This window comes from Niallia sp. FSL W8-1348 (genome assembly GCF_038006745.1).
Lineage (GTDB): Bacteria > Bacillota > Bacilli > Bacillales > Cytobacillaceae > Niallia > Niallia alba.
This window is the reverse complement of sequence record NZ_JBBOVV010000004.1, coordinates 230,687-288,357: the sequence shown is the minus strand read 5'-3', so window position 1 is coordinate 288,357 and position 57,671 is coordinate 230,687. Positions and strand designations below refer to the sequence as shown.

Annotated in this window: 50 protein-coding genes and 2 pseudogenes (2 of these 52 running past the window's edge); 43 read left to right on the top strand and 9 right to left on the bottom strand. The window is 32.2% G+C overall.

What is annotated here, in order from left to right; translation table 11 throughout:
* Positions 1–147, bottom strand: partial view of an IS1182 family transposase gene (locus NST60_RS26425; protein ID WP_016205122.1) — the beginning only. It extends 1,422 nt beyond the left edge of the window; the window shows 147 of its 1,569 coding nt (coding positions 1–147); the start codon lies at positions 145–147; its stop codon lies off the left edge, out of view.
* A gap of 456 nt (positions 148–603) precedes the next feature.
* Here NST60_RS26425 and NST60_RS26420 point away from each other — a divergent pair, with 456 nt between their 5' ends.
* From NST60_RS26420 to NST60_RS26390, 7 genes and pseudogenes are all read left to right on the top strand, one after another.
* Entirely contained in the window at positions 604–900 is a 297-nt protein-coding gene (locus NST60_RS26420; protein ID WP_016205128.1) for a hypothetical protein, read from the top strand.
* Positions 901–1,243: 343 nt separating this feature from the next.
* Complete coding sequence (locus tag NST60_RS26415) at positions 1,244–1,774, top strand: copper resistance CopC family protein (protein WP_016205127.1); 531 nt, start codon at positions 1,244–1,246, stop codon at positions 1,772–1,774.
* 436 nt (positions 1,775–2,210) lie between these two features.
* A complete protein-coding gene (locus NST60_RS26410) occupies positions 2,211–2,810 on the top strand; it encodes a copper resistance CopC family protein (RefSeq protein WP_016205126.1) in 600 nt (199 codons plus the stop codon).
* Positions 2,811–3,041: 231 nt separating this feature from the next.
* A complete protein-coding gene (locus NST60_RS26405; RefSeq protein ID WP_016205124.1) occupies positions 3,042–3,902 on the top strand; it encodes a copper resistance D family protein in 861 nt (286 codons plus the stop codon).
* Positions 3,903–4,193: 291 nt separating this feature from the next.
* Complete coding sequence (locus NST60_RS26400; protein WP_016205123.1) at positions 4,194–5,147, top strand: cation diffusion facilitator family transporter; 954 nt, start codon at positions 4,194–4,196, stop codon at positions 5,145–5,147.
* 171 nt (positions 5,148–5,318) lie between these two features.
* The gene (locus NST60_RS26395; protein ID WP_016205122.1) at positions 5,319–6,887 is read left to right on the top strand and encodes an IS1182 family transposase; all 1,569 of its coding nucleotides are present in this window, start codon (positions 5,319–5,321) and stop codon (positions 6,885–6,887) included.
* Positions 6,888–7,013: 126 nt separating this feature from the next.
* Positions 7,014–7,253 (top strand): annotated as a pseudogene (locus NST60_RS26390) (NAD(P)-binding domain-containing protein); the annotation flags it as partial.
* A 30-nt stretch (positions 7,254–7,283) separates the two neighbouring features.
* On the opposite strand, the gene NST60_RS26385 reads toward NST60_RS26390, so the two are convergent.
* From NST60_RS26385 to NST60_RS26375, 3 genes are all read right to left on the bottom strand, one after another.
* Positions 7,284–8,624: an ISL3 family transposase gene (locus NST60_RS26385; RefSeq protein ID WP_120070480.1), complete on the bottom strand. Its 1,341-nt coding sequence runs from the start codon at positions 8,622–8,624 to the stop codon at positions 7,284–7,286.
* A 115-nt stretch (positions 8,625–8,739) separates the two neighbouring features.
* Positions 8,740–9,636: a DUF2268 domain-containing protein gene (locus tag NST60_RS26380; RefSeq protein WP_341098567.1), complete on the bottom strand. Its 897-nt coding sequence runs from the start codon at positions 9,634–9,636 to the stop codon at positions 8,740–8,742.
* Entirely contained in the window at positions 9,620–10,393 is a 774-nt protein-coding gene (locus NST60_RS26375) for a MerR family transcriptional regulator (RefSeq protein WP_144928813.1), read from the bottom strand. Before NST60_RS26375 ends, NST60_RS26380 begins: the two co-directional genes overlap by 17 nt.
* Positions 10,394–10,596: 203 nt before the next feature.
* On the opposite strand from NST60_RS26375, the pseudogene NST60_RS26370 reads away from it, so the two are divergent.
* Both NST60_RS26370 and NST60_RS26365 read left to right on the top strand, forming a co-directional pair.
* A pseudogene (locus NST60_RS26370) lies at positions 10,597–11,424 on the top strand (flavin-containing monooxygenase); the annotation flags it as partial.
* A gap of 174 nt (positions 11,425–11,598) precedes the next feature.
* Complete coding sequence (locus NST60_RS26365) at positions 11,599–11,898, top strand: ArsR/SmtB family transcription factor (RefSeq protein WP_016205120.1); 300 nt, start codon at positions 11,599–11,601, stop codon at positions 11,896–11,898.
* A 76-nt stretch (positions 11,899–11,974) separates the two neighbouring features.
* Here NST60_RS26365 and NST60_RS26360 read toward each other — a convergent pair whose 3' ends face one another.
* Complete coding sequence (locus tag NST60_RS26360) at positions 11,975–13,921, bottom strand: LTA synthase family protein (protein WP_341100976.1); 1,947 nt, start codon at positions 13,919–13,921, stop codon at positions 11,975–11,977.
* 350 nt (positions 13,922–14,271) lie between these two features.
* On the opposite strand from NST60_RS26360, the gene qoxA reads away from it, so the two are divergent.
* Genes qoxA through qoxD form a run of 4 tightly spaced genes read left to right on the top strand, consistent with a single transcriptional unit; the run spans position 14,272 to position 18,066 of the window.
* Entirely contained in the window at positions 14,272–15,186 is a 915-nt protein-coding gene (gene qoxA / locus NST60_RS26355; RefSeq protein WP_152112368.1) for a cytochrome aa3 quinol oxidase subunit II, read from the top strand.
* Positions 15,187–15,236: 50 nt separating this feature from the next.
* Positions 15,237–17,183 (top strand): cytochrome aa3 quinol oxidase subunit I, encoded by a 1,947-nt coding sequence (qoxB, locus tag NST60_RS26350; RefSeq protein WP_016205117.1) that lies wholly within the window; start codon positions 15,237–15,239, stop codon positions 17,181–17,183.
* Positions 17,183–17,779, top strand: a complete 597-nt coding sequence (gene qoxC, locus NST60_RS26345; RefSeq protein ID WP_016205116.1) for a cytochrome aa3 quinol oxidase subunit III — start codon at positions 17,183–17,185, stop codon at positions 17,777–17,779. Before qoxB ends, qoxC begins: the two co-directional genes overlap by 1 nt.
* A gap of 2 nt (positions 17,780–17,781) precedes the next feature.
* Complete coding sequence (qoxD, locus tag NST60_RS26340; RefSeq protein WP_016205115.1) at positions 17,782–18,066, top strand: cytochrome aa3 quinol oxidase subunit IV; 285 nt, start codon at positions 17,782–17,784, stop codon at positions 18,064–18,066.
* A gap of 154 nt (positions 18,067–18,220) precedes the next feature.
* Here qoxD and NST60_RS26335 read toward each other — a convergent pair whose 3' ends face one another.
* A complete protein-coding gene (locus tag NST60_RS26335; RefSeq protein ID WP_016205114.1) occupies positions 18,221–18,520 on the bottom strand; it encodes a hypothetical protein in 300 nt (99 codons plus the stop codon).
* Between the two features lie 344 nt (positions 18,521–18,864).
* On the opposite strand from NST60_RS26335, the gene NST60_RS26330 reads away from it, so the two are divergent.
* Together NST60_RS26330 and NST60_RS26325 are read left to right on the top strand one after the other, a co-directional pair.
* Positions 18,865–19,209, top strand: a complete 345-nt coding sequence (locus tag NST60_RS26330) for an ArsR/SmtB family transcription factor (protein ID WP_016205113.1) — start codon at positions 18,865–18,867, stop codon at positions 19,207–19,209.
* Positions 19,210–19,407: 198 nt separating this feature from the next.
* Positions 19,408–21,633, top strand: coding sequence for a heavy metal translocating P-type ATPase (locus NST60_RS26325; RefSeq protein WP_016205112.1), 2,226 nt, complete (start codon positions 19,408–19,410; stop codon positions 21,631–21,633).
* A gap of 230 nt (positions 21,634–21,863) precedes the next feature.
* On the opposite strand, the gene NST60_RS26320 is transcribed toward NST60_RS26325, so the two are convergent.
* Entirely contained in the window at positions 21,864–22,589 is a 726-nt protein-coding gene (locus tag NST60_RS26320) for a YwmB family TATA-box binding protein (RefSeq protein WP_016205111.1), read from the bottom strand.
* Positions 22,590–22,819: 230 nt separating this feature from the next.
* On the opposite strand from NST60_RS26320, the gene NST60_RS26315 reads away from it, so the two are divergent.
* The 3 genes from NST60_RS26315 to NST60_RS26305 all read left to right on the top strand — a co-directional run bounded on the left by NST60_RS26315 (position 22,820) and on the right by NST60_RS26305 (position 27,023).
* On the top strand, positions 22,820–23,188 hold the full coding sequence (locus NST60_RS26315) for an ArsR/SmtB family transcription factor (protein WP_016205110.1): 369 nt from the start codon (positions 22,820–22,822) through the stop codon (positions 23,186–23,188).
* Positions 23,181–25,310 carry a heavy metal translocating P-type ATPase gene (locus NST60_RS26310; protein ID WP_152112369.1) on the top strand — a complete coding sequence of 710 codons (2,130 nt, stop codon included), beginning with the start codon at positions 23,181–23,183 and terminating at the stop codon, positions 25,308–25,310. The genes NST60_RS26315 and NST60_RS26310 overlap by 8 nt, the downstream gene beginning before the upstream one ends.
* 1,038 nt (positions 25,311–26,348) lie before the next feature.
* Entirely contained in the window at positions 26,349–27,023 is a 675-nt protein-coding gene (locus tag NST60_RS26305; protein ID WP_016205108.1) for an SOS response-associated peptidase, read from the top strand.
* Between the two features lie 250 nt (positions 27,024–27,273).
* Here the strand turns inward: NST60_RS26305 and NST60_RS26300 are convergent, their stop codons facing one another.
* Positions 27,274–28,197: an AAA family ATPase gene (locus NST60_RS26300; protein WP_152112370.1), complete on the bottom strand. Its 924-nt coding sequence runs from the start codon at positions 28,195–28,197 to the stop codon at positions 27,274–27,276.
* A gap of 29 nt (positions 28,198–28,226) precedes the next feature.
* Positions 28,227–29,801 (bottom strand): Spaf_1101 family AAA-like ATPase, encoded by a 1,575-nt coding sequence (locus NST60_RS26295; RefSeq protein WP_152112371.1) that lies wholly within the window; start codon positions 29,799–29,801, stop codon positions 28,227–28,229.
* A gap of 405 nt (positions 29,802–30,206) precedes the next feature.
* Here NST60_RS26295 and NST60_RS26290 point away from each other — a divergent pair, with 405 nt between their 5' ends.
* From NST60_RS26290 to NST60_RS26180, 25 genes are all read left to right on the top strand, one after another.
* Positions 30,207–30,629, top strand: a complete 423-nt coding sequence (locus NST60_RS26290; RefSeq protein ID WP_016205248.1) for a hypothetical protein — start codon at positions 30,207–30,209, stop codon at positions 30,627–30,629.
* 438 nt (positions 30,630–31,067) lie between these two features.
* Positions 31,068–31,508 (top strand): hypothetical protein, encoded by a 441-nt coding sequence (locus NST60_RS26285; protein WP_016205247.1) that lies wholly within the window; start codon positions 31,068–31,070, stop codon positions 31,506–31,508.
* Positions 31,508–31,924 (top strand): hypothetical protein, encoded by a 417-nt coding sequence (locus NST60_RS26280; protein WP_341100952.1) that lies wholly within the window; start codon positions 31,508–31,510, stop codon positions 31,922–31,924. The genes NST60_RS26285 and NST60_RS26280 overlap by 1 nt, the downstream gene beginning before the upstream one ends.
* Before the next feature lie 377 nt (positions 31,925–32,301).
* Positions 32,302–32,523, top strand: a complete 222-nt coding sequence (locus tag NST60_RS26275) for a hypothetical protein (RefSeq protein WP_016205245.1) — start codon at positions 32,302–32,304, stop codon at positions 32,521–32,523.
* A gap of 1,600 nt (positions 32,524–34,123) precedes the next feature.
* Positions 34,124–35,338 carry a replication initiation protein gene (locus NST60_RS26270; protein ID WP_016205244.1) on the top strand — a complete coding sequence of 405 codons (1,215 nt, stop codon included), beginning with the start codon at positions 34,124–34,126 and terminating at the stop codon, positions 35,336–35,338.
* A 98-nt stretch (positions 35,339–35,436) separates the two neighbouring features.
* Complete coding sequence (locus NST60_RS26265) at positions 35,437–36,618, top strand: DUF418 domain-containing protein (protein ID WP_341100949.1); 1,182 nt, start codon at positions 35,437–35,439, stop codon at positions 36,616–36,618.
* A gap of 21 nt (positions 36,619–36,639) precedes the next feature.
* Positions 36,640–36,951: a transposase gene (locus tag NST60_RS26920; RefSeq protein WP_016205489.1), complete on the top strand. Its 312-nt coding sequence runs from the start codon at positions 36,640–36,642 to the stop codon at positions 36,949–36,951.
* A gap of 11 nt (positions 36,952–36,962) precedes the next feature.
* The gene (locus NST60_RS26260) at positions 36,963–37,862 is read left to right on the top strand and encodes an IS3 family transposase (protein ID WP_040344397.1); all 900 of its coding nucleotides are present in this window, start codon (positions 36,963–36,965) and stop codon (positions 37,860–37,862) included.
* A gap of 45 nt (positions 37,863–37,907) precedes the next feature.
* Positions 37,908–38,033, top strand: coding sequence for a hypothetical protein (locus tag NST60_RS26255; protein ID WP_263479876.1), 126 nt, complete (start codon positions 37,908–37,910; stop codon positions 38,031–38,033).
* A gap of 281 nt (positions 38,034–38,314) precedes the next feature.
* Positions 38,315–38,674: a DUF6018 family natural product bioysynthesis protein gene (locus NST60_RS26250; protein ID WP_016205242.1), complete on the top strand. Its 360-nt coding sequence runs from the start codon at positions 38,315–38,317 to the stop codon at positions 38,672–38,674.
* Between the two features lie 45 nt (positions 38,675–38,719).
* Positions 38,720–39,379, top strand: coding sequence for a JAB domain-containing protein (locus NST60_RS26245; protein ID WP_016205241.1), 660 nt, complete (start codon positions 38,720–38,722; stop codon positions 39,377–39,379).
* Positions 39,376–39,780: a single-stranded DNA-binding protein gene (locus tag NST60_RS26240; RefSeq protein ID WP_016205240.1), complete on the top strand. Its 405-nt coding sequence runs from the start codon at positions 39,376–39,378 to the stop codon at positions 39,778–39,780. The genes NST60_RS26245 and NST60_RS26240 overlap by 4 nt, the downstream gene beginning before the upstream one ends.
* Before the next feature lie 797 nt (positions 39,781–40,577).
* Positions 40,578–42,377: a group II intron reverse transcriptase/maturase gene (gene ltrA, locus NST60_RS26235; protein ID WP_016205239.1), complete on the top strand. Its 1,800-nt coding sequence runs from the start codon at positions 40,578–40,580 to the stop codon at positions 42,375–42,377.
* A gap of 80 nt (positions 42,378–42,457) precedes the next feature.
* Positions 42,458–43,540 (top strand): DUF6094 domain-containing protein, encoded by a 1,083-nt coding sequence (locus tag NST60_RS26230; protein WP_330218690.1) that lies wholly within the window; start codon positions 42,458–42,460, stop codon positions 43,538–43,540.
* A gap of 11 nt (positions 43,541–43,551) precedes the next feature.
* Positions 43,552–44,556 (top strand): DNA cytosine methyltransferase, encoded by a 1,005-nt coding sequence (locus tag NST60_RS26225; protein ID WP_016205237.1) that lies wholly within the window; start codon positions 43,552–43,554, stop codon positions 44,554–44,556.
* A 65-nt stretch (positions 44,557–44,621) separates the two neighbouring features.
* Entirely contained in the window at positions 44,622–46,340 is a 1,719-nt protein-coding gene (locus NST60_RS26220; protein ID WP_016205236.1) for an LPD1 domain-containing protein, read from the top strand.
* Between the two features lie 505 nt (positions 46,341–46,845).
* Positions 46,846–47,115 carry a hypothetical protein gene (locus tag NST60_RS26215; protein WP_016205235.1) on the top strand — a complete coding sequence of 90 codons (270 nt, stop codon included), beginning with the start codon at positions 46,846–46,848 and terminating at the stop codon, positions 47,113–47,115.
* Between the two features lie 355 nt (positions 47,116–47,470).
* On the top strand, positions 47,471–48,562 hold the full coding sequence (locus tag NST60_RS26210; RefSeq protein ID WP_341100943.1) for a DnaA N-terminal domain-containing protein: 1,092 nt from the start codon (positions 47,471–47,473) through the stop codon (positions 48,560–48,562).
* A 432-nt stretch (positions 48,563–48,994) separates the two neighbouring features.
* Positions 48,995–49,195 carry a DUF4145 domain-containing protein gene (locus NST60_RS26915; protein WP_084668798.1) on the top strand — a complete coding sequence of 67 codons (201 nt, stop codon included), beginning with the start codon at positions 48,995–48,997 and terminating at the stop codon, positions 49,193–49,195.
* Positions 49,196–49,799: 604 nt separating this feature from the next.
* A complete protein-coding gene (locus NST60_RS26205; RefSeq protein WP_016205233.1) occupies positions 49,800–50,123 on the top strand; it encodes a hypothetical protein in 324 nt (107 codons plus the stop codon).
* A gap of 336 nt (positions 50,124–50,459) precedes the next feature.
* The gene (locus NST60_RS26200; RefSeq protein WP_016205231.1) at positions 50,460–53,063 is read left to right on the top strand and encodes a helicase conserved C- domain protein; all 2,604 of its coding nucleotides are present in this window, start codon (positions 50,460–50,462) and stop codon (positions 53,061–53,063) included.
* Positions 53,064–53,636: 573 nt separating this feature from the next.
* Complete coding sequence (ltrA, locus tag NST60_RS26195) at positions 53,637–55,451, top strand: group II intron reverse transcriptase/maturase (RefSeq protein ID WP_144545618.1); 1,815 nt, start codon at positions 53,637–53,639, stop codon at positions 55,449–55,451.
* Positions 55,452–55,680: 229 nt separating this feature from the next.
* Complete coding sequence (locus tag NST60_RS26190) at positions 55,681–56,280, top strand: hypothetical protein (protein WP_016204171.1); 600 nt, start codon at positions 55,681–55,683, stop codon at positions 56,278–56,280.
* A 10-nt stretch (positions 56,281–56,290) separates the two neighbouring features.
* Entirely contained in the window at positions 56,291–57,019 is a 729-nt protein-coding gene (locus NST60_RS26185; protein WP_016204172.1) for a hypothetical protein, read from the top strand.
* Between the two features lie 285 nt (positions 57,020–57,304).
* Positions 57,305–57,671 carry the 5' portion of a hypothetical protein gene (locus tag NST60_RS26180; protein WP_016204173.1) on the top strand. It continues 284 nt past the right edge of the window, so 367 of the gene's 651 nt are visible here — the first part of the coding sequence; it begins with the start codon at positions 57,305–57,307; its stop codon lies off the right edge, out of view.

Below are 57,671 nucleotides of genomic sequence, written 5' to 3'. Positions count from 1 at the left end.
ACCTTCATTTCGAAGAAATGGTTCAAACGCTTCTTGAGGGATACTTTCCACTAAATGATGGACATGGAAGGCAATATCATTATTTTGTAATTTTACTTCTAAATCTAAAGGTAAAACGATTTGATTCATGGTATAATCTTTAAACATAAGGATCCTTCTTTCTGATTAGATTTTGTTGTGGTGACTTTATTTTATCAGAAGTGATCCTTATTTTTCTTCAAAAAAGTAAATCAAAGCCTGTGAAATTTTACTATGAGTAAAATTTCACAGGCTTTTTCATTTCAGAGGAGGGTTATGTCCCAGCCTCTTTTTTATTTATATTGGTGTTCACGAATAATAATGTCCCTTTAAACAACTATATAGTTGTTTAATAAACAATAAAGTTATTTAAAAACGAATAGTATTCATCGTAATCTTGCCAGTTCTTCTAGAACTAACGGGGCAGGAGAGTTAAAGAAGGATTTACATATTTTTTGGTGAATATTTGAATGAACTTACTAAATTTAACAGAAGATGATGTAATCCATATGGCTAGTAAATCAGATTTATAATGAAAATTTCGCTTTTTAGAAATTATGTAGATATATGCGAAGGAGGATATACATGACTGAAATAAAAACACTTTCAATTCCAGACCCAATAACTGCCCTGCTAAATAACTATGAGATGACTATTGAAAGGTTATATATATTTAATAGGTTACTACCAGAAAGGGATACCAAAGAGAATGATTTATATCAACTAGCTGCAGAGTACTATAAAGTTTTAAAGCATGTTTCTAAAGAGCTATATAAGGATTTTTCAGTGGAATTATTACCGGTTGGAGAGTTCTTCGAAGAAATGTCCGAGAGATTGGATGACGACGAAATTCAGGAATTAATTAAACCATTCTTAGAATAAATCTTGAGTAGCAAGTCCTAAATAGTGTTTCCCTAAGTTTATTATTTTTGCTCTAGTGGTGTTTTTAACATTTATCAATAAAACCTAATGAAAAATTCTTTAGAAAGATCGTGCTACATTCCTATAATAAATAAGATGCTTCTTTTGTCGCTATAGGGGCAGGATAGTTTAAGTGAATTTCTTCACAAACCTACGAATAGCAGCTACTTTACTTTTTGGATCTGGGTATACTTCCACAAAATAAAAAATATAATGATTGGGTTTCATTAGTTAATGTATTTGTCACATTTCCTTAGATAATACATATGAACATATTAAGAATGCAGAAAGGAGAATATATATCGTGAAAAAATTTCTGTTTTTCGTTTTATGTATATTAATGATATCACCTTCAATTGTTAGTGCTCATTCAGGCATTGTATCATCTAATCCAAAAGAAGGAGAAATATTAACCGAGGAATTCAATCAAATTAACCTTTATTTTAATACAACTATAAACGAAATAAGCACAATGAAACTTTTGAAGGATGGAACCGAAATTTCGTTTATTGATATTGAAGTTAAAAGCAAAAAAATGATTGGAACCTTAACAGAACCTTTAGACAATGGCTCGTATAAGATTGAATGGTATATTGTCGGGAAAGATGGTCATCCAATAAGAGGTGAAATTAACTTTCTTGTACAAATAGAACAAAAAGAGGGAGAAAAAAATACAACTCAGCAAATCACTAATGAAGAGGAAAAAAGCCAAGTCCAAAATAATAATGATGGTATAAGTGAAAATACAGATGACAAAAACATCTTAGTAACATTAATGGGGCTATTTCTTATCTTTGCAATTGTGGTTATATGGTTAATAAGGAAAGAACTTTAACAAAACGCACTTTAAATATTGGTTTTTGTCAGTACTTAAATTACTTACTTTTCAATATAAAGAATTAAATCAAAAGTTAAAGTATGTTATGTGTTTATATAGAAGATGCAGGTAAAAAAGGGAACTTCTGTCCAGTCAGAAGTTCCCTTTTTTACCTGCATCCTTATTTACATATAACTTTCATTATTTCTTTATTGTATTTAAGGACCCGAAGGGTGAGGCATCAAGTGGTGATCTACTAGTGTATCATAATAAGAATGATTCGAATTTTTCAGGCTCGTAAAACGTATGTCCGTATATAATTCATATGTAAAAATAAAACTTCAATAAATAGACACATTTAATAAATTTTAATTTATGTATAATAATGATAGCACTACTAAAATAGTGTTAATGTTTTTTCTACAAATATAATATAAATTCATAGGGGGTTACGATGAAGAAAGTCATTTCTTTACTTTTAGTAGGATTGTTTTTTCTAAATGCAAATAATGCTTTTGCACATACAGGTTTAAAAAGTTCTTCACCAGAAAATGGGGAGACAGTAAAGGAAGAATTTAATCAATTAACACTCACATTTGAGACGAAAATTGAACAGGGAAGTACATTTACTCTTGTGAATTCAGCCGGAAAGGAAATTTCCGTTCAAAATATTGAGTTATCAGATGACCAAATGACTGGAAGGTTGTCTTCACCTTTGGAGAATGATAACTATGATGTAACATGGCAAATTATTGGAGTAGACGGGCATGTTATAGAAGGGGAATATTCATTTATAGTTGATTCGCCTGTTACAGAAGAAGAAAATACTGGTGTAACGGAGGAAAAAGCAACAGATGAATCTGTAACGGAGGAATCCACACAAGACGAATCACAGGAAGAAGTGGATCATTCCTCCATGACTCCTGAGGAACATGCTGCTTATGAAAAGAGAAATTCAGACCCTTCCACTGTTTTAATTCCTGCAATAATAATCTTAGTAGGAATTATCCTTCTTATCATAGCTGCGGCCTTCATTATAAAAAGGAAGAAATAAAAAATGGTGATTATAGGTACTCTTACTCAAGCTTTGTTATATGTTTGTTATGCCATGCTAATGGGGAGCTTTATTCTCGATCTTGTACCTAATAAGCACCGACCAGTGGTGCATGTACCTAAAAAAATATTACTATTCTCCCTCGGGGGGATAGTAATATTTTCATTTATACCCGTTTTGCAACTCATCTTGTACTTAAGTTCATTACGTGGGTTCTTAGAGGCTTTACCTTTGGTTTTATTAACTTTTGAAACAGGGAAATCCTGGTTCTTTTGTTTTATTGTCTCTATTATATTCTTCTTCTTTTTGTTACATTCTGATAATGAAAAGAAGTCGCACAACTTTATAGGGATATTGCTTACCTTTATCTTAATATGTTCCATGGGTTGGTCAAGTCATGCTAGTTCAATAAGTCCGATTAAAGGATTTTTTAGTGATACTGTCCATTTTACAGCAGTCAGTGTTTGGGTTGGTGTAATTCTTGTAGTTAGTTGGTTTTCCAAAGGCGAATCTAATTGGCTTCCATTTTTAAGTTGGTTTACACCAACTGCTATCTTTTGTTTAGGTTTGACAATAATATCTGGTTTTTTATTAATGGACCTTGTTGTTGACTATGAAAGCTACTTTAATTCATGGATGATACCTTATGGGCAAGCATTATTATTGAAACATCTTTTGATTATTCCTTTACTTGTCTATGCAATGATCAATGGAGTTCTTATTAGAAACAAATTAAAAAAAGATATAAAATTTAAGCCGAGGTCATGGGTAAAGGTAGAAAGTATTGTTATATTGTTGATTTTTTCTGCAACAGCGGCATTAGGTCAACAATCACCGCCAAAAGAAACAGCTATTACAAATGAAACTATTTCCAAAATGACTTCACTCTTTTTTAGAGGAGATGTTGTACCTGATATACAGGTGCAAATAAGCATTCATTTAAACAGTATCATACTGTTAATATTTGCTTTACTTTTTTTGGTTTTATTAGTACTTTCCTTTATAAATAAAAGGCATGTGATTTTATCGTTCTGTATGTGTCTCCTGTCCGTTATTAGTTTGTATATTTCATTAATGCTTAGCATGGAATAAAAACTTAATTGGAAGAAAAGTTCCTATTTCCTTCGATCAATTCAATTAATGAATTGATCTTTTTTATCTTATGGATTATTTCCCTTTTTTAATTTAGATTTTACATATTATAGAATTTTTTTGACTTTTAATAAAGACGAGTATATAATAATTATATGAATATATGTTCATATATTGTAATAAGAAGAATATATAACATCTTTTAGTTTCAAGAGTGTGCGCTAAAATACATTCATTTATTTTATTGGGGTAGTATATAATCAGATGTTTTATTAAGGAGGTATTATTATAATGGGGCATGATCATAGTCATAGTCATAATCATACAGGTGGATCAAACAAAAAGGTGCTTTTCATTTCTTTTATTATTATTACGAGTTACATGGTAATTGAAGCAATAGGAGGAGTTGTTACAAATAGTCTTGCGCTTCTATCCGATGCAGGACATATGTTAAGTGATTCCATTTCATTGTTGATTGCACTCATAGCATTTAAATTAGGGGAGCGAGCAGCTAGTCATAGTAAAACCTTTGGGTATAAACGTTTTGAAATAATAGCAGCTGTTATAAATGGAGTTACTCTAATACTTATTTCTCTTTATATCTTTTATGAGGCAATTAACCGTTTTGCCAATCCACCAGAGGTAGCAACAACAGGTATGCTTTATATTAGTATTATTGGTTTACTTGTTAACATATTGGTAGCTTGGATTATGATGCGAAATGGAGATACAGAAAACAATTTAAATATGCGTGGTGCCTTTTTACATGTTATTAGTGATATGCTTGGTTCAGTTGGTGCCATAATAGCTGCATTGCTTATCATGTTTTTTGGATGGGGTTGGGCAGATCCATTGGCAAGTGTATTAGTAGCTGCTCTTATTTTAAGAAGTGGTTACTATGTAACCAAAGATGCTATTCACGTTCTTATGGAAGGAACTCCTTCAAATGTAGACGTAGAGGACATTATTACCACAGTTAGTAAAACACCAGGAATACACTCTATTCACGACCTACACATATGGTCCATCACAAGTGGTTTGAATGCAATGTCTTGCCATGCTGTCGTTGATAAGCAATTAACTATCGCCGAAGGTGAAAATATTCTTCGGAAAATAGAACATGCACTTGAACACAAGGGGATTACTCATGTAACCATCCAAATGGAAACTTTAGCACATAACCATGAAAATTCAATCCTTTGTGAAGCAAAAGGTGAACCAGCCCATGATCATCATCATCATTAATTAGAAAAGAAGAGGCTGGGACATAACCCTCCTCTGAAATGAAAAAGCCTGTGAAATTTTACTCATAGTAAAATTTCACAGGCTTTGATTTACTTTTTTGAAGAAAAATAAGGATCACTTCTGATAAAATAAAGTCACCACAACAAAATCTAATCAGAAAGAAGGATCCTTATGTTTAAAGATTATACCATGAATCAAATCGTTTTACCTTTAGATTTAGAAGTAAAATTACAAAATAATGATATTGCCTTCCATGTCCATCATTTAGTGGAAAGTATCCCTCAAGAAGCGTTTGAACCATTTCTTCGAAATGAAGGTTGTCCTGCCTATCATCCACGCATGATGCTTAAAATTATTCTATGTGCCTACACTCAATCTGTCTTTTCAGGGCGTAAAATGGAGGCCCTATTAAAAGACAGTATCCGTATGATGTGGTTAGCTCAAGGGTATGAACCAAGCTATCGTACAATTAACCGATTTCGCGTTCAACCAGAAGTAAAAGATTTAATTCGTCAATGTTTCATCCAATTTCGCTGCCAATTGATCGAAGAAAAACTGATCGATCAAGAAGCGATATTTATCGATGGTACAAAGATTGAAGCGAATGCGAATAAATTTACGTTTGTCTGGAAGAAAGCGATTGAGAAATTTCATCAGAGTTTAATTGATAAGTCAAACCAGTTGTACAATGAGTTGCTTGAGAACGAAATCATACCCCAAATTGAACGGGAAAGTGATGAACAGCTATCATTTGGAGAGCTCACTCAAATGGTTCAAAAAGTAGACGAAGTAGTGACCGAATATGATAAACAAATTGAAGAATCTTCAGACGTTACTGAACGAAAAGCCTTACGAAGTGAACGAAAATACCCGAAACAAGTGCGTAAACAGTTGATTGATTTTGTCTTGAGAAAACGGAAGTACCAACAGGATTTTACAATCTTTGGACCACGTAATAGCTATTCTAAAACAGATCTAGATGCGACATTTATGCGAATGAAAGATGATTATATGAAAAACGGGCAATTGAAAGCTGGTTACAATGTACAAATCGCAACGGAAGGTCAATATGCGCTTGCTTATAGTTTATTTCCAAACCCAACAGATACACGTACGTTAATTCCATTTTTAGATGAGATAGAGCAACATTATTTCGAGTTACCGAAACATATTGTTGCAGATGCAGGTTATGGTAGTGAACAAAACTTTAGTGATATTCTCTCAAACAGAAACCGAGAAGCACTGATAACATATAACATGTTTTTGAAGGAACAAAAGAAAAAGTACAAACAAAATACATTTAATCCTGATAACTGGGTATATGATCAAGAAACCGATACATATACGTGCCCTAATCAGAAACGTTTAGAATTTCAATATCATTCTGTCCGAACCGACGCTACAGGTTTCCAAAGGAGTTTCAAAATCTACGAGTGCGAAGACTGTTCAGGATGCCCATTCCGTTCATCATGTACCAAGGCAAAAGAAGGAAACAATCGAAAACTAATGGTGAACAAAAAATGGGAACAGCAAAAAGAATATGTGAGAGCGAAGCTTTCAGAAGAGAAAACGAGTGCCATCTATCGAAAACGCAAAACCGATGTGGAACCAGTTTTTGGATTCTTGAAGGCTAATTTGCGTTTCACTCGATTTTCTGTACGAGGAAAATCGAAGGTGGAAAACGAAATGGGCCTCGCATTAATGGCAGTGAATTTAAGAAAATTCACTGCCATTAACTAAGATAATAGAAGAATTAACACGAAAAAAAAGAGAAAAGTGAATTTGAGTACCTCAAATTCACTTTTCTCTTTTTTAGAGGCTAGTTATGTCCCAGCCTCTTGTTATATATTAAGGGGGATAAATACAATGTTGGACACACTAGTTATTGGAGCGGGCCAGGCTGGTATTTCCATGGGTTATTATTTAAAAGAAACGGGTATGAATTTTCTTATTTTAGATAAAGGAAAAGAAATAGGGGAGAGTTGGAAGTCCAGATATGATTCCTTGATTTTATTTACTCCTAGAATATATAGTTCTCTACCTGGTTTTGCAATGGAAGGAGATAAGCATGGGTTCCCTACAAAAGATGAGGTAGCTTCTTATTTGGGGTAATCGGAAAATAGTGTGGAAAGAGGGTTAAAAAGTACCCTCTTCCATAGCCTTAGACAGTGTGGAAAAATCAGCACCATAAATTTCTTCATACACCCATTCATAACCAGTTTGTGACCAACTTGGGAATTGATCGGGTAACATTTTTCCAAAAGTAACTTCAACTTCTTTGAATTTCTTTTTCTTTTTAACTTTACGATAGCCTTGAGTAAACAAAATCTTTGCTCTAAGGGCTTCAAAAGAATAACCACGACCAACATGGTTCATTGTCTTAATTAAACGATTGAGGGATTCCGTATAAGCGTTTGTAATAGGAGAATTGAAATAGTTGAATATTTCTTCTTCCCAATTATTCATAGCCCTAATCAGATCTTCAAAATAAGTCATTAATTCTTTAGGTACATTTGAAACCCAATTTTGATAGAGTATATAGGCATCGTTGATTGATTCAGCTTCATAGATGTCAAAGAATTGCTCTTTGAGTTCATAAGCCTGTCCGAGTAATGGAAAGTTCTGAGTCCATACCTGTAGCTTTATCTGGTCATCAAAGTCTGTTAAGTCTTTACTCCTTGTAAGAAGCACATAACGATCTCTCATAAGTTGTCTACGTTCTTTGGCTGTAATATTTTTACGGTTAGCTTTTCGGATTTTCTCTAAGGCTTCATTGGCTAATTTAACGACATGGAATTTGTCAATTACGATTTTGGCATGTGGTATCACTGTGTTAACAGCACTCTTATAAGGATTCCACATATCCATTGCTACAAGTTCAATTTTATCAATGTCTTGGAGCTTTGAAAGATAACTGATAACATTATCTTTATTGCGTTTGCGTAAGATGTCAATTACTGACTTGTTTTCAACATCTGTGATGACACAACGATAGTTTTTAAGTAAATGGACTTCATCAATACCAAGCCATTTAGGAGTTCTAAAATCAGTTTGAGCTTCAAGCTCATCAACGTAGTCATTAAAGATGTTTCGTACAGTCTTTTCGTCAACGCCAATCTCTTCTGCAACACTGGTAAACGTTTTTACAAGGCTTGCTTCTTGAATCCAATTAATTAGCCTATTGGTAACAGAACGGCCTTCATCTATATCTGGAAGACTTTCAAAGAATGTAGCCCCACACTCATTACATTTGTAACGTTGTCTTTTAACGAAGATGCCAACTCGTTTAGCGTGCATCGGCAAATCAAAGAATAATTGTTCCTTTTTACCATGCTTATATAGATTAGCAACCGTACCACATTTTGGGCAATAAGAAGGAGGTGGCAATGTAGTCTCAACTAAGAACCTATAATCATATTCACTCTCCTTCATATCAAGAATCTTAAAACTTGGTAGATTGAGCATATTAGTTGTCATTATTTCATTTCCCTTTGTTTTATTGAGCATTTAATAAGAAAATCATATGAATTGCAGTTAAATAAGAAAGGCATTACTTAGCTATCACAGTAATGCCTTCATTAGTACAAACAGCTTATTTAGAAAACAGTCCACAATTGCTTAGTATTTCATCTGAGCCAAGTAAGGTAGCTTCTTCTATCCCCACATTATTGGTTTCCATGAAAGACTGCACTGCATGGTAGCCTACTGCATAACCAGCAAATGGTGATAAGCCAACAGGTTGATAGCCTTGTTCCTTTGCAATGGTATCACCAAACATATAACTGCTGACCTCAGCAAACCCTTTAATATCTAAAGCATCCTTTATAACTTCTTTTGAATATTCTAAGTCCTCTTTATCAAAAGAAGTAACCCAAGGTCCTAAAAGATCTTCTCCATAAAGTTCTTTTGCAAATGACTCAGCTAAACCCTCTATAATTAAGTAATCACCAACGGTAACGTCTCCATGATCCCAATCAAAATATGAAAAACGGATATTATGATGGAATTCATGTGCAATTACAGCAGGAATCCTTGGAATATTATAGGAGTTTGGGTAAATAGATACTTGAATAAACCCTGGAATTCCTCCAAAACCACAATAACCTTTTTGTAATTCGAGCTTCTTCGGGTCAGCTATATACATACCAAATCTCAATTCATCAGCATTAATATTTATATTATTTTTTTCAATAAAATCAATACAATGATTCAAAGTGCTATGTGCTGTTTGAAGAGCCTGAATTTCTTTTAAACTTTCTAATGCTTGTCTTCCAGTTTGAGTATCTGATACATTAAGATAGCCAAGCATATTTGTAGCCATTATTACATCATACCCATTAGGTTGCTTAGCCTTTAATGGAACATTAATCATATTCCACATCTTTTCAAAAGGCTTCATCATTGAGTACCGATAAAAATTTTCTTTATCTTCTTCCATTGAAAACAATTTATCGTATTGTTCAATTGTATCCTCAATTATTATTTTCATTGCTACCACCTCTTATTTGATTATTCGTAAAGACCTCCATCGCCTCACTCATGAGTTTTGCTAAACCCTCACCATACTGATCTATATTTTTTGTGAAACGTTCATCATTAATATAAAGTTGACCTAATCCATAAAAGGCATCAAGAGAGTACTTACTAAAATTTTCATTTAAAAAGTCATACCATTGTTTAATTGTTGCTTGTACCTCTTGGGATTCGGGGGATTGATCACGAAGGCATGCAAGTTTATTGAAGATCATATCCCATCTATCAGATAAATCATTTTGTTCATCTTTGGACATTCCCTTTAGTTTTGCGTTTATCTCATCAATAGATTGATTTCCCCAACGGCGACGAGCCTCTTCTTCAAATTGGTTGAATCCAACGTTAATTCCCTCAAACCTCTCTTCATTCGTCATTTGTATTTCTCCCGCCATATGTTTAATCGTCTTATCAATGGTTTCAATCATTTTATCGACTTTTTTTCGTTTCTCAATCAACATTTTTCGTTGTAAAATCAATGCTTCTTGTCGGTTAAATAAAGGGCTGTTAATAATCTTTTTAATTTCCTTTAAGGTGAATCCAAGTTCCTTGAAAAATAAAATTTGTTGTAATGTTTCAAGGTTTTCTTCTGAATAGAGTCGATAACCAGAATCAGTGATTTCTTTTGGGGTCAACAATCCAATCTGATCATAATGATGAAGTGTACGAATACTAACACCAACCAATTCTGCCACTTCTTTTACCTTCATATCCATCACTTTGCACCTCCTTCAATTACCACTATAGAGTATTACGTTACGTTAGAGTCAATAGAAAGAAGATACTTTATGAAAAGGGATTTTGTATTGAAATACTTATTTTTAAATGAAGAGCTTTTTTGTGAGCAATTATGAGGGTTTATAAGAATTCCACACTATTATCCGATTTACGATAAGATAAACATTATCTATTTATTTGGGGTTTTCCACACGATAATCCGAATACCCCTTATTTGAAACAATATGTTAAAAAGTTTGAACTACCTATTAAATTTCAAACAGTAGTAACAAGTATAACAAAACAAGAAGAGGAATTTGTAGTATGTACAAATAGAGATACGTACACGACACGTAATCTAGTTATTGCCACAGGTCCCTTTCAAACACCTATGATACCGTCATTCTCCAGTGATTTATCTAATGAGATTTATCAAGTGCATTCTTCTCAGTATAAAAATCCACAGCAGTTAAAGGATGGGAATGTCTTAGTTGTAGGCGGTGGAAATAGCGGTGCTCAAATAGCAGTTGAACTATCCGAAGAAAAAGAAACATACTTGGCACATAGTAATAAATTAGTATTCTTGCCATTAATTTTTAAACAAAAAAGCATTTTCTGGTGGTTTGATAAATTGGGAATTTTAAGTGCAAGTAAGAATTCTTTATTGGGAGGGTTCATCCAAAAAAAGGGTGATCCTATATTTGGATTCGAACTGAGAGATGCCATTAAACGAAATAAGGTGAAATTAAAAGAAAGAGTAATGGTTATAAATCGCGATAAAGTAATATTTAAAGATTTATCATCACTAGAAGTTAACAATATTATTTGGGCTACTGGTTTTACAAATTCATTACCTTGGCTGAACATAGATGATTTATACAATAAGGATGGAAAACTAATTCATCAACGAGGCGTTACCAATATTAAAGGTCTATATTTTATAGGTTTACCGTGGCAGCATAGACGTGGTTCTGCTTTACTTCAAGGAGTTGGATACGATGCAGAATATATAGTTGCAAAAATAAAATAGAAAAGTTGTTTAAGGGAAGAGGATGGACTTTACTTGTATAAGATAAAGTGGGTAGAGTCCTCAATAAAAAATAAATTAATTGACAAAGAAAATGTTTTTCAGATATCCTTTATATATGCATATCTGTTCATGTAAGAATATATTTATGTATAGGAAAAGAAGGTGGGGGAAGTGATGAGGAAAGAAGTTCTCTCTTTGTTATCGGATGAGAATATAAAAGGAGTTTCTCAACTATGCAAGGTGTTAACCAATCCAACAAGAATAAAAATCTTATCTTTAATTTACAAAAAGGACTTAACGGTTAACCAAATTTCCGATCGACTTAAAATGTCTAACTCAATGGTTTCTAACCAGATAAACTACTTGAAAAATATAAATTATATCGAGTGCAAAAAAGGTACAGAGAACTTTTATAGGCATGACGATGAGAAATTAATTGTTACCATTAATCGACTTTTAGAGCAATCTTGTTAAAAAGGTTGCTATTAAAATAAATAAAAAATATAAAGAAACCTGATAATCCCAGTGGACTATCAGGTTTCTTTATTAATTACTCATCGTTCTCAAATTTTTTATAAATGTATTGAGAAGGATCGATAGGGGTAAAGTTCTTAGGTGTATAAAATCTTAATAAATCACCATTAACCACTTGGTCTGAAAGGGATAGGATGTTAGCAACCTTTTTTTGAGTTTCAATGGCTTCTTCAATTTTATCAGCTTCTAATAACTCTCCTGTCTCCGAGTTATAAAAATTGTCATCAACTGAGGAAATGGTTGGGCTAACAAATTCACCGTTTCTAAAAGGTACAAGTTGATTATGTTCTTCTGACAGTAAGTCTGAACCAAATTGAATATACTCTTTTGTATCCATACCAAGAAGGTGTAGAAGAGTAGGCAATAAATCTATCTGACCCCCGTACTCTTCTTTAATTCCACCTTCTTGTCCAGGTACACGGATAAATAGTGGTACACGCTGCAAGCCAGCTGATTCAAATGGAGTTATTTTTTTCCCTATAACCTTTTCCATTGCTGAGTTATGGTTTTGGGAGATACCGTAATGATCCCCGTACATAATTATAATGGAATTATGGTATAGACCAGAATCCTTTAGGTAATCAAAGAAATTTTCAAGTGCTTCATCTGCATAGCGGGCAGTTTGAAAATAATCATCTACTGACTTATCACCTGTATTATTTGCTTGGATAGTAGTTTCTTCTTGATTTATGGAATAAGGATAGTGATTAGAAACAGATATAAATTTTGCGTAGAAAGGTTGTTTCAAAGAATTAAGCAATGGAATGGATTTATTAAAAAAGGGCTTGTCCATAATTCCATAATCAGTCATCTGTTCCTCGTTAATGCCACTATAATAGCTTTCATCAAAAAAGTTGTTATAACCTAATGATTTATACATCTCATTCCTGTTCCAAAAACTGCCTGCATTTCCGTGGAATACTGCTGAAGTATAGCCTTTCTGCCCTAGAATACCCGGTGCTGCTTGGTAGGTGTTCCCACTTTTCATGGTAAAGGCTGAACCACTAGGTAAGCCATATAGAGAATTTTCTACCATGAATTCTGCATCAGATGTTTTTCCTTGTGCAGTTTGATGGAAAAAATTTTTAAAATATAAAGTATTTTTTTCCTTCGTTAATGAGTTTAAAAATGGAGTAACTTCTTCTCCATTTAATTTGTAGTTAATAACAAAGTTTTGAATCGATTCTAAATGAAAGTAAATTACATTCATGCCTTTGCCAATACCATAATATTCTGTATTAGGTTTTGCATAATTTGATTTAGTATAATTTATTACTTCCGTCATTTCATCACTTGATGCCATGACCCTTTGGGCAGATGCTTTTGAACTCTGTATGCCATCATAAATAGTGTAGTTATATAACCCCAGATATTTTACAATGTAATTTCGATCGAATCCCCTTGTTAACAATTGTGGTCTGTCAACTTCAGCTAAAACGAGGTTTAAAATAGAAAAAATCATAGTAACTGTAAAAATACCTAGTTTAGTTCTTCTTCTAGGTTCTTTCATATCTATTTTAACTAACCGAAAGACTAGGAAAAGAATAAGAATTAATAAATCTAGAAAAAACAGAACATCATAAGGTTTTAATAATGATAATATACTACCACTTACATCTCCAAAATTTTGAGTTTGGGTTAATGTGGGCAAAGTAATAAAATCGTTGAAAAATCGGTAATAGAGAACATTTACAAAGAGTAACAAAGATAAAAATAGATACATGGAAATTAAGATTAAGTACTTCTTTTTAGCTTTAAATAACATTGAAATACCTAAAAAGAATAATGCTGAACCGAGTGGATTTAATAGTAATAAAAATTGCTGCATTAAGTTGGAAATTCCTAAGTCAAACTGAGTGAACTGGACCAGATACGTTTTTATCCAAAGAAAGAAAACTGATAAGAGATAGAAAAATAAAAAACTTATCTCTACTCTTGTTTCTTTTATAGAGGAGACCCTCATTTTTACACCACCTAATTTAAGAAATATTAATATTAAAAAATGTTTCAAGTAATTATAAGCTTTATCTAAACATGCTTACATGAACATATATAATTATAGAGTATAGAAACAAAAAATTATAGTAATAACCAAACTGTTATGGAATAAATTTCCTTCAATATTTTGTCACATTCCTATGATTTTTATTGTGTTAACATTATGAGAGTAGTGTAATCTAACTTAAAAGGTATAGTTAACACTAAAATGAATAATTGCGCATATGTTTTTATTTAAATATGCTTAAATGTTCATGTATGCATTATTCAGAAAGGAGAAATCAACTTTAATTTTACAAGGAAAGGAAAATAAATATGAAATTAAAAAAAATCTTATATTTTGCAACCTTACTTAGTCTTGTTGTTTTAACGGCATGTGAGCCCTTAATGGTTTTAGATCCAAAGGGACCGCAAGGTCGAATAACTGCAGATGTCATTAAAATTTCCATTTGGACAATGGCAATCGTAGTTATAGTAGTTTTGTCTTTATATTTTTATATGCTTTGGAAATATAAAGCTTCTAAACAATCCAAGGACTATGAACCACCTCATATCGAGGGAAGTATTAAATTAGAAATTATATGGACTGCTATTCCCATTCTGATAGTGGCATTCCTATCTTTTATAACCATTAAGTCAACCTATGAGGTAGAAAATGTACCTAAAGGATACAAGGAAGAGCCGTTAGTAATTTACGCTTCATCTTCCAACTGGAAGTGGCATTTTAGTTATCCAGAAGAAAATATAGAAACCGTTAATTATTTGTTCATTCCTACAGATCGCCCGATTCAGTTTAAGTTATATTCTTATGGCCCGATATCAAGCTTTTGGATACCGCAGCTAGGTGGGCAAAAGTACGCAATGGCAGATATGCTAAACACATTAAATTTAGCAGCCGATGTTCCTGGAGAATATATGGGACGTAACGCAAATTTTACTGGTGAAGGATTTGCTCAACAAACCTTTAATGTTCAAGCAATGTCAAAGGAAGAATATGAAAAGTGGATATCAGAAGTAAAGGATACTGCTGACACGCTAACAGAAGATAAATTTGAGGAGCTTTTAAATCCTGGACACTTAGGTCAGTTGACTTTCAATGGTACTCATTTAGGCTTTTCACCACCACCTCATGATATGAAAAAATCTACTAGCGAAGAGAAAAACGAAGACACAGAAAATACAAAAGATATGGACATGGAGGATATGGATATGGAAGGAATGGACCATTAATTATATATTCTTCAAATAAAATTATTTTTTCTTGAAAGGAGTACTATTACATGGATTTTTTTGATAGGTTTGCTGTTCCCAATCCTGGGCCAACAATCTATGCTTCAATGGTTGCTATAGTCCTTACCATGATAGGCATCCTAGTATTTATTACGTATACAAAGAAATGGGGATATCTATGGAGAGAGTGGCTTACAACTGTAGACCATAAAAGAATAGGGATTATGTATTTAATCTCCGCATTACTAATGCTCTTCCGTGGTGGAGCAGATGCCATTATGATGCGGGCACAAACAGCTGTTCCTGATAATAATTTATTGAATGCTCAGGAATATAATGAAGTATTTACTACACACGGTGTAGTTATGATTATATTTATGGCGATGGCTTTTATAATGGCACTTATGAACTTTGTTGTACCATTACAAATTGGCGCAAGAGATGTAGCCTTTCCTAGGCTCAATGCCGTTAGTTTCTGGTTATATTTCTTTGGAGCTATGTTATTTAACATATCTTTCGTTGTAGGGGGGTCTCCAGATGCAGGATGGTCTTCTTATTTTCCACTAGCGGGTACAGATTTTAGTAAGTCAGTAGGTACCAATTATTACATGATTGCTTTACAAATTTCTGGGATTGGTACATTGATAACAGGTATTAACTTTGTTACTACTATACTAAAAATGAGAGCTCCAGGAATGACTCTTATGAAAATGCCGATGTTTACTTGGTCAGCATTGATTACAAACTTAATTATTGTTTTTGCCTTTCCCATTTTAACAATAGCGTTAATTATGGGGACAATGGATAGACTTTTTGGTACTAACTTCTTCACAACCACTGATGGTGGGATGGATATGCTTTGGGCAAACCTATTCTGGGTTTGGGGACATCCTGAAGTATATATCCTCATATTACCAGCGTTCGGAATATACAGTGAAATAATACCAACATTCGCAAGAAGAAATCTATATGGTTATAAGTCAATGGTAATTTCCATAGTGGCTATATCTGTTCTGTCCTTTTTAGTTTGGGTTCATCACTTCTTCACTATGGGACAAGGCGCTTTGGTTAATAGTATTTTCTCTATCACAACTATGGCTATTGCTGTACCAACCGGTATCAAAATATTTAACTGGCTGTTTACGCTTAGAAAAGGGAAAATTGAATTTACAGTTCCTATGCTTTATTCTTTAGGATTTATTCCTATTTTCACAATTGGTGGGGTAACAGGAGTAATGCTTGGAATGGCCAGTGCTGACTATCAATACCACAATACCATGTTTTTAGTAGCTCACTTTCACTTAGTTATAATTCCTGGGGTTGTATTCGCAATGCTTGCTGGTCTTACTTATTGGTGGCCAAAGATGTTTGGATACATGCTAAACGAGAGAATTGGAAAATGGGCGTTCTGGTTTATTTCGATAAGTGTTTGTGTAGCCTTTTTCCCAATGTTCATATCAGGTTTAGATGGACAAGCTAGAAGAATGTACACTTACTCTGAGTCAACTGGTTTCGGTATCTGGAATATGATTTCCTTTATAGGAGCTCTAGGTCTTTTAGTAGGATTTGTTTTAATAGTTTACAATATTTTATACAGTTACAAAAATTCACCAAGAAATATTTCGTCAGATCCATGGGACGCTCGCTCGTTAGAGTGGGCAACTAAATCACCTGTACCAGAGTATAATTTTGCAATCACTCCGACAGTTGATTCAACCGAGGCCTTCTGGGATTCCAAGAAAAAGGGATACAAACTATTTAGAGGTAATATTGAAAAGATTCACATGCCAAATAATAGTGGCATGCCATTTATTTTTGGATTCCTATTTTTTATTTGGGGCTTTGCATTTGTATTCGCACTTTGGATACTTTTAATCCTAGCAACAGTAGCTATATTTATTTGTTTAGCATTGCGTTCCACTGAAAAAGACAATGGAAGGTATATCTCTAAGGAAACAGTAGAAAAAATTGAAGACTCGTTGGGAGGTCCAAAATAATGAAGATTGATAATTCATTGCCTCTTGAATATAGTACCCAACAAAATCGCTTAAACATTCTTGGTTTTTGGATATTCCTTGGTGCAGAAATAGCACTATTTGGAACGCTTTTTGCCTCGTATTTTACACTTGTAGATCGGACAGGAAGCGGGCCAACTGGTGCAGAAATATTTGAAATTACACCTGTTGTTATTGAGACAATATTGTTATTAGGAAGTAGTTTTACAATAGGATTAGCTATAAATGCGATGAGACTGAAGAAACAAAAAGCTATGCTTGCATTTTTTGCGGCAACTCTTGTACTTGGTTTAGCATTTTTAGGAGTGGAAATTTACGATTTTGTTGTCTACATTCATGAGGGAGCAACTTTACAAACTAGTGGCTTTACTGCAATCCTATTCACTCTTTTAGGAACGCATGGAGCTCACGTAGCGTTCGGTATTTTATGGGGTACATTAATCATACTACAAATAAAAAGAGATGGGATAAATGAAAGGACAGCCAATAAAGCATTTATTTTCTCTCTTTACTGGCACTTTATAGATGTTGTCTGGATATTCCTTTATAGTTTTGTATTCTTGAAAGGGATGATGTAAATATGAGTGAATTATTTCCTAAAAAACATGTTATGGGCTTTCTCTCTTCTTTAATACTTACCGCCATAGCATTGACTGTTTATTTTTTTGACCTTTCATTTGCTATGGGTTCTACCATACTGTTAATAACAGCTTTTATTCAGGCTTTGGTACAACTAGTAATTTTCATGCATGCAGGTGAATCAAAAGACAAAAAAGTCATATACACTAGTATATATTATGGTCTATTTATTGCGATTGTAACTGTTTTCGGAACACTGCTCGCTTTAATATGGGGATATTATTAAAAAAGAGTACTACTTTACTCTAACCCGTTCCATTTTATAAAATTTAACAACTTTTAGATCAATAATGATAAAAATACAAAAGGCATGGTTAATACCATGCCTTTTGTGTTTTAATTAAAAAATAATTATCTTTTACTTTATTGAACAAATATAATTATTGTTCATGTGTCCAAGTAACTGATTGACCAGTTTTAGGACATGATGGAAACTTGTCTCCTTGCTGTAGCACCACATGTTCGCCATCCGCATCTATATAATGTCCAGACTCCATAACAGTATCTCCTGTTTGATGAGTGTGACTAGCATGTGTCCAAGTTGTTTCCTTTCCTGTATTGGGGCAATTCGGAAAAGTATCTCCTTGAATTAGTTCCTGTTTTGCTCCGCCTGCATCTATATACTGGCCAGATTCTTTTACAGTTTCCCCTGAGTGATGATGATCAGTAAAGTGACTCATAATTCATACCTCCATTTTTAAAATTCACTACAGACGTTATTTTTTTCTGTTAGGTATTAAAATATACATTCAAAGATTTCATTTACCATGTAACTCTAGAGTTTTTGAGTTATAGTTTGAAAAATTTGGTACAATTTTTTTAATTTTTAATTTTTAATTTTGCTGTTAATTATATACTCCGCCTTTTTAATGTGAATATAATTTAGTTTTAATGTAATTATAATTGTTACTAAAGGGAGTTAATCTATACTATAGTTGGTTAATAACATTTAGAGCATCTAAAGAAGGGTGTTTGAAAAAATATGCTATAATAGTAAGAAATTATTACCAAGGAGTAAGAATTTATGGAACATTTAGGTGAAGATAAAGATTATAATGGTTCTACAACGGATTACTATAATAATAAATTAGATGAAGAAACTCTTTTTATCGTTTCTCAAACTTTCAAGGCTCTTTCTGAACCAACAAGGATTAAGATATTACATCTACTTTCAGATAAACCACACTCAGTAAACGAAATTGCTGAAAAGTTACAAATGCTGCAATCTACAGTTTCACATCAATTAAGTTTTTTGAAAAATCTTCGCCTTGTAAAATATAGAAGAGAAGGAACGACCATTATTTATTCATGTGATGATGAACATGTTATGAGTGTTTTAAATCAAATGATAGATCATGCCCAACATTAACAATTCCATAAAGGAATGTGTTATTCAATTTGAAGGATGGGGATTTTTCCTTCCCCATCTTCATCTAAGGATAAAATATAAATTGATATTGACACAAATGCAATTGTGTACATATAATTTATATATGATTATATGTATATCTGTTCATATATTTACAATTCGGAAATTGGGGTATATCTATATAGGAGGGGTACATCTATGGGAGAAGGAAAACATCAATTAAAAAGGGAATTTACCTTAGAAGGTTTAGATTGTGCAAATTGTGCCATGAAGATTGAGAGAGGTGTTTCTTCTATAAACGGGGTTAAAGAATGTAATGTTAATTTTGCAACCCAGACTATATCTTTGCAATACGATAAAGAGCAAGAGGTAGAGATATTAACGAAAGCAGAAAAAACAATTACTCGTCTAGAACCCCATGTTAAACTTTTAGAGAAACAAAAAAGGCAGAAGAAAAAAGCTCAATCACACTCAGGTGAACATACCCATGAACATGTCCATGATCATAATCATAATCATGATCACGACCACGGGCACTCACATGCTCATGGGCATACCCATGAACATGGAAGTAATGATCTAAAGAAAATGATTAGCAGGTTAATTATAGGAGGCATTATTTTTGGATTGGGTATCTTTGCTCCATTAAGCGGGACTTTAGAATTGGTAACATTCTTAATTGCTTATCTAATAGTGGGTGGAGATATTGTTCTTCGAGCTATAAAGAATATAACTAGAGGACAGGTGTTTGATGAACACTTTTTAATGGCTTTAGCAACTATTGGAGCTTTTGCGATTCAAGAGTATCCAGAAGGTGTAGCAGTAATGTTATTTTATCAAGTTGGTGAGTTATTCCAAAGTATCGCTGTTAATCGTTCTAGGAAATCAATTAGCAGTTTAATGGAGATTCGTCCTGACTATGCAAATATTAAAATAGGTTCAGAAATAAAAAAAGTCGACCCTGAGGAAGTTTCTATTGGGGACATTATTGTAATAAAACCTGGCGAAAGAGTGCCCTTAGATGGCGTGGTCTTAGAGGGTACATCTAGTGTCGATACGTCAGCGTTAACAGGGGAGTCAGTCCCTAGAGATATTGAAAGTGGTAATGATGTACTAAGCGGATTCATTAATAAAAATGGATTTTTAACTGTAAAAGTTACAAAAGAGTTTAGTGAATCCACCGTTTCTAAAATCTTAGAGTTAGTACAAAATGCAAGCAGTCGTAAAGCTCCAACAGAGAACTTTATTACGAAATTCGCTAGGTACTATACTCCGGTGGTTGTAATAATAGCTGTTTTATTAGCTGTAGTACCTCCGATATTAATGCCTAGTGCTACATTTTCCGAGTGGTTATATAGAGCGTTAATCTTTTTAGTTATTTCTTGTCCTTGTGCTTTAGTTGTCTCTATACCTTTAGGTTTCTTTGGCGGAATAGGCGCAGCTTCAAAAAAGGGTATCTTAGTAAAAGGAAGTAACTATTTAGAGGCTTTAAATGATGTGAAGTATGTGGTATTTGATAAGACTGGTACTTTAACTAAAGGTGTATTTGAGGTTGTTTCTATTCATCCGGCTAACGGGTTTACAGAAGCTGAAATAATAAAATATGCTGCTTACGCAGAAGCATATTCTAATCATCCAATAGCAGAATCCATTAAAAAGGCTTATGGGAAAGAAATACAGGATGACAGTATTAAAAGTTATAATGAAATACCAGGCCATGGAATTTCAGTCATAATGGACGGTAAAGAAATATTAGCTGGAAACCATAAACTAATGATGAAAGAGAATATAAAGTATCACAACTATAGTGAAATTGGTACGATTGTCTATGTAGCTTATGATAAGAATTTTATCGGATCTATTGTCATTTCGGATAAGATTAAAGAAGATTCTCCTGAGGCAATTCAATCATTAAAACAACAAGGGATTAAAAAGACAGTAATGCTAACTGGAGATGCAAAATCAGTTGGCGAGCAAGTTGGAAATATCCTTGGAATCGATGAGGTACATTCAGAACTTCTTCCTCAAAATAAAGTGGAAGAGATTGAAAAATTAGATGCTGCCAAGAATTCTAAAGATAAGATTTTGTTTGTTGGTGATGGGATAAACGATACACCTGTATTAGCTAGAGCAGATGTTGGTATGGCAATGGGTGGATTAGGATCAGATGCAGCAATTGAAGCTGCAGACATTGTAATAATGACTGATGAACCATCTAAAATAGCAACAGCAATAAAACTTGCTAAGCGGACTAGAAGTATTGTTTGGCAAAATATCATATTCGCACTAGGAGTAAAAGCGATCTTCTTATTACTTGGAGCTTTTGGAATTGCTACGATGTGGGAAGCAGTATTTTCAGATGTAGGTGTTACCTTACTTGCTGTTCTGAATGCAATGAGAATATTAAGAGTAAAAAACATTTAATCATTTGGCCTTTAGCCATGGATTATACAGAAGCGGATGTTGTAGTAAAGATTCTACTAAGGATGCAGCGAAAGTAGTAAGTGATTGTTGTCTCCGAAGTCTGAAGAAAAGGCTAGCTCATAAGTGATACAGGGCCAGCTTTAACCGTTATTTTAAATGCATTATGTTACTACGAATGAAAAGTAAAACTGTAAAACGAGATGTCTAATAACGACATCTCGTTTTTTGTGTTAATACTCTGACGTAATAATAGGGGTACCAATCGTTACTTTTACCTGATCCGCCGATTCATTAGTCAATCTGTATGCGATATGAAGGTTCATATATTGATTATCACCAAGAGGAAGTTTAGTTTCCAAACGTTTTGTATATGCAGATAGCGAAATAAAATTATCTTCATTAAGACTTTGTAATTCTTCTCCCGAAAAACTAACCAATAATTCGGATGCTTCTGTATACAAAGGTTGTTCTATATCTGTAGTTCCTTGAACCGTATAAAATGTAGAATAGTTCTCTATTTTTTGTTTATACATATTGAAAATTCTTGGCCATTTGCTTTCATTCCAATCACCTTTTACATCATAAGTAATACTTAAATTATATTTACCTTTTTGAGAATAAATAATGATTAAGATTTTCTCTTCCATTTCTAAATTGGAAGACTTTTTATTCCCTTCAATTTTATAATGATCTTTCTCAGCTTGTTTTTTAGACCAAGTATAATCTTTTTCCGTTCTCATGAAAGTGGAAATTGCTTGATCAAGATCTCTCATTTTAGTAAATTGTCCAATTGGTTCTTTTATATACATACTCCATGTAGTTACCTTTATATTGTTTTTATTAGCTATTTTTGTAATCTGACTTAACTCATTATCTGCATAAAAAGCTTTAGTTTCCTTGGTTGTAATAGTTACTAGTAGTAAAAGACATAATAAAATTAATATGGATTTTTTCATTTTTTTCAACTCCCCTTATAAAAAAGAATAGCCAACTAAAAGACAATTTATACTAGATTACTATTTTTAAAATTGAATAGTTAGGATTATTATCCATTTATAAATATTTTGATTAGTTGGCTTCTCATTTTGTTTGTTCTTTATTCAAATATTGACTTGAATAAAAAGATGAGTAAGGGGTATACTATATTCAAATGTATATTTGAATGAACGAGTATAGGGGGAAAGAAATGATTAAAAAGGATATATGTGAAATTTATTGTTATGACGAAGAAAAAGTCAATCGAATACAAGGAGATTTGAACAAGGTTGATTTCTCTAGTTTGTCCCAATTGTTAAAATCCATTGCTGATGAAAATAGAGCAAAGATTACCTATGCCTTGTGCCAAGATGAAGAATTATGCGTTTGTGATGTGGCTAATATTATTGGTGCAAGCGTTGCTAATGCTTCTCATCATTTAAGAACTCTTCATAAGCAAGGTATTGTTAACTATAGGAAGGAAGGGAAATTAGCGTTTTACTCCTTAGGTAATGAACATATTCGGCAAATAATGATGATTGCTCTAACTAATATTAATGAGGTGAAAGTAAATGTCTGATCAGCAAGGAAAACTATCCGAACAAGAAATGAAAGCATATCGTGTTCAAGGATTCACTTGTACGAACTGTGCAGCCAAATTTGAAAACAATGTTAAAAATCTTTCTGGAGTACAGGATGCAAAAGTAAATTTTGGAGCATCTAAGGTTTATGTTCAAGGAAACACAACCATTGAAGAATTAGAAAAAGCCGGAGCTTTTGAGAATCTAAAAATTCGTGATGAAAAAGAACAACAAGTGGAACGAGAACCCTTTTGGAAACAAAAAGAAAACATTAAAGTGTATATTTCCGCCATATTACTAGTTATAAGTTGGTTTATAGGAGAGCAATTTGGAGAAGAACATATTCTTACGAATATTGGCTATGCAGCATCTATTGTTATTGGAGGATATTCTTTATTCTTAAAAGGGCTAAAAAATCTTGTTCGGCTAAATTTTGATATGAATACACTGATGACCATTGCGATAATAGGTGCTGCTATTATTGGTGAATGGGGTGAAGGCGCAACAGTTGTTATTTTATTTGCAATTAGTGAAGCATTAGAGCGCTATTCAATGGATAAAGCACGTCAATCTATTGAATCACTAATGGATATCGCTCCAAAAGAAGCGTTAATTCGTCGTGGAAATGAAGAGATGATAATTCATGTAAATGATATACAAGTTGGAGACATCATGATTGTTAAGCCTGGACAAAAACTAGCGATGGATGGGACAGTTGTCAAAGGAACATCTACACTGAATCAGGCAGCCATTACAGGTGAAAGTGTTCCTGTGACAAAAACTATTGACGATGAGGTTTTTGCAGGAACATTAAATGAAGAAGGACTACTTGAAGTAAGAGTAACGAAACGAGTAGAAGACACGACATTATCTAAAATTATTCACCTTGTTGAAGAAGCACAAGCTGAACGAGCACCTTCTCAAGCGTTTGTTGATAAATTTGCCAAATACTATACACCTGCAATTGTTATTCTGGCAGTTTTAATAGCAGTAATTCCTCCGTTGTTTGGTGGTGATTGGAGTGAATGGATTTATCAAGGTTTGGCTGTACTAGTTGTCGGTTGTCCTTGTGCATTAGTTGTTTCTACTCCTGTTTCCATCGTAACTGCTATAGGGAATGCTGCAAAAAATGGCGTTCTAATAAAAGGTGGAATTCATTTAGAAGAAACAGGACACTTAAAAGCAATTGCATTTGATAAAACAGGAACTTTAACTAAAGGTGTTCCAGCTGTTACGGATTTAGTTACTTTTAACGGAAATAAAGAACAATTATTAAAAGTTACAGCAGCTATTGAAAAAGGTTCACAGCATCCCCTTGCTTCCGCCATTTTAAGAAAAGCAGAAGAAACAGGATTGAATATAAATGAAGTGATTGTAGAAGATTTTCAATCCATTACAGGTAAGGGTGTAAAAGCAAGAGTTAGTAATGAAATGTACTATGTTGGAAGCCCTAACCTATTCCAAGAATTACATGGCAAGATTGAAAGTTCCACTGAAGAACATATTACCCGTATGCAAACTGAGGGTAAAACTGTTATGGTTCTAGGAACAAATCAAGAGATCCTTTCATTAATTGCTGTAGCTGATGAAATTAGAGAATCTTCCAGAGAAGTAATAGACAAGTTAAACAAATACGGAATTGAAACAGTTATGCTAACTGGTGATAATGAAAGGACTGCGTTAGCCATTGGAAAACAAGTTGGTGTTTCGGATATTAAAGCTGATTTGCTTCCAGAGGATAAACTAAATTATATTAAAGAACTTCGTGGCAAACATCAAAGTGTTGCAATGGTTGGAGACGGTGTAAACGATGCGCCAGCACTAGCAGCTTCAACAGTAGGTGTGGCTATGGGAGGTGCTGGAACTGATACAGCACTAGAAACAGCAGATATTGCTCTAATGTCTGATGATTTAAGTAAATTACCGTATACGATTAAATTAAGCCGCAAAGCTTTAACCATTATCAAGCAAAACATTACTTTCTCTTTGGCTATAAAATTATTAGCTTTAGTCTTAGTAATTCCTGGCTGGTTAACATTATGGATAGCCATATTTGCTGATATGGGAGCAACCCTTTTGGTAACATTAAATAGTTTAAGGTTATTAAAGGTAAAGAATTAATAACTTTATTAGGTGGCATTCCTGTTTTTAGCAGGAATGCCTTTTTTTAACAAGGAACAAATCAAAAATATAAGCAAGGGTAGATACAGAGAAGCCCTTTATCATCTTCAATAGAATAAAAAACAAATATCCTAGGTCAGTTTTCTAAAAATGATGTATATGTTAGAAAACAAAGGAATTTCATAAAATATTTTATGAAGTCCAAACGGGGTTGCATTCCAATAATAAATAATAAAGTACCTAGTGAATAAGTTTGTGAAAAATAACACTTAAACAATAGGGGGCGTTAGTTAATTAAAAATCAAACAACTTTATTATCAAATTCGAAGATAAGAATAATTATAGTGATACAAAATTAACAACTTTAAATAATCCATCCTACAATATATCGTAGGATGGTTCTTGTTTTTTATGTCAAAAAAACGTATTTATTATCTCTATACAATTGGAGAAAAAGAAAATGAAAAATTCATTGTCAAAATTATCATTTCAACCTCACTTTTCTTAATAAAATTAAGAAAAAAATAAAGGATGATAATTTTGCTAATAAAAAAATCTAAAAATAATAAACACTCTCTTGTTTACAAAACATCTACCTTTTATACTGAGAAGCATCTAGTTAAACTTACTTATATAAATAAAATCACCTTTAATGCTGCTAATGGAAAAAAAACAATTGAAGTTTTATGGTCAAATATAAAAGAACTGCCGTTATCAAAAAATATCTCATAGGTTATCAAATAGAAGACTGAAAGAAAAATTTAAAGTTATTTCAAAAAAGTCGGGTAGAAATTTTTAATTGCGTTTAGTTATTAAAAGGGAACAAGAAAAAAATATAAAGAGAAAAATAGTAGGGATAGTAGTTATATTTATAAACGCGCAGCCTGAAGGTAGCGCGTTATTTTTTTTAAGGCTGATTTCGTATTATTAATAATATAATAATAAGTAGTAGTAGTTATCGTACTTGACGATAAGTTACTACTCGTTTGTTTTCCGTATTCTACTTTGCTACACTTAACCTAAAAAGCAGGTGATAGCATGTGTGGTCGCTTTACTTTATTTACTGACTTTGGAACAATTATTGACCGCTTTAATATCGACTCAGCAATTGAAGAATCCCTTTATAATCCAAATTATAATGTAGCTCCCTCTCAATCCGTACTTTCTGTGATTAATGATGGGGAAAAGAATCGTCTTGGATATTTACGTTGGGGATTGATTCCTCCCTGGTCTAAAGATATGAAAATCGGTTATAAAATGATTAACGCTCGTTCAGAAACAATTGCCGAAAAACCAAGTTTTCGAAATGCCTATAAAAAGAAACGCTGTTTAATCCTTGCTGATTCGTTCTATGAATGGAAACGTACAGATGAACGTAAAATTCCTATGCGTATTAAACTGAAAAATGATCAACCATTTGGTATGGCTGGTTTATGGGAATCTTGGAAATCCCCAGAAGGAGAAATGATATATTCTTGTTCTGTAATTACCACTCAACCAAATAAGTTAATGACTGAAATACATGATAGAATGCCAGTAATATTAAAACCTGAAGATGAACAATTCTGGCTAAATCCAACAAATACAGATACTAACTCGTTAAGTAAATTACTTGTTCCCTTTGACTTTGAACAAATGGAAGCTTTTGAAGTTTCAAGTGATGTTAATTCTCCAAAAAACAATTCACCTAGCTTAATTCAGCAAATTTGTTGATGAATTAACCAATTAGTAAAAATATGTCGCCATACATAAATAAAGAAAGTTGCGAAGCTTTAACTATTTCACTATATATTTTTGCTGAATTATACCTAGGTCTACGAAAAAAGGTGAAGTCATTTTGTTTATTTTCCAAACGAATGCTAATTAATCTATTAAAGATGAATACGCTTTTTTCTTTGAAGTCAAATTAATAAATGAAACTTCCGCTCATCTCTTTAATATAAATTCTATCGTAAGATTTAAATTAGTTACCTAAACCTAATATTGTTTTATATGTCTCCATCTTGTGGAGAAAAGATTCTTCACCACCTTCAAGATATTGCAATATATGTTTAGTTATCTTGGCATTGCCATGATATCCTTGAGCTTCAACCCACCCTTTTCCATTATTTGAAGCTAGGACAATAACTTGCTCTGCACCTGCATTAGTTACTATGCTGGGGTTATGAGTAACTATAATTACTTGCCTTTTGTTTTTTATTTTTTTTAAACTTTCAACTAAATTTTTATATATATATTGGCTATCCAAATTATCTTCCGGCTGATCGATAAGAAGTGGTGTATTATCGTTGGTATGTAGGCCAAAATTAAAAATAAATGTGAGAATTGCAGCGACTTTTTGTCCAAGAGATAAAGTTTCAATTGGAAGTAATAAAACTCCTTGTGATTTAGTGGATTCTTTAGAATTAATATTAAAATAAATATCAAAATCATCTTTAGCAGCAAAATACTTTCTTAGACATGCATCAATATTATTTTGATTTATAAATAATCCTTTAATTATTTCTCTATAAATTGAGTTTAAATTTTGACCTGTAATTGCTTCGTAACCTTCATTTACATCGTATAAAGACTTGTTAGCATTACTTTTCATAACACTAGATAAGCTAACTATCGCTTCTAACTTACTGAATCTTTGCCAAAGTAGTAATTCAAGAAAATCTAAAAAATCAATTTTTTCTATGATTTGGTATAGATATCTTTCAACATCTCCCCAGGTTAATAACAAACCTTTTATATGACGTTCTCTATTTATATTAAATAGTAGCTCTTCTAAGAAATCATGTTGTGGTTTATTACCGTGACCATAGTATATTTGCAAAATTTTTTTATTATTTTCATTAAAGCTGCTTATTTTTTCTGATACTATCTTTTTTCGTTCATTCATAGAAATCTTTAAAGAAGGTATTTGTTCTTTTAAATATTTTCTGTATTCCTATTAGTATTTCGAAGCTCCATAAGAAAAGAATCTATTTCATCAAACCTTATACCGTCGAAAATAACCTCTTTTACAAAGTCACCAATCTCACCTTTTTCTATTCTATGTACAATATTATTTATAGAATAGCTTTGGCGAAAAACATTATTTAAGATATCATTCTTGAGATATCCAGTTACTGGTCCAATTTGCTCACCGCTAATCTTATATAAATCTATCCAGTGATCTGCTAAAATTAATTTATGCATATCATTTCTTTCTTCCTTAAATGCCTTTTCTAAGAAAAATTCAGAAGTATAATACTCCTTGTGGGGGTCTAGCTGTGAAATAAATTTTAGCATATAGTCATCGTTATTATAGGTAAACTCAATTTCTATAACTCTATGTTCTGCGAGAAACTTAAGCTGTTGCTGATTAGCAGATGTACGTGAAAAAATAGTATCTATTAAATTTAGTAATGTAGACTTTCCAGTACCTCTGCCACCAATAATACAATTCAAATCTTTTGAAAAATCTACATAGAAACCGTTATCACCAATACTTATATTCCCTAAAAAACCCTTATCAGAGGGTTTTACATGGATATTTTTAATGAATTTATCAGTTACTTGTGGTTTCTCAGTGTAAATAGAAAACTTATAATCAGTTAATGCTTTTCTAAAACTGTTGAAAGATAATTCGTTTATCTTAATCCATGTATTTCTTATACCTATATCTTCTAGATAGTGAGAATCACCTTCATATATTATACAGAAGTCTTCTTTTCTTTTGTTTGAGTATTGTAAAATTTTTTTTTCAAACAGGTTATCTATATTATTTAAACTTGTAAATCCTAAAAGATGACTAGTAGCAAAGAGTTCCTTTTTATATAAACCAGTACCTAAGAAATCAGAAGAGTTAATGTGGGCTATATAACCTATTCCACCAATCTTTTGAATTTTTTTAATAATAGTTAGGCTAGTATCTATTGTTCCATCTACAGTAGAGTAAATATGGTTATTTACTAACTTCTGTACTTCAGAAATGCTACTTTCATCAAATATTCCTACTACATGGTTTTTATCAGAACAGGATATTTCTAACCCTAACAGTAAGAAAATTGATTTCCGGTATGTTGCACTTGATTTTATTCTTGTTTTAAAATACTCATTTAAGGCAAATTTGAGTTTATCATATCCTCCGATTGTGTTGTGATCTGTAATCACAACTAATTGAATGTTTTCACTATATAATTTATGTGCAATTAACATGTAGGTTAGATACTCTTTAAAGTTTTCATAGGGTATGTTCTTTTCTTCAAGTAACTTATAGTATCCATTACCCTCAAAATTTCCTTTTGTTATTTGTTCTGAAAAAGTTTGTATTTGTTCCTTATTAAATAATAATTCCCTTTCGCATATCTCTAAGATATCTTCAACTTCTAATTCTTTATACGTTTTTCCTTTGGTGAGTTTATAATCATGGGAAGCAGGAGTATGTAAGTGTATTTCACATTTTTGCAATGTACCAAATTTAGTTTTATTTTTTTTAAATTCATTAACTAGTGTATTCAATGAATTGACCTCCTTGCTGGTATATTCAATTATAAAAAGTACTAATTATGGAGATCAACATTATAGAAGCCATTCCGAGTACTTTCTATAGCAAATGTCAATGCTCCTATAAAATATTATAATTTTTAAAACACTCTCATTTGTAATTAATGGTAATTATATCAATAATTTTCTTAGTAGAGAAATGTTTTTTATAATAAACCACCACTCAATTTCTTCTGACAAGTAGTAGTGTTAATCAATGTAATCCCCTGAAATTTGGAGCGGATGTTAGCGAATCTAAATATTTTTAAACTTCTTCTCATTTGTAATAGGTGAAACAAAGAATTCAGATTTTTGATATAATTACCAATATCCTAATTAGATAAGGAAAACTACTTAAATCAGAATTGGAGAAAGAACAATATGAAATTTTCAAAGATAGGTTGGTCTCTTGTTACAGCAGCTGCAACGATAATTATTGGCTATGGTGCAAAGAAGGGGAAAATTCCTTTTATTTCATCTAAGATAGTTGACCTATCTAAAGTTGCTTCTGATACAGTACTTAATGAAGAGAAATCGTTTGGTGGCCTTAAAGAGAGCACGCTCAATGAGATAGCAACAAATACTTATAAAGGTGTGAAAGCATTTATTGACGACAGTGAATTAGTGTTCAAGTTTAGATCTAATTCGAATAAAATGATTTTAGAGTCGAAATTTAAAATAGATGCTGCTGGAAAGTTAGTTATGACTTTTGTATCTGGAAATTATGGAAACCATCCTACAGCACCATTGTTTTTTAAAGATAATTTAGTTGAAGCAATGAATAAAGCCAATAGAACTTTGTAAAAGATTATAGATATGGAATTTATGACTGTGAAGTACCTTCAAGTATAAGATAGTATATTTCACTTTTTTGATAACTTCTGAAACTATTGAAAATAATAGGATAAAAAGTTAAACTTAAATCAGATTATTTTTCTATTTTGGATTTTTCTTTTACTTAGTAAATGTAGAGCCTTTGGGTTCAGTTTTAATAGCAGCTGTGCTATTAACTGTCCTGAAGGCTTTTTTTTATGAAAAAAGTAAACGACAAAAAAGAAAATTAATAGAAATGAAACAAAATACTCACTAGGAGGGAAAGGTTTTGACGACGACTAAATTATTTGATTCTAATGTCTGTAGGAGGATTACATATGTATAAAATCACATGCTTTTGTCCTCTAGAACCTACAAAGTTAGAAAGCTTATTAAAGGGTATAGGATTTTCAAGTAAAAAAAGATGGATTGGAATGGTATTTTGAAGATATAGTTTTTCGTATTGAACCATTTAAAGGACATTCTAATCAAAGAGAAAAGGGATATAGAGTGTATTTTAATGGTAATAATACTATGAGCTTTGCTTATATGTTTGACCTTTCATTAGGAACTTTAAATACTACAATTACCTGTATTGAGTATATGTTAAGTGAGGAAGGGAAAAACTCTAATGATTGGCTATCACTTTTAGATAATAATCCATCTATAATTACTATTGACACAAGGGGTTTCTATCAAAAAAACAGTATAAATATAATTGTTACTAATAATACTGTAGTGTTCCAATTGAGAAGTAAAAAGAATACAAGCTTAAAATTAATAAGCGGGTTAAAAAGGATCGAAGAATTGGTTGAATATATTATTCCAACCACTTACGATCTTTTTTCATTTGAGGAGGAATTAGCATAATGGTTGATTTTTATACTAGTAAACATTTCTATCAAATTCGTGAAAATATATTATTGATTGACGGAAAAATAGAAGAAAAGGGCAATATTTCTGTATATCATCTTATAAAAGATGAACCCGCTTTTATTAAAATATCTCAAAAAGGCAATATACCAAAAATAATAAAAACAGAAGATGTATTATTCGTTGATAATTCATCAGAAATTTATCATGGCCAAAAAACAATTAAGAAACATTTTCTCGTGTCGGTTCTACTTAAATTTAATGAGCAAGAAAGATATATAACTACAGATATTTTGGCTGCTAATGAGGACCATGCAAAGAGAATTATCAAGGTAAACTATAGTATGTTTCATATTTTAAATATAAATGTTAAGAATGTGAACATTGTTAGGTTATTCAATAATATCCAATAAGGAAAAGGGAGAAACCACTATTACTATTATCACTAGTAGTGGTTTCTTAATGAAAAAGATTTAATTGACATACTTAATAAACGTGGATGGGATTATATAATCGAAAAAAAAGGAAACATTAGATTTATTTTAGAGAATCAAGAAATTATATGTTCTAAAGTGGACACAGAAGGCATTAAAAAAATCATACTTGATATTATAAACTGGTAAACTAGCAGGATTGCATTAGAGGGGAGAAAATCCTTTTAGAACAATTATTATAGATTTTAGATAAGAAACCTTTCTCTTATAACAGAAGCGCAAATAACAGCTATTTTGTAAGTTAGAGAGTATCTAGAACACATCCTTGACACTAAATCTATATTGGAGGAAATAAGATGTTATTAAAACATGTAGAATTAGAAGATATTGAAAATAATGATGGTTGGACTAATAAAGTTGACATTTATGGTTATGAAAATAAGGTATGGGTAATGGCTCATGGTTTTTTTAAAGAATACCCTACTAGGGATTTTGAGAATACAAAAAATAAAATTGATAGTATTATTGCTAAATTAAAAGAGGTGTCTTTTAAAATAATTTATATCAAACAATATTAGTACTAAACAAAGGGTATGGATAATATAATTTATCTATACTCTTTATTATATATAAATTATCTAGCTTTCTAGTTTTAATATTTTAACTTATTTTTAATAGTTTTAGATGTTTTAATATTTTATCGTAGCTTTAAACCCTTGGTACTAATAGGTTAATAGTAGACAATTATAGCAAAATTGGGATAAAATATAACATTTTTAGGATGAAATATAGCAATTTTGGGACGAAATATAGCAAATTTAGGGTGAAAATGTAACATTTTTGGGATAAAATATAACATTTTTAGGATATGTAGTTACCTTAGTTTTATAGTTTTAATATTTTAGGTATCTGATGAACCCTTGATATATCTGTGTTTAATGATAGTAAATATATCATATTTGGGATAAAAAATAACGTTTTTGGGATAAAGTATAACAATTTTGGGATCAAATGAACAAATGATATTTAAGCACGTTACATTTAGTTGATAATTTAAAGACATCTTTTATAAATTGCATTTCTTAAATTACTCGAGTCCACAGGATCTTTAAAATCATAATGATATGCATATATTTTTTATTAAAAAATATATTTAATACGCTCTTAAAAATTACTACTAAAAAACATCCCAAATATGTTATCTTTTTTCAGATTTTGAATTATAACATATTTGGGATGTTTTTTCTTTTAATAATTGAACTATAAAATTTTTGGGATGCAGTGTCTTTTGAAAAAGGAACTATAACATATTTGGGATAGTGTTATCTTTGGATAAGTGAACTATAACATATTTGGGAATGTTATCAATGGAATGAGTGAACTATAACATATCTGGGGTAGGGTCATCTATGGAAAAAGCGAAACTATAACATATTTGGGATAATGTTATCAATGGAATGAGTGAACTATAACATATCTGGGGTAGGGTCATCTATGGAAAAAGCGAAACTATAACATATTTGGGATAATGTTATCTATGGAAAAAGCGGAACTATAACATATTTGGGATAGTGTTATCTATGGAAAAAGCGGAACTATAACATATTTGGGATAGTGTTATCTATGAAAAAAGCGGAACTATAACATATTTGGGATAGTGTTATCTATGGAAAAAGCGGAACTATAACATATTTGGGATAGTGTTATCTATGAAAAAAGCGGAACTATAACATATTTGGGATGTGTTATCTACGGAATAAGTGAACTATAACATATTTGGGATAGTGTTATCTATGAAAAAAGCGGAACTATAACATATTTGGGATAGTGTTATCTATGAAAAAAGCGGAACTATAACATATTTGGGATAATGTTATCTATGAAAAAAGTGGAACTATAACATATTTGGGATAATGTTATCTATGAAAAAAGTGGAACTATAACATATTTGGGATAATGTTATCTATGAAAAAAGTGGAACTATAACATATTTGGGATAGTGTTATCTATGAAAAAAGCAGAACTATGACATATTTGGGGTAGGCAAGTTTAAGATATTACCAATTAGAATATTCTGAAATATAACAGTTAATAATCTTTTGTTATATTTCACTTTCTTTTCTCTGAAAATAATGTCATAATTTGTTTAAGATTACAAACTTGTTAGTAGGTGATAGTTTGATAGAAACAAAGCAAGTTGAATTTAAAGTAAATGATCTAATCATCCAGTCTAATGATTTAATAGAGGCTTATTATGATAATGAATTAACCACTTTAGAGCATAAGTTTATTCGATATGTTGCTAGTAAAATTAAGAAAAATGATTCCCAATTTCCAGACTACACAATTACTGTTAAAGAATTTGCAGAAGTCATGAATGTTAAAGGAAATAATTATCATAGTCAGGTAAAAGAGTTAGCTGATGATCTAACAAGAAAAAGAATAAAGATTCGCTCGTCTAATGATAAAATGGGATGGTTTCCATGGTTTAGCGCTATTATATATGATAATGGTACTGTTCATGTTTCTTTTAATCCAATAATTAAAGATTATTTAATTAGCTTAGACAGTAGATTTACAGGATATTCATTTGATGATATAAAAAAATTAAAAAGTGGATATACAGTGAGAGTTTATGAACTGTTAAAACAGTATGAGAAAATTGGAAAAAGAACAATAGAGCTAGATGAACTTAAAAGGATGATTGGAGTAGGGGATAAGTATCCTGTATACGGGAATTTCAAACAACGAATATTAAATGTTGCAAAAAAAGAATTAGAAGCAACTGGAGAATTATACTTTTCTTTTAAAGAAGTCAAACAAGGTAGAAAAACAGTAGCAATAGATTTTAATATTCATAAAAAAAGTCCTAAACAACAGACTCCTCTTTCAAAAGAAGCACAAGAATTTATTGAATCAGTAAAGAAATCTCTATATATTCATGGTATCGCTATTTCTGATAAGAAAATTCTATCCTGGAAAAAGTATGGAATAGAATTAATTTTAGAAGTTTTGGAAGAAATAAAGCATAGAGACATTGAAAATTATGAGAATTACATATCAAAAGTGTTAAAAAGTAAGTATGAAAATAAAGATGTTGATCCTGATATAGGAAAAGAGGAAAATACTAGCAAAGAAGTAATAGATGATATAAATGAAATAGATGAATCTCTATTAAATCTTGCTCGTCAAAACATCGTTGCAAAATATGCGCCTGGTAAGGAATTAATTCCAGATTATTTTCTAGAAAAAGAAGTAATTCCATTTTTCATGAAGTTCATGAACGTTAGTGAAAAAGTTGCAAGTGAATTATGGGAAAAATATAAAACAATTATTATGTATCAAATTAAAACCAAAAAAGATGAACAATTACAGAAACGATATAATAGATAACATAACAAAAAATAACTCAATGGGACTACCCCAAATATGAAGGTAAATCAAAGTTACCTAATATTTGGAGTAGTCTTTTTTGCGAAGGAGACTGAATAATGAGAAAGGAAAGAATACATTCAATTGATATTATAAGAGGATTTGCAATCTTAGGCATAGCTTTTGCAAATATATTACCACTAAGTGGTCCTCATTTATATGAATCCTCTCCAAGTAGTATTTGGATGGATCCTATTGATAAACTAGTAGAATCGATTTTATTTATCTTCGCTGAAGGTAATTTTTATTCCCTCTTCTCTATCCTTTTTGGTTTTAGCGCAATTATTTTTATGGAGAACGCAGAAGACAAAGGATATAATCCTTACTATTTATTCTCAAAGAGATTATGGATACTGTTTGCAATTGGATTTTTACATGCCTTTTTCATTTTTTATGGAGATATACTCATGATATACGCAGTAATCGGTTTGTTCTTACTTCCTGTATATAAAGTTCCTGGTCGTGTTATGATGCTGCTGATTGGTATATTTATGATTCCAATGTTGTTTGAATTAATTAAGATACTGTTATTTGATTATCAAATTGCAGCTGTTGATTATAACTTATTACAAAATGTGATTATTAATTATCAAACAGGGGGAAGAATTGCATTATTACAAAATACTGTTGATTGGTTAACGATTTACTCTATAGAAAATCTTCCATCTTTGTTCTGCAGTATTTATCCAATGTTTTTGTTAGGGATGATATTAGGAAAAAATAAAGCATTGATTACTAATATTAAGGGAATCCACAAATTAATGTGGGTGATAAGTGGTAGTATTGGTATTGCAATAAAAACATTAGCAATAATATATTCTGACTCCTACTTTTTAATAAGACTTTCAGAAATTTTTGGTAATATAAGCATGTCCATATTTTATGGTTTATCTATTCTGTTATTACTAAAAAAAACAGGAAAGCATTTCAAATTAATTGCTAATATAGGAAAAACATCTATGAGTAATTATTTATTCCAAACAACATGTTGTTTTTTCCTGTTTAAAGTATTTAAGTTATATGCACAAGTTTCACCTGGTCATTTAGTTTTTCTTTCTATAGCTTTAATATTCATACAAATATTATTAAGTAATTGGTGGTTAAAAAAACATAAGCAAGGACCCATTGAATCGATATGGCGTAAGTTAACTTACTATAAAAGGACTCCTTCCTATAATAGGGTTCTCATAAGCCCCAAAATGAACTTGGACAATAAGAGTAATATTTATTATACTGCTTAATGTACCAAGGAGGCTGACATCATGAAACGAATAAAACATTCTAAAGAATTTAAATTACAAGTCATCAAGGAAGCCCAAGACACAGGGAAGAATACCCTTGTAGCTCGCCGGTATGATCTGAATCCCAATATGGTTAGTCGCTGGGTTCGTGAATACAAAGATGGTAAATTTGGTGAAGTAGATGTGGCTGTGCTGCCAGATATAGACTCCAAAGAATTATCCAAAGAAAATGAAAAACTTAAAATGTTATTAGGTGAAAAAGACCTTGAAATAGCGATCCTGAGGGATCTTATAAAAAAGAAAAACCCTCACTTGCTGAAAAGCATGAAGTAGCTAACAAATGGATTCAAAAAGGCTACTCGATTTCAAAGGTGCTTAAAATCATAGGTATTCCTCGATCCACATACTATTATCAAAAGAATTATCGTGTTGAGGAGAAAAAAGTAAGTGAGGGACGTCCAGCACCAGGTTATTCGATCCAAGAGGACGGTCAAAAGATATCAGACGAACAGATTAAAGAATTTCTACTAGAAGAGATTGCCGGTGATTGCTATAACTATGGTTATCGCAAACTCACTAAGGTCTTAAGGCGAAAATACAAACTTAAAATTAACAAGAAAAAAGTATACCGGATTTGTAAAGAATTGGGCATCTTACGCCCACAGCGCCAAAAGAAAGTCTCATACCCTAGGAAACTAGCAAGAAATCGCATTATTACAAGATCTAATCAGCTATGGGAAGCTGACATTAAATATGGCTTTATCGAAGGTGAGGATCGCTTTTTCTTTGTCATGTCCATCATCGATGTTTATGACAGGGGCATCATTACCTATCATATGGGATTAAGCTGCACTGGAGATGATGTCAAACAGACACTGAAAAGGGCATTATTAAAACGCCAACAATATGATGAATTGGAAAAACCTGTAATCCGAACAGACAATGGACCGCAGTTTATTTCCCATACTTTTGAAAAGTTTTGTGAAGATTCCAAAATTGAGCACGAAAGAATTCCACCAAGAACACCAAATATGAATGCTCATATTGAGTCTTTCCATCGCATTTTTGAGGACGATTGCCTATCCAGATGGCAGTTTGAAACCTACACAGAAGCATATCAAGAAGTCATGAATTTTATGGAGTTCTACAACGAGAGACGTATGCATTCTAGTATACTAGATTTGTCACCAAAGGAATTCTATCAAAAACAAGATTCATTGGTGATCAAGGAGGTTCGGGTGTAATGGATGTATTCATTCAAAGCATCAGCTTGATTTGGAGTGGCGGGCATGATAGCCTCGTTCGGCGATGCCAATGTTGTAAAACAGCTGGCTTCTTGGCAGGAGAATCATGCCCGCAGAGGCTCCATGTCAAGCAACATGGCCTTTTTGAAGAATAATGAAAGAAATCTATAAAATAAAAAACTGAGGAAATGAAAGAATAAGAGAGTTATTGTCCAAAATTCGGGGGTTAATCCGGGTTGATAAGAAATAGATATAATAGTAGAATGAAAATGTAACTATTTTATATTTTTAACATTTTAGCAGCCTTTTATCGGCTAGCAGTTTAGATATTAAACGCAGCGTCCTTTGGGATGATTTATTGAGTATTACACTTTATGTGTAATTCATTAAACCATCTCTCAGGGCGCTTTTTTGCGTTTTATATAAATAATATATTGAGAGGATGAAGAAAAATGATGAAAGAAACAATTAGTAAGGGGCCAGTTTTACAAGGAAATGTATTTGAGGAAAGTAAAAGAAAAGCGGAAAAAATTATTGCTAGTAAACCAATCTTACATTCTCGTCATAGTATCGAGATCATTTTGCCAGATGGGGAACGAAGAATATTTAAAGCTAAGTCAGTGTCAAAAGAACATGCATTTAATGAATTCTTAGTATTTATTGAGTGTTTAGAGCAAGGAATTAACTCAAAAGTAATGTGGAGGTATAAAGGCGATAAGGTTTATCATTTTAGTACAACTATCAACGAAAAACCTTCTACAATTACACGCTTAAAGAAAGCGATAATGGGATATTTTTTTGATATTGAATAAGAGCTATGAGGACATTTACATTTAATTAAGAGAGGTAGATTTATTATGAGTAGATATAACGACGCAAAGGAATATATTAAGTATTTTGGGGAGAATGACACTAGTTTTCCACATTTACTGGCTATTATTGTCGGTGAAACCGTATGTGACTCAACGATCGATACTTTAGGTGAGTTAGGTTTAAGTGGGATTTCTCAATTATCTGAAGAGGAGCTATTGAAGTTCGAAGGAATAACTACGGAAACTTTATTTAGAATAAAAGCACTAAATGGAATCTTAAATATGGTACCAAAATTTGATTGGCAATCGGAATTTAAAATATCTTCTAAATTTGATGTAATTGAATATGTGAGAGATATTCGTTATAAGCAGGATTCACAATTAGATCTTTTATTTTTAAATAAGAATAATGTGGTTATAGGCAGACAAAATATTGTTAAAGGGACTAGAACACTCAATAAAGACTTGGTTCATTTGGCATTTCGACAAGCAATTAAAAGAAACGCTTCAAAAATAATAGTCTGTAGTAATGAACCTGCAGGTTATGCAGTTTTAAAAGATGAAGACTATTCTTTATTCGACTATTTTTTATCTATATCCAATCTAATGAATGTTGAGGTACTTGATCATATTATTTTGGGTAAAAAAATGTGCGTTTCTATTGCAGAAGAGATTACGAATAAGTCCAAAGGAGAATTAGCATGAAAAACCAATGTAACCTAATAGGCCGATTGAGTAGAGATCCTTATTTAGCAGGTACAGAGGAAAATCCAGTCTGTTTTATGACACTTGCTGTAAATCGAAACTATAGAAATCAGCATGGAGAAAGAGAGGCAGACTTTATTCCAATTAAAGCATTTAAAGAGAAAAAGTTAGCTACCACTTGTCATAATAATCTACAAAAAGGTAGTTTAATTGCAGTTACAGCACGTTTGCAAGCAAAATTTAAGGATAATAAAACAGAAATTGAAATCATTGCAGAAGATATAGTCTTTTTAGATTCAGGTAAAAGGAGACTGAAGACTGAGGATGATGGAGAGAATAATCACAAATATTCATATGAGGAGAATTATCATCAAGAGGATATAATGCCTTGGGAAAGATAATTAGTAAACGTTCATTCTAATAGAATGGGCGTTTTTTCATGATTAAAAATAGGAGGAAATAACATGTCTCATATAGGTAACAAACGTGCGACACGTTGAGCTATAAATGACATTAAAAAAAGTCGTGAAAAGCTCGGATATGGGATTGCAAATTCATATCTAACTGTCATTCCAAACTATGAAATGAGGGAACTAACCACCCCGAAGCATAGTCACTAAGACTCCTACATGCGTCAACTCCCTCCGAAGGATTTGAGGTGTGAAGCTAGGTAAAGTCGATTGAAGTTGGTCCCAATGCTGTTATATGTAATGGTTCAACGATAAATCGGGTGTCTATAAAATATATATGGTGAGAATGTCCTTGTAACTGACGAACTTTCGAATGTACACAACTATAACCTAGATGATTAGGAATAATCATCGCCGTATAAAGCGGTACTTGTGAGGATGAGTAAGAATGTTTGTTATGAAAATCCTTAGCAACAAAGAAGGGTTGCTCCAGCAAGTAGTTGTAAAGAAAGCACCTAAGTATATATGAACAGATAGGAATGATTGGAACGTGGAAAGCGAGTAACGTGGAGGTTCGGAGACTTTTGAAGCGTTCATACGGAAAAGAGCAAATCTATAACGTGTGTTAATACTCGTGATGGTGGTGGCATGGTACCGAAGAAACAGGGATAACAAACTGTGGAGGGAAGGCCACTAGTCTAACGGAATTAAACAGAAAATTACTAGGGTAAGCAATCGGTTAGGACAAGTAGGCAAAATCCTTTTAAAGGAGAGTAGCGAACTTACCAATGAATGATAGTGTAAGATATTCCGAATATTATTTAATGCAACCAATTTTTGATAATCTATACGCCAAATCAAAAGAAAATTTTTCATTTTCTAATCTCTATGAACTAATTATTAGTAGAGACAATCTACTTTTAGCATATAGAAATATCAAATCCAATACGGGCAGTAAAACTGTTGGAACAGACGGATTAAGTATCAAAGATTATAAAATAATGGATGAAGCTACCTTTATCAATAATATCCGAGAAAGGTTAGCCAACTTCCACCCTAATAGTGTACGTCGAGTTTTCATTCCTAAAGCTAATGGAAAGGAAAGACCGCTTGGCATACCTACAATGGAAGATAGACTTATCCAACAATCCATAAAACAGATACTTGAACCAATATGTGAAGCGAAATTCTTTGAACATTCCTACGGTTTTAGACCAAACCGCTCAACACATCACGCTCTTGCAAGGATGCTAAACCTTATAAACGTAGGGAAAAATCATTATGTTGTTGATATTGACATTGAAGGATTCTTCGATAACGTCAATCACAACAAATTGATTAAACAACTATTTTCTTTAGGTATTAAGGACAAAAAGCTCCTGGCAATTATTAAAAAGATGTTAAAAGCCAATATTGAAGGTGAAGGGATACCAAACAAAGGTGTTCCACAAGGTGGAATACTTTCCCCTTTACTCTCAAATGTCGTTCTAAACGAACTCGACCATTGGGTAAGTGACCAATTTGAAACCTTCGACATTAGCAAACTAGGAAGTAAAGATACTCGTAAATACCGCTTTTTGCAGACCAAAACAAACATGAAGCAAGGCTTTATTGTTAGGTACGCAGACGACTTTAAAATCATCACAACTTCATATAATGAAGCGAAAAGATGGTATTTTGCAGTACAAAATTTCCTTGAAAAGAGACTAGGTTTAAATATCTCGAAAGAAAAATCGAAGATAACTAATCTCCGCAAAAGAAAATCCGAATTTCTTGGATTCAAAATTAAAGGGGTTAGGAAAGGAAAAAGAATCGTAGCACATAGTTTCATCAGCGATAAAAAGAAACAAGATATTATACAATCCTTACGCGAAAGAGCTAGAACACTATATCGTTCTAACACCCGAAAAGAAGCATATGAATACAACTCTTATATTAGAGGAATTCATAACTACTTTTCTGCTGCATCGCACGTTAGCGTTGATATGAAAGAAATTGCCTACAAAACTTACCGAACTATATGGAATAATCTTTCAAAAATTAGTGAATCAGGCAAATGTGAAGTGAAAGGATATGAAAGATACAATTACACTACCTTTTCCATCAAAGAAGTACCTTTAATTCCTGTTTCAGCGGTGAAATCTATCGTGGTGAAACAATTTCAACAAGATATTAATGACTACAGTCCGAAAGGTAGAGAGCTAAATAGTAAAGTCAATCTCATGTATAACATTCAAAAAGCTGTGCAACAACTAGCGAAAACTTACATTGAGAAAAGAAGCATTCAATACAATGATAATCGTGTCTCAAAGTTCAGTGCCAGTAAAGGCAAATGTTTTGTTACAGATGTGGACCTAACTAGAGACATTCACAACTATCATTGCCACCATATTACACCTATATATTTAGGTGGAACTGACGAATACGAAAATTTGGCTGTACTTCATAAATTTGCTCATATCTTGGTTCATGCTACGAAAGAGGAAACTATAGAAAAATATATGAGGTTGTTGAATATAAACGAATATCAACTAAAGAAATTAAACAAGCTTCGTAAAGCTTGCAAACTACAACCTATTAAAGACTAGTAAACTGTATAACCAGTTAGATGGGGCGCCGTATGAGGTGAAAGTCTCACGTACGGTGCTAACCGGGGGAAAAGTCGGAGATTACATCAAAGACTTACCTATCGGAACTAAAAGCAGGTTTTTTTGCAACACCTGAAACACAAGGTGAATATATCATTAAATTACTAAATGTAGAAGGTAGTGGTGTTTGGTTTGATCCCACTTGCGGAGAGGGAGAGATTCTAAATCAACTTGCAGCTGCCTTTAATAATGAAGAGACTATTATTAATACTTATGGAGTCGAACTTGATAGAAGACGTGCAGAACGCGCTTCAAAGCTTTTGAATCATTGTATAAATGCCCCTATAGAATCTATGGTAATACAAAATGAAGCTGTGTCATTCTTATTTCTTAATCCACCATATGATTTTGCATTAAAGGGGATGGATGATTCTTCAGCCAAAAGAAAAGAATGGGTTGAATTAGAAAGGAATTATAGATATCTAAAAGAGAGTGGAATATTGATATATATTATTCCTTCATATCGTTTTGCAGATCAAAAAATTTCTAGGTTTTTAGCAACTAACTTTAGTGAAGTTGGCATTATGCGATTTTCAAAAGAGGATTATGAAGACTATAAACAGTGTATTTTTATTGGAAGAAAAAAGGCAGGAAAATATAAAGGAATTAATGAAAAATTATATGATTTTTTATTAAGAATGGATTCCGAGGAATTTATATTAAAGAATGTAAATACGATTGATCAGATTGTAACTAGAGAATTTAAATGGAATGTACCAAGCGGTTATAAAAACCTATCTACATTTTATACAAAATTGGCAAATAAAGACGATTTTGTTGAAAGTATTAGAGAGAGTAAAGGATTCGAAGCTTTTCTGAATAGAACCAAGCCACGCCAATTAAGTATAGGTGGAGAACCTATACTGCCACTTAATCAAGGGCAATTGTCTTTATTATTGGCAAGCGGAGCGATTAATGGTGAGCTAGGTGAAGGCGAAAATTATCATTTAGTACAAGGTCTTGAATCCGTTTCTAAAATTGTGGATGAAGAGGTAAAACATCACGACAATGGCAGCAAGACTGTAATAACTAAAACCAGAACAAAGAGGGATGTATCTGTAAAGATAATAACTCCAAATGGAATGATAAAAAAATTAGTGTGACGGTGATTGATATGATAAAAATTTTAGAATTATTCGGAGGTATTGGGGCCCCAAGAAAAGCTCTATTAAATCTGGGGGTTGATCATAAAGCTATAGATTATGTAGAGATAAAAGAAAATAGAGTACGTGCTTATAATGCTCTATATGACCATGCTCATAAACCACAATCCGTTGTTGGATGGAATTTGAAGCCGGATGTCCTTATCCACGGATCTCCCTGCCAAGATTTTTCAAGGTCAGGATATAGAAAAGGTGGAAATATAAAGACTAAGACTCGCAGTTCATTAATGTTTGAAACGCTTAAAATTATAGAAAATATGGGGAAGTGGAAACCAAAAGTTGTAATTTGGGAAAATGTAAAAGGAGTTTTAGATAGAGACCTAATTGGCCCGTTTAACTCTTATATTCAACAAATGCGTAAACTAGGATACACAAATTCTTTCGATGTTTTAAATGCTGTTGACTTTGGTATTCCACAGCAAAGAGAAAGAGTGTTTTGTATATCCATTTTTGGAAAAGAGGCATTTGACTTCAATAAATTAGAAAGAACCCCAATGCGTCATATTAGTGAATTTTTAGAGAATAAAGTAACTGGCTCTCAGTATTTGGTTAATGTTCCAAGTATGTTGAGTAGAATAGAAGAATTTAACCCAGTAAAGGAAACGGATAAGTACAAACGTAGATTATCCGTAATAGAAGATTATTGTTGGACTATAACAGAAAGACAAGATCGATGTCCTAACGCTGGAATTATTAGATTAAAAGATAAAGTGGGATATAGATATCTAACTGAAAGAGAAGTATGGAGATTAATGGGTTTTGATGATAAAGATTTTGAATTAATCTTGGAACAATTCCCTTCTAGAAAGGGTTGTAGAAATGCTACTCTTTACGAACTAGCAGGAAATAGTATAGTCGTCCCAATTTTAGAAGCAATTTTTAAAGTTATTCTAAAAGAGGATTTTGCAGAAGATTTACTAACAAATACAAAAGGGCAATTAGAGTTGATTATTTAAAAATATAAAATGGAAAAAACGGATTAGATCTAATATTCTAATCCGTTTTTTAGGAGGATATAAACATGAACTCACAATTAAGTATTTTTGATCTTAATATTAAGAAAGTTAAAGAAATAAGAACAGAAAAGCAAATTGATAAGAATGTTGCATATGACGTTGGAGACTTTATTACTGGTTCTAGAAAAGAATTAGATAAAATAAAAAGAAGATTTCAGGAAAATCATTCTGAGGAAGAATTAGAAAACATAGAAAAGCTTAATCCGCTTCTTTCAGAGGAATTAATAACCAAAAGAGAATTAACAAAATCTTTTTCTCTGAAGCTTGAAAAGGAAAATGGTGTAGAACCAGGAGTTGCTAAATTGAAGCAATTAATTATTAATAGAATAGATAAGGTTCCCGCTGTTCAAACAAAAGAGGGAAGAAGAGACTTTATGTTAGCAATCCAAAGTTTCTTAGAACTTATTAATAAAGTGAAAAAGTGGGACGATGTTTCAGACTTTATTGTTGGTTTTTCCAAAACGCTTATATTAGAAAGAAATAAAGAATCAGATACAAATTTCTTTATTTTAGGGAAAAGCTTCTTGAAATTTTTTCTGAGGGCAGGATATAAATCATCTATTAATACAGCATCAAAAATAAATACATGGGACGATATCTTTGGGAAAAAGGAAAATGGTGTAAAAGGTACAAAAAAGAAAAATAGTAAATGGGAAAGAGTATTACCAGAAAGACCTGATAGAAGAGGTGGGAAACCAAGCCCGGTAAAAAAACCAGAAGATTTGGTGGAATTGTTTGGATTTCGAGGAGTGCAATTTGGCCATTATATGGATGATGAAAAAGGCATGGAGCATTTAGTTCGAGCTTCAGAAGCAATTTTGGATTTAGCAGATGTACTTGAAATTGATGTTACTTCTTTATCTTTAGATGGAACACTTGGACTAGCTTTTGGAGCAAGAGGAAGAGGCGGAAATGCATTAGGTACTTATGAGGCTCTATCAAGAGTTATTAATATGACAAAAAATAAAGGTTGTTTAGGAATTCTCGCCCATGAGCTATTTCATAGCATTGATCACTACATTTACATTAAAAGTAATAAAAATACAAGTAGTAGAGGATATGGAACAGAATGTAATACACTAGGTGAACAAATACCTTCTCAAATAAAAAGTGCATTAGAATATTTATCTGAGAGTTTAAGAGAAGGAAATGGAACAGCATATTTCATAAACACAAACAAAGATGATGTAACTTATAGAGGAGTTGCTTTAAAAAGAGATTATGAACGTTTTAACGGAGATATAGCATTAGCTATAAAAAAAGAATGTACTATTCAGCGAGAAAGCATAAATAGAAGACTTGATTTTTCTCAGTATTATGGAGCATCAGAAATGTCACTAAAGAAAGAAAAAGAAAAACTCAAAAGAAGGGCAAAAAGAGAAGTTAAAAAATATGCATTGGCTATGGCTTGGTATCATGAAAAAATTACTGGAGAAAGAGTTGAAAGAATACCTTATCCAACTGATAAATCACAATATTACCTAAATGCAATCGAGTTAGACAATGGAAATGAATCTAAATATTGGAGTAATATTATTGAAATGGCTGCAAGGGCGTTTGAAGCTTACATTGCAGATAAACTATCAGCAACTAATAGACGTAATGACTATCTAGTGTATGGGACATCAGATGAGATTGCTTTTCCTCAAGGAAAAGAGCGAGAAAAAATAAATAAAGCTTTTGATATATTATTTGATACATTAAAGATCAATGACATATTATAAATCAAAAAATATAAGAAACCCAAGATATCTAGCTCAAGATACCTTGGGTTTCTTTTTTATATAAAAATTACTATTAACTTCTTTATAACTCTAACTTTAGACCCTAACATTTTGTTTATTCTTTATATATACTTTATACTATAGTTTTATTATGATGATGGTAAAATGATAACTAATAGCCAATTTAATTGAAGAGTGAATAAATAAATGGAGTGTCCAAAGGACTTTAAAAATAAAGTTGTTTTCTTCCTCAAAATGGTTATAATATAGGTAATATGTCATTAACGTTACAAAAGAATAGGAAATTTATAAAGAAATTCACTGTATACCGGAACTTTATTACTTAATATCTAAAGTGTAATAACAGCTAAGTAAACGTTGGTTTAGTTAGCTTTTTTTTGGTGAATTATATACTTTATTGAGAGATATCTATAGAAATTTATAAAATGTTTGTATATATAAGTTAAAATAAATAGAAGATGATATAAGAATGAGGGATATTAAGATGGAAAATTACTTATTAAAACGGATAGGTTTTACATCTGAAGATAATTATGTGATTTTATATTCTTTGTTAAAGGAAAATTTTACAAATTGTAATGAAAATATAAGATCTAGTGTTTTACTTTCTATAATTCAAGAAAAACCTAAAAATAGATGTAAAAAAGTCCAAGAAGTAAAATTGCTAATTTCTAAGGAACAAGCCGATTACTTATTAAAAATTAATGAAGAAAAAGAGTTAATAAGAGAAATAAATTCCATCATATTGAAATAATTAATATCTTTGGAAATTAATCCTATTGAATAATTCCAAAAAGTATGTTTTAATAAATTCAATATTAAATACAAAGGGAAAAACCCTATGAAAAGGCCAAATTTCGATTTGGTATTTTGTCATAGGGTTTTTCCCTTTTTGTTTAATCCATAAACAAAAGCTTGTATGATAAAATAAAAAAACCCACCTAGATACAATTAAACTATCAGGCGCTAAACTGATAGTAGTTTAATTGAGTGAAAGCGGGAGTTTTCTAAACTTATATTCTTGAAAATATTTTAACATAAATATATGTTTTAGCAAGTAAAACTCCTTCTTTAATTTGTTTACTTGGGTTTACTTAGGAGGAACAATAGTGGAAGAAGAGTATTATAATTTAAAAGGAAAAAAGGATAAACTAAAGTATTTTCGATTAAAAGATACAGGTATGTTTACGCAAAGAAGTAAATTGATAAATATAGAGGATACTCAAGAATATAAAACCTATTTTTACCCAGAGCAAAATAAATTGATCTTTGAGGAAAATCAAGTTAGAAATTTTAGTTTAGACGAGCATGGAGAGTCTATTCCAGCAATTGATGGTGAGCTTACTATTTTTAATAACTATTTTTTTGACTTTTGGGGATTTTATCTGGGAGACGCCACACGATTATATGCATATTTAAAAAGACATGCTTATGGGGAAAAAGACTATGTGTATCCCAATTTTGAATTGATTTCAGAGAAAATGGATAAATCAAGAAAAACATTACATACCTATTTAGATATACTAGAGCATTACGGCTTTGTCTATAAGTTTAATGTAATAAATGAGTCTCGGAATAATATGGAAGAGAGTCCTATTTTTAAAGTCAGGAAACAAACTCCTTTATTATCTAAAAAGCTAATAGAGGGAGATAATAATATAATTATCCCTGAAAATGCACCTGCTCATGTAAAGAAAATGCTAAAAAAAGAGCGTGAAGGATTACCTCCTAGATTACGCAAAGAGCACGAAGTTTTTACCAAGAAGCATTTAAAAAACAAAGCGGATATCCTTCCAGAACAATTAGATTATGAGGAGATTTACAATAAATACTTACAATATAAAGATATACTTAAAAATATTCATAAAAAAGTTCAAAGTGAAGAAGTTGACCCATCTATTACCTATTCTGAAACAGAGGTACATTTAAAAAAGAATATGACACAAGATGAAAAACTGCTTTTAGCTGTTGTTCTAGAATCTGCACAAGCAAATATTTCTAAACCCTCTTTCGATACTTGGTTTAAAGATATCCTAATAAAAGTTCAAAATAATATTTTAACTATTTATGCACCGAACGAATTTGCTATGGATTGGCTAGAAGAAAGATATAAAGATAATATAGTAGAATGGGTGAATAAAACAGGTAGTTGGATCACTGACATAAATTTCTCCCATTATGAATTTTATAAGCAAGTTTAATTAATATTGTTAAAGACACAACTGTAATAATTGAGGGGGGAAGCTAGTTCTTCCCAATCTAATAAATGAAAAGGACCAGGATTGATTTCTGGTCCTTTTCTATATATTATTTACTCTCTTTTAACATGCAAAATAGCAGCACTTCTCTTAAACATCTCAACTGTCGTATAGTTTGATTTATGGACAGCAATAAATAAAAGCAGCTTCAGTATGTAATTATTAGAATATGCAGTAATTGCGGTATGAGAAAAAGCATATAAAAAATACGTCTACAGTTACAAAAATAGATTGTGACTACATTTCTATCTAAAATGTATGTGGAATGGGGATTCGTATGCTTGTAGAGGCAATATGCAAGGAAAAAGGGATTACTCAAACTCAAGTAATGAAAAGTGGAGAACCAAAGATAGGAATTAAAACCTTTTTGAAAAAATAAATACTCTTAAGGAAAAAAATATTATTGATGAGGCTCAAAAACAGGTTCTGCCCCAGATTAGAGACATGGGGAATCATACTGCGCATGAAATAAAAACACATGAAGTAAGAATATTAAAACAAGCTCTTCATGTTGTTGAGTTTGTACTCTATAACATATATGAGCTACCGAATATTACCATTATCACCAAGCCGTAGCGATGTAAATATTTCTTAATTCAAAACTATAAATAATGTTAAAGTAATCCACTAAAATTTCCGCATTATCAAAATTGTAATGGGGGTTGTAGTTTTTTCAAAGCGTTTTGTAAATTTCACAACACCCCATGTAAAATTTACAAAGCGGAAATATAATATGGGTTGTAAAAATTACAAGGCGTAATTATCTAACAATTTTCGCTTTGTAAAATTTTCAACCCCTATTGTGAAATTTTCAAGGTATTTATAGGTTGAGAAATTTACAAGGGGTGGTTGTAATTTTTGCAAGCAAATAAATACTAAGTTAATAAAAACAATTCTTTTAAAATATATATTATATAAGGGAAAACCAATTTTGTTATCTACTTGTCTTAAAAGAAAAGTAGGGATATAATACCACTATACAAATGTTTCGTACTTTTATTTTTTATTTGCAATCCCTTAAGGGATTAGCAGTCTTAATATAACGTTAACAGCCTTTGTGGTTGATGAAAATAAATAGCTTATAAGCTATTTATCTACATTAAATCACAAAGGCTTTTTTGTGTTATTTTAACGAAGCATTTGTACAGATGAATTCATAACAGAAAGGATTGAGAGAGGTATGACGACGAAAAAGCAATCTAAAAAGAGAAAATTAAAAGAGGGGACCAAGAATTCTAGGACCACCAAGGAACTAGTAAAACAAATCGAAAAGAAAGTAGAACAGGATGGATATTGCATTATAAAGCAGATTCATCATGGGAATGAAACTTACCATAAAATTTGGTGGTGGATGGAAATAGAATTAATGATTGGAGAATATGACGTAGCAGTTAACAAGGTTAAAGAAATAAAAGATATCAATATCGAAAATCGACAGAATCTACTAGATATTGTAGCAGGATTAGAAGGTAGCGTATCCCTTGTACCGCTTGTTAAAGATTAAACCAATCAGGAAGCACAATGTAATGGGAAATGAGATTATAACCACACACAAAGGTGAAAATATGAACATAGAAACTGTTCAGTTCTCGTATTTCAAATACAAAGATAGATATATAGAATATTGCGGTTATCAATACAACCAATATTGGTTTTTGATTCATAATTCAAAAAGATCCGAAGTAGTGTCTATATCTAATGAGCTTTGTCCATCTTTTGATACAGCAATGTCTTATATATCTAATATGTATATTGATAAAAAAATGAAATAATAAGAGGGAGGTGCCCTACCTAATTAGATAGAGGCATCGATGCTTTCTATTCTGATTAGGTAGAAAGCATGAAGGAAACTAAAACGATAAGTATAACAGAAGAGTTAATAGAAACACCAAAAATGATTGAAGTATATCTTGATGATGCATGGCAGACTGCTTTTTGCTATGGATTAGCCTATGAAAAACCAAAGCAAAATTGGCAAAGAGCAAAATTGCTTTTAACTATTATTGCTGGTAATGATTCTACTGTACAAGCTATGAAGGCTGCTATTGATATAGGATCAAGTGGTTTGTCTTTCGGAAACGGAGAAAAAGGCTTAACAGATTATACTTATACAAAAGAATTGGAACTCTATACAGAAAAAGGGAAATACGAAAAATTTCCAATGACTATTATTAATAATAGAAAAGCAATTGTTGTTGTTCATGATGAATTAATGGGAAATGATGATTATATTTTATCTTTTACTGGGGATCCAGCAGAAGACTTACGTACAGTTTTAGGCGGAGGTAAATTTGGACTACATATCCTACCCGAATGGAAAGATATTATTTTTCATGAATTTTTGAATATAGGAATTTTACAATCTGTAGATATTTACTTTGATTCTAAATTATTTCCAAAAGGATTTTCTTTATTTAAGTTACAAGCTACAGAAGAAGAGGTTGATAATTTAATCTCTAAAATGATTAAAGAGAAAAAGTTAAGATTCCGCAAAGAGGGTACTGGAACTGAAGTAGAAATGGTATCAGATTTGACAGAGTATATGCAACAAAATGTTGAGGGAATGATTAAAAAAGTTAGCAGAGAGGTATCACCAATTCATAATCCTTTAGTGGATCATATTAGCCCTAAAATTAGTACTTATAAACGTGAATTGTTTCCAGTTCAAGCTCATGTAAGTACTGCTGTAGCGAAAAAACTTGCTAAGAGTAAGGCTGTAATCATCCAAGGCGAAATGTCGACAGGTAAAAGTACCATTATGACTGCTGTGGCTGATGTACTATCGGATATGAAAAATAAAGAAGGATATCATAGTGTTTTAATGTGCCCACCTTCTTTAACTAAAAAGTGGCCAGAAGAGATTAAAGAAATAATTCCTCATGCTGAAGTGAGAGTAATTGAAAGAACGAGTCAATTAATTACTTATCATCGTGATTGGTTAATGAGTGGAAGAAAGAAACCAAAAAAACCAGTTTTTTTCGTTATATCTTTTACGACCATGAGAGGAGATTCATCTATCGTTCCGGCTGTTCAATTTAGTCAGAAAAAAACTAGTAAACAGCAAAGTGAAGATAGATTACCTTATCGATATGGTTATTATTGTCCTTCTTGTGGAAAGGCTCACCAGGTAATTGAAGATATAAAAATGATTCCTGATACGGATGAACCTTCTAAAGAAATAGAAGTGCGTTCTACAAGAACCATGGATAAAGACGAATTCGGAACTGGAAGAAGGCTCCAAAATACACAAAAGCCCGCAAATGCCTTTTGTTCAGAATGTGGAGAAAGCTTATGGACCAAGAAGGTAGCAACTCGTTATTCATCAATAAAAGAATGGTATGTATATGAAAAGAAATTGATTCATGCCATTAAAGAGGGAAATAAGAACTTATTAGAGCATATTCAAAGTAACCAAAAAGAGGTACCAAAAAAGCAGGGTCAACCACGAAGAGTTGCTAGTATTGAATACATTCGAAGAAAAATGAAAAATTTTTTTGATATTGCAATTGTGGATGAGATTCATGAACTGAAAGCATCGACAAGTGCTCAAGGAAATGCACTTGGAAGTATTGCAGCGGCAGCTAAGAAAGTGGTTGGAGGAACGGGAACATTATTTGGTGGAAAAGCGGAAGATATTTATTATACCTTATGGAGGCTGTTTCCTTCTTTGATGGTGGAAAATGGTTATAAATATTCTGAAGTTAGAAAATGGAACGAAGAATATGGGGTAATTGAAACCACCACTTATAATCAAGATTCCAATGCTGAATATACAAACAAGCAATCAAGAGGTGGGACAAAAAGAAACGAGAAAATACTACCAGGTATTTCACCGTTTGTTTTTTCAAAATTTCTTGTACAAAATACAGTACTTGTTAGATTAGTTGATGTTTGGCCAGATCCAGTTGAATTCGTGAATGTGCCAACTATACTAGTGAAACCAGATGAAGATCTTCAACAAAATTATCTGAGAATGGTCAACACTTTTGAAAGATCCATTGAGGAGTTAGAAGATGGGTTTAAATTATATATGCCGTTAACTCAGACTGGAATTTCATACCCAGATAATCCATTTACTTATCCGGCATTTTATATGAATGGTGAACTTATTTGGAAGCCAGAACCATTTGAACAAGAAAGAATTCTTAGCAAAGAGAAGAAGTTACAGGAAATAATTAAGGGCGAGATATCTGAAGGAAGAAAATCTATTGTTTATGTTCGAGATACCGGGTCAAGCGTTGAAGGTAGGGATGTTAGACCACGATTAAAGCATATTTTAGAAATGATTGGTGCTAAGGTCTGTATCCTGGATACTTCTTCAACAAGTACAAATAGACGAAGTGAATGGTTAGAAAAAAAGATAAAAAAAGAAAATTATGATGTTTGTATTGTATCTCAAGAATTAGTGAAAGTAGGATTAGACCGTGCGACAAGAAGTTGCTAAATAATAGTGTTTCCATAAGAAACCGTCTTAGTCATTGAGGACGTTCCCGCCCGAAACTGCTTTTCGAGTAATCGAATTGTTGGGTTGCATGAGGGTTAAATGCTTAATGGAGGAATTTACACAGAATTCCAAAAGAGCTAGGGAAAGTTAGGAAGGTATAAGCGTAAGCTGAACCTTTGTAGTCTTCGTTACCGACAACAAGCGTACTGTGATTGAACAAGCTTGTAGATGTGGATAGGAAAAGTTCTACGGTCGAGGAACTGCGAAATGACCCATAGATCCACCGGAGTAAAGAAGGATGCCTAACCTAACGTATCTATTATTAGTGAAACTTGGTAAGCCCTATACATTCCTCTCATCTAAGGTAGGGTGACCGTAAGGAAACCACAATATGTAGAGGGTAAAGGAACGTGGAGAAAGCGAATGTCGACATAACGAAAGTTAAGGTGAAAACTCATTTGTATAAGCCGTCGAATAGGGCAATACCCAAATCGAAAGATTGCAGACTTCCACGTGGTCATCAACACGAATAGAAAGCGAAAAGAATAATCCTTAAAGAGAGGGAGATATGTTATGAAAACCAACGAGTACGTTGCGTCGGCTGTTTCCCCACTGGTGGATAACTGGCACTCAATTAATTGGATGAAAGTTAATCGCTATGTAAGGAAACTTCAACAACGAATCTATCGTGCCGAACAACTTAAACAAACGAGAAAAGTAAGGAAATTACAAAGACTTCTACTTAGAAGTAAAGCGAATTTACTGTTAAGTATTAAGCGCGTAACGCAAGAAAATAGAGGCAAAAAGACAGCTGGTATAGACGGATATATTTCTAACACTCCGCAAGAGCGAGTTGAATTATACAACAAACTTAAAATGTACAGTATAAGAAATATTAAGGTTAAACCGGCTAGAAGAACATATATCCCTAAAAAGAATGGAAAGAAACGTCCGTTAGGCATTCCTGTAATTGTTGATAGAGTGTACCAAAACGTATTTAAAACTGCTCTAGAACCACAGTGGGAAGCAAAATTTGAAATGACATCGTATGGATTCAGACCTAAACGTGGCGCACATGACGCTATGAGCGATTTATTCGTGAAATTAAGCAGAGGAAGCGCTAAGGGGTGGATTTTCGAAGGTGATTTTGAAGGCTGCTTTGACAACTTAAACCACGACCTTATTATGGAAAGAATTAAAAACTTCCCAAATAACAAAATCGTTAGAGAATGGTTGGAAAGTGGATACGTTGACAATGCTACATTCCATAAAACAGACAAGGGAACACCACAAGGCGGAATCATCTCACCACTGTTAGCGAACATAGCATTACATGGGATGGAAGAAGAAATTGGAGTAAGATATATCCACTCTAAAAGACAGGGAGATACATTGTATACCTCGTCAGTTGGCGTTGTTAGATATGCAGATGATTTCGTTATCGTCTGCCCTACGAAAGAACAAGCCGTTGGGATGTACGAAAAATTACAACCATATCTAGACAAACGTGGATTGAAGTTAGCAAAGGAGAAAACAAGAGTTGTTCATATTAGTGAAGGATTCGATTTCCTCGGATTTAACTTCAAACAATACCCAACTAAGGATGGAAATAAATTATTCATTAAACCATCACTTGAAAGTGTCAAAAATGCTAAACAGAAAATCAAGGAAGTATTCGACTGGGGAAAAGGCAGAGAAACAGCATATCTAATTGAAAAACTGAATCGTGTATTACAAGGGATTGCAAACTATTGGTCACCAACAGTAGCCAAAGTAATTTTCAGAGACATTGATACTTATGTTAATGAAAAAGTCGTAATTTACCTTAAACACAGACATCATAGAACTTCATTTAGAAAACTGATGAAAATGTACTTTAAACCAGACAATACAGGCGTAAGCAAAGACAAGTGGCTCCTAACGTGTCCAAAAGATAATACGAAACAGCTTATTCGCATGAGTTGGACTAAGATTGAAAGACACGTAAAGATCAAACAATATAATAGTCCATTTGACGCATCGCTTAAAGCTTACTTTGATAAACGTGACGAGAAAATATTCAATAGGGAAAATACTAATGCTAAAAGGAAACTTGCGAAAAAGAGCAGATACAAATGCAGAATTTGTGGTGAATCCTTACAAGGAATAGAACCAATTGAAAGCAATCATATAGTGCCTGTAGTAATTGGCGGAGTTGATAGTTATGATAACCTCGAACTACTACACAAATCATGTCATAAAACACACCATGTATTGTTAGAGAATTATGGCGAAGGTAAGAAATTACCAAAAGTCGTAAACTACCTAGAAAGCAATGGTATCAAAGACGTGAATAGTAAAAAGGCTATTAATCTTATGAAAAGAGCATTCAAGAAGTTCCGTTATTAAGTTGAGAGGATGATAGATGGCTTGAGCCGTATGTGCTGAAAGGTACAAGTACGGTTCTTAGGGGGGAAAGAGGTGGTAACATCTCCGACCTACCCGACTATTATGTACTCCAACATTGATATTTTATCAATTTAGTTGGTCTTTATTTACAATTAATCAAGCTGCACGAAGAGCGTGGAGAATAAAACAAACTGAGGAGTGTAGACTGTATTATTTAGCGTATAAAAATATGTACCAAGAACAAATGGCAACATTGATAGCCATGAAGAATAAAGCTGCTGGTGCTATTAACGGTGATGTTTCTAGTGATGGATTGAATGCTATGTTAGGGGATACAGGGGATTTACAATCCATGTTAATACAGTCGATAAAGAAAGGAAATGTGCTTCAAGGAAGTACGGAAGAATGGGTTGCAGAAGCGTCTGATAGAGCTAGAGAAATTCTTTCTAATATTGGAAAACCAAAGAATTTCCCATTAAAATCAAACAAAGAATATTTCGAAGAATGGGCTAATAAGTACATTAAAACTGACAGTTCAAGAAATGTTCTTATAAGAAAATCTAAAACTATCGCTAGCAATATAGAGAAAGGTAAAATTCCTGGTTTTCATTTTAACGGAATGTTATTGGAAGTAGATTTATATGCTGCTTTTGGAAGTGATTCAGCTCTTGATGGTGAAATAGTAGACTATTTAACTCGAAGTGAGAGGGAGTCTAAAACAAATAATGATAGTTCACAAATTTCCTTGTTTGATTTAGTGGAGGAAAAACCAGAAAAGAAAAATAAACGTAGAGTAGTCAGTGGTCAGCTGGCATTCGAATTATTTTAGGAGGATAAAAATGCATACTATTACGATAAATTTAGATTGGTTTGTATATATGTATTTTCTAATAGAATATTTTTTCCATGCAGTCTGTATGGATTTAAAGATGAAACAGTATTATTTAGAGAATGGATTAATTCCAACAGAGACAGAATCTAAATCGAAAGATGAAGTTATTTATTTAGAAGAAAGTCAAAATCTAAATATACAGGAAGATGATTGGGAAGAAGTTATGCGCCCAACTAATATTTATCATATTACTCCGACTGTTTCAGAATTAGATGATAGAACAATAGAATACTTATCGAATTTGACTAAAGAAATTAATTTTGAGGAACTATGTGACGAGCAAAGTGGACCTCTCGAAGAGGAACTTAACCTTACAGATTTAAATATCACAACTTCTCGAGAATGTAGAAATAAACAAGTGAATTCAGAAATAGAGGATCAAGTGGATGATATACCCACTACAAAAATAGCTGATAATTTACAAGGGAAGCAGCGTTGGCTGGTATCTGTTCTAGGTATGGAAGAGGAATATATTCATGTTTCAGATGGTAAAAGAGCGTGGATAAATATTGGCGAAAGTGTGCATCGAATAAATAGAAAGGATTCCTTGTCTTTAGAAATTGAAAGAGAAGGAAAAAATATAAGAGTTTTAAAGATAGAAATTTTAGAACATGCTGTTTCATCAGATTATATTATCCCGGATGAAAAAATCGAATATGAGGCAGCTGCAATTTAAGGGTTATTTGCTATTCGGAGGAAGTGAATTTAGTTCACCTCCTTCACTAAATGAACAAATTAGGATTTGTTCATTTAGTGAAGGGGGAATCCTCTCGGGTACAAATCCACCGGTCAAGGTCTATTTAACTAGTTTTTGGTGAATTTTTCATGAAAATTAGTAAAAATATCCCTGTAATCGACAAGCTTCGACAGTTTTACTATATATATTAATACTATACTAATGTACATCAATGATAAAAAAAATGAAAGAAATTATAAAAAGCCATCTAAAGGGGGCAGTGGAATGAGATCTGAAATCAACACAGCTGGTTTAGAATCTATATTGTCTGTGATTGAGGATGACAATCGTTATATTCAAAAACTAAATTTAGATTATAGGATAAAAGATAATAAATTCTATATTGGTTGTTTATATGGAGATACATTTAATACGTCACTCAAGAAAAATTACTTAGAGGTGCTATCTCAAGAAGTAATTAATATGTACGAGAGATGCTTATTGCCTTTAAGCACTCTTAAAGTTCATGATTTTACAGTAAATTTAGAAATTAATGATAGAGGTGAATTTATACGGGAAGAGCAATATATAGAGATTATTATCCCTGTAGAAGCAGTTGATAAATTATCAACTTTATCCCAATTATATAGCA

Coding starts and splice junctions, on each gene's coding strand:
- NST60_RS26220 (WP_016205236.1), top strand. CDS start 44,622: ATGAACTCACAATTAAGTATTTTTGATCTTAATATTAAGAAAGTTAAA.
- ltrA (WP_144545618.1), top strand. CDS start 53,637: ATGAAAACCAACGAGTACGTTGCGTCGGCTGTTTCCCCACTGGTGGAT.
- NST60_RS26185 (WP_016204172.1), top strand. CDS start 56,291: ATGCATACTATTACGATAAATTTAGATTGGTTTGTATATATGTATTTT.
- NST60_RS26245 (WP_016205241.1), top strand. CDS start 38,720: ATGAGTAGATATAACGACGCAAAGGAATATATTAAGTATTTTGGGGAG.
- NST60_RS26265 (WP_341100949.1), top strand. CDS start 35,437: ATGAGAAAGGAAAGAATACATTCAATTGATATTATAAGAGGATTTGCA.
- NST60_RS26200 (WP_016205231.1), top strand. CDS start 50,460: ATGAAGGAAACTAAAACGATAAGTATAACAGAAGAGTTAATAGAAACA.
- NST60_RS26330 (WP_016205113.1), top strand. CDS start 18,865: ATGGAACATTTAGGTGAAGATAAAGATTATAATGGTTCTACAACGGAT.
- NST60_RS26420 (WP_016205128.1), top strand. CDS start 604: ATGACTGAAATAAAAACACTTTCAATTCCAGACCCAATAACTGCCCTG.
- NST60_RS26290 (WP_016205248.1), top strand. CDS start 30,207: ATGAAATTTTCAAAGATAGGTTGGTCTCTTGTTACAGCAGCTGCAACG.
- NST60_RS26365 (WP_016205120.1), top strand. CDS start 11,599: ATGAGGAAAGAAGTTCTCTCTTTGTTATCGGATGAGAATATAAAAGGA.
- NST60_RS26325 (WP_016205112.1), top strand. CDS start 19,408: ATGGGAGAAGGAAAACATCAATTAAAAAGGGAATTTACCTTAGAAGGT.
- qoxB (WP_016205117.1), top strand. CDS start 15,237: ATGGATTTTTTTGATAGGTTTGCTGTTCCCAATCCTGGGCCAACAATC.
- NST60_RS26380 (WP_341098567.1), bottom strand. CDS start 9,636: ATGAAAATAATAATTGAGGATACAATTGAACAATACGATAAATTGTTT.
- NST60_RS26395 (WP_016205122.1), top strand. CDS start 5,319: ATGTTTAAAGATTATACCATGAATCAAATCGTTTTACCTTTAGATTTA.
- NST60_RS26215 (WP_016205235.1), top strand. CDS start 46,846: ATGGAAAATTACTTATTAAAACGGATAGGTTTTACATCTGAAGATAAT.
- qoxD (WP_016205115.1), top strand. CDS start 17,782: ATGAGTGAATTATTTCCTAAAAAACATGTTATGGGCTTTCTCTCTTCT.
- NST60_RS26375 (WP_144928813.1), bottom strand. CDS start 10,393: ATGGATATGAAGGTAAAAGAAGTGGCAGAATTGGTTGGTGTTAGTATT.
- NST60_RS26920 (WP_016205489.1), top strand. CDS start 36,640: ATGAAACGAATAAAACATTCTAAAGAATTTAAATTACAAGTCATCAAG.
- NST60_RS26225 (WP_016205237.1), top strand. CDS start 43,552: ATGATAAAAATTTTAGAATTATTCGGAGGTATTGGGGCCCCAAGAAAA.
- NST60_RS26275 (WP_016205245.1), top strand. CDS start 32,302: ATGTTATTAAAACATGTAGAATTAGAAGATATTGAAAATAATGATGGT.
- NST60_RS26300 (WP_152112370.1), bottom strand. CDS start 28,197: ATGAATGAACGAAAAAAGATAGTATCAGAAAAAATAAGCAGCTTTAAT.
- NST60_RS26335 (WP_016205114.1), bottom strand. CDS start 18,520: ATGAGTCACTTTACTGATCATCATCACTCAGGGGAAACTGTAAAAGAA.
- NST60_RS26190 (WP_016204171.1), top strand. CDS start 55,681: ATGTACCAAGAACAAATGGCAACATTGATAGCCATGAAGAATAAAGCT.
- NST60_RS26205 (WP_016205233.1), top strand. CDS start 49,800: ATGACGACGAAAAAGCAATCTAAAAAGAGAAAATTAAAAGAGGGGACC.
- NST60_RS26280 (WP_341100952.1), top strand. CDS start 31,508: ATGGTTGATTTTTATACTAGTAAACATTTCTATCAAATTCGTGAAAAT.
- NST60_RS26360 (WP_341100976.1), bottom strand. CDS start 13,921: ATGAGGGTCTCCTCTATAAAAGAAACAAGAGTAGAGATAAGTTTTTTA.
- NST60_RS26305 (WP_016205108.1), top strand. CDS start 26,349: ATGTGTGGTCGCTTTACTTTATTTACTGACTTTGGAACAATTATTGAC.
- NST60_RS26385 (WP_120070480.1), bottom strand. CDS start 8,624: ATGACAACTAATATGCTCAATCTACCAAGTTTTAAGATTCTTGATATG.
- NST60_RS26410 (WP_016205126.1), top strand. CDS start 2,211: ATGAAGAAAGTCATTTCTTTACTTTTAGTAGGATTGTTTTTTCTAAAT.
- NST60_RS26250 (WP_016205242.1), top strand. CDS start 38,315: ATGATGAAAGAAACAATTAGTAAGGGGCCAGTTTTACAAGGAAATGTA.
- NST60_RS26320 (WP_016205111.1), bottom strand. CDS start 22,589: ATGAAAAAATCCATATTAATTTTATTATGTCTTTTACTACTAGTAACT.
- NST60_RS26240 (WP_016205240.1), top strand. CDS start 39,376: ATGAAAAACCAATGTAACCTAATAGGCCGATTGAGTAGAGATCCTTAT.
- qoxA (WP_152112368.1), top strand. CDS start 14,272: ATGAAATTAAAAAAAATCTTATATTTTGCAACCTTACTTAGTCTTGTT.
- NST60_RS26400 (WP_016205123.1), top strand. CDS start 4,194: ATGGGGCATGATCATAGTCATAGTCATAATCATACAGGTGGATCAAAC.
- NST60_RS26310 (WP_152112369.1), top strand. CDS start 23,181: ATGTCTGATCAGCAAGGAAAACTATCCGAACAAGAAATGAAAGCATAT.
- NST60_RS26255 (WP_263479876.1), top strand. CDS start 37,908: ATGATAGCCTCGTTCGGCGATGCCAATGTTGTAAAACAGCTGGCTTCT.
- NST60_RS26315 (WP_016205110.1), top strand. CDS start 22,820: ATGATTAAAAAGGATATATGTGAAATTTATTGTTATGACGAAGAAAAA.
- qoxC (WP_016205116.1), top strand. CDS start 17,183: ATGAAGATTGATAATTCATTGCCTCTTGAATATAGTACCCAACAAAAT.
- ltrA (WP_016205239.1), top strand. CDS start 40,578: ATGAATGATAGTGTAAGATATTCCGAATATTATTTAATGCAACCAATT.